This window comes from Streptomyces sp. NPDC050161, assembly GCF_044460025.1.
Lineage (GTDB): Bacteria > Actinomycetota > Actinomycetes > Streptomycetales > Streptomycetaceae > Streptomyces.
Genome location: NZ_JBITJM010000014.1, coordinates 56348 through 110094, shown reverse-complemented (window position 1 = coordinate 110094; position 53747 = coordinate 56348). Strand labels below are relative to the sequence as shown.

The window sequence follows — 53747 nt, the reverse complement described above, 5'->3', positions numbered from 1 at the left end:
CCGGCTTGAAGGCGGGCAGCGGCTCGTACGTCTCGGGGTCGAAGTCGATCTCGGTCAGCTGGACGTCGATCGGCAGGTCGATCAGGACGGGGCCTGGCCGGCCGGAGCGCATCAGGTGGAATGCCTGCTGGAAGACGCCGGGGACCTGCGCGGCTTCCATGACGGTGGTCGCCGCCTTGGTGACAGGACCGGCGATCGAGGCGATGTCGACGGCCTGGAAGTCCTCCTTCTGGATCACCGCGACCGGCGCCTGGCCCGTGATGCAGAGGATCGGGACGGAGTCGCCGATCGCGGAGTAGAGGCCGGTGATCATGTCGGTGCCCGCAGGTCCCGACGTGCCGATGCAGACGCCGATGTTGCCCGGGTTGGCCCTGGTGTAGCCCTCGGCCATGTGTGAGGCGCCCTCGACGTGGCGGGCGAGCGTGTGGTCGATCCCGCCGCCGCCCTTGAGCGCCGCGTAGAAGGGGTTGATCGCCGCGCCCGGCACTCCGAAGGCGTGGGTCACACCCTCGCGCTTGAGGATCTCCACTGCGGCACGGGCGGCTGTCATGCGAGGCATCGAGGTACTCCTGCGTCGATCTGTCAGGGGCATGGTCAGGCCGAGGAGGCCAGAAGACTTCAATTCCGCATCATGGAATCAATGTTTTGCTTTATGGAAGGAAAGTAGAGCGCAGGGGTGTGCGCGTCAAGGGGAGGTGAGAGGGATGCCGCACGAGGAAGACGTCGGCGATCCGCGCGACGGGCACCGGGCGGACCCACGCAGGCCCCGGGCACAGGTGCGCACACCGAGCACAACAAAGGGAGTTGATGCGCACGCGTGCCCCGCCGTCCCGCCGGAACGGGAACACCGGGTAGCCTCACGCGCGGCCACCCCAGGCCGCGGCCCGGCGGCAGGCCGGGCCTCATCGACGTCAGGAGTACGCGCCGTGCGCAGTGCCGCCGTAACGGCCGAAGGCGACCGCATCCGCTGGATCGAGCATCCGGGCGGCGGAACGGCCGGACCCGTACGCGTCTATCTGCACGGGCTCGGCGCCACCTCGTCGGCCTACTGGAGCGGGACGGCGGCGCACCCGCTGCTCGCCGGGCCGCGTTCACTCCTGGTCGACCTGCTCGGCTTCGGCCTCAGCGACCGGCCCGCGGCCTTCTCCTACACGCTGGAATCGCACGCCGACGCGCTGGCCGCGGCGCTGGACGCGGCGGGGGTGACGGGTGCCGAGGTGATCGCGCACAGCATGGGCGGCTCGGTGGCGCTGGTGCTCGCCGCGCGGCACCCCCTACTGGTGTCGCGGCTGGTGCTCGCCGACGCCAATCTCGATCCGCTGGAGCCGCGGCGGGGCACCCCGGGCAGCCGCGGCATCGCCGCGTACACCGAGGAGGAGTTCCTGTCACACGGTCGGGACGAGGTGCGGGAGTCGGCGGGCGCCGAATGGTGGGCCACCATGCGCCTGGCGGGTCCGGAGGCGCTGTACCGCAGCGCGGTCGGCCTGGTGCGCGGCAGCAGTCCTGACATGCGCACCCTGCTGCTCGGCCTGCCGATCCCCCGGACGTTCCTGTATCCCGCCGCCGACGGGCCGCTCCCCGGAGCCGGCGAACTGGCCGCTGCCGGGGTCTCGTTGGTGGCGCTGGCCGACTGCGGGCACAACATGATGCTGGACAACCCGGACGGTTTCGCCCGCGCTGCCGCTGCCGCCCTGGCGTAGGCCACGGGCCCAGGGCCCGCCCCACGCCAGGGCCGCCGGGTCAGCGGATCGGCATGCCCGAGAGGGTGCGGGCGATGACCAGCCGCTGGATCTCGCTGGTGCCTTCGAAGATGGTGTAGATCGCCGCGTCGCGGTGCATCCGCTCCACCGGGTACTCGCGGGTGAAGCCGTTCCCGCCGAGAATCTGCACGGCCTGCGCGGTGACCTTCTTGGCGACCTCGCTGGCGAACAGCTTCGACATGGACCCCTCGGCGGAGGTGAACGGCTTGCCGGCCGTCGCCATCCAGGAGGCGCGCCACACCAGCAGGCGGGCGGCGTCGATCTGGGTGCGCATGTCGGCGAGTTGGAAGGCGACGCCCTGGTTGTCGATGATCGGGCGGCCGAACTGGGTGCGTGTCTTGGCGTACTCCAGCGCCTCTTCGTACGCCGCGCGCGCGGTGCCGACCGCCATCGCGCCGACGGCGGGACGGGACGCCTCGAAGGTCGCCATCGCCGCGTTCTTCACGCGCTCGCCGCCGCCGTTCCTGGCGCGCTCGCGGGCCCGTGCCAGCCGCTCGTCGAGCTTGTCCTTGCCGCCGAGCAGGCAGTGGCCAGGCACGCGGACGTTCTCCAGGACGACCTCGGCGGTGTGCGAGGCGCGGATGCCGTGCTTCTTGAACTTCTGTCCCTGCTCAAGGCCCGGGGTGCCGGGCGGGACGATGAAGGAGGCGTGGCCCTTGGAGCCGACGTCCGGGTCGACGACCGCGACGACGACATGGACATTGGCGATGCCGCCGTTGGTCGCCCAGGTCTTGGTGCCGTTGAGCACCCACTCGTCCTTGGCCTCGTCGTACACAGCGCGGGTGCGCATCGCGGCGACGTCGGATCCGGCGTCGGGCTCGGACGAGCAGAAGGCGGCGACCTTGACGTCGTCGGCGTCGCCGTACATCTGCGGAACCCAGGTGCCGATCTGCTCCTCGGTGCCGTTCGCCAGGACGCCGACGGCGGCCAGTCCCGTGCCCACGATCGACAGGGCGAGGCCGGCGTCGCCCCAGAACAGTTCCTCCATGGTCATCGGGATGCCGAGGCCGGTGGGGTCGAAGAACTGCTGGGCGTAGAAGTCCAGGGAGTACAGGCCGATTTTGGCCGCCTCCTGGATGACCGGCCAGGGCGTTTCCTCGCGCTCGTCCCATTCCGCTGCCGCGGGGCGCATGACGTCGGCGGCGAAGCCGTGGATCCAGTCCCGGACTTCCTTCTGCTCGTCGTTGAGCTCCATGGTGAACTCGGCCATGTCCCCTCCAGCGGTACGGTACCTTCAAGCGTTACTTACGGTAACAGGAGTCTGTTACTCGCCAGTAAGGAATGTCAACTCCCCTCGGCCTCGATTTCCGCATGCGGCATGGGTGTTACGTTGCGCGAGCACCACGGATTCACAAGGGTGGGGAGCACGACCATGGACAGCACACGGCAGGACGACCGGCGGACGACGTCGACCGAGCGCCGCAAGCGGGAGCTGCTGGAGGCCGCGGAACGGATCGTCCTGCGCGACGGACCCGGGGCGTCGATGAACGCCATCGCCGCCGAGGCGGGGATCACCAAGCCGATCCTCTACCGCCACTTCGGAGACAAGGGCGGCCTCTACCGCGCCCTGGCCGTACGGCACACCAACGCACTGCTGGCCGGCCTGCGGGCGGCGCTGGACGCCCCCGTACTGCGCCGCGACCGCGTCGAGTCCACCCTCGACACCTACCTCGCCGCGATCGAGACCCGGCCGCAGGTGTACCGGTTCCTGATGCACCCCGCCGACGAAGAGAACCCGGCGGAGTCCGGATTCGACGTGGGGCGGCACTCCGCTCCGCTGCTGCGCCGGCTCGGCGAGGAACTGGCCGAGGTGATCCGCGAGCGCCTCGACCTCGGCCCCGACGGCGAGGAGAAGGCCCGCGTCTGGGGGCACGGAATCGTCGGCATGATGCACGCGGCCGGGGACTGGTGGCTGCGCGAACGCCCCTGCTCACGCGAGCAGTTGGTGCAGCACCTCACCGACCTGCTGTGGGGGCAGCTGGCCGCGGTCAAGGACCGGGCGGAAGGGCCCGGGTTCTAGCGGGCCGTCGCCCAGGGCGCGCGGGCCGCGGCGCGCAGGGCGCGGCGGCGGCGCAGCCCGGTGAGGTGGTCGACGTAGAGGCCGCCGTCGAGATGGTCGCACTCGTGCTGGAGGCAGCGGGCGAAGAATCCGCTGCCGTGCACCCGCAGTGGTGCCCCGCTCGTGTCGAAGCCCTCGACCACCGCCTCGTCGTGGCGTGGGGTGCCGGCCTCGATGCCGGGGAGCGAGAGACAGCCCTCGGGGCCGCGGACGACCGGCCCCTCAGCGGCGGTGAGCGTCGGGTTGACGAGGTGCCCGAGGTGGCGGCGGTCCTCGTCGTCGGGGCAGTCGTAGACGAACACCCGTAGCGGGACGCCGATCTGGTTGGCCGCGAGGCCGACGCCCCTGGCGGCGTACATCGTCGCGAACATGTCCTCGATCAGCCGGGACAGGTCGCCGTCGAAGGCCGTGACCTCCTGGCAGGGCGCTTCGAGGGCCGGATCGCCGAGGAGGCGCATGGGGCGGGGGCGGCCGGTGGCGCCGGGGATGGTGCGGGAGGGCATGGGGCAAGCGTACGGTCCGGAGAGAGCCGGATGTCGCGTCACGGGTGGCGGGGTTCGGGGCTGCCGCCGGATCTCGATAGGCTGATCCCCGACCGAAGCCTCCGGCCGGTCATCGACCGCGGAGGGGGCGTTCCACCGGCAGCCCACTGGGCAGGAGGGCGCCGGATGCAAGGAGGATCAAGGACGATGGCAGGCAACACGGAGCCGCTGTCGCCGCGGGCCAAGCTGGCCGTGACGGCGGGCAAAGCCGCGGCGGCGGTATCGCGCGCGGCGGGCCGCGGCAGCGGATCGGTGATCGGTGGCCGGGTGGCACTCAAGCTCGACCCCGACCTGCTGGCCCGGCTGGCACGGCACTTGGACGTCATTCTGGTGTCCGCGACCAACGGCAAGACGACCACGACCCGGCTGATCGCCGAGGCCCTGCGGGCCGGCGGCCCGGTGGTCTCCAACGCGCTGGGCGCCAACATGCCGGCCGGCATCACCTCGGCGCTCGCGGGCGGATCCGACGCCAAGTTCGGCGTGATCGAGGTGGACGAGAAGTACCTCGCCGGTGTGGCGCGGGACGTCACGCCGAAGGCCATAGCGCTGCTGAACCTCTCGCGTGACCAGCTCGACCGCGCGGCGGAGACCCGCATGCTGGCCGAGCACTGGCGCGAGGGGCTCGCCGGTTCCAAGGCGCTGATCATCGCCAACGCCGACGATCCGCTGATCGTCTGGGCGGCCTCGTCGTCGGCGAATGTGGTGTGGGTCGCGGCGGGCCAGGAATGGAAGGACGACGCCTGGTCGTGCCCGTCGTGCGGCGGCGTGATGCAGCGCCCCGGGGACGACTGGTTCTGCGGCGAGTGCGGCTTCCGCCGTCCGACGCCGAGCTGGGCGCTCTCCGGCGACTACGTCCTGGACCCGCACGGCAGCGCCTGGCCGATCAAGCTTCAGCTGCCCGGCCGTGCCAACAAGGCGAACGCGACGACGTCCGCCGCCGTCGCCGCCGCCTTCGGGGTGCCGCCGCAGGTCGCGCTGGAGCGGATGTACAGCGTGCAGGCGGTGGCCGGGCGCTATGACGTGGTGACGTTCATGGAGCGGGAGCTGCGGCTGCTGCTGGCGAAGAACCCGGCCGGCTGGCTGGAGACGTTCTCGCTGATCGACCCGCCGCCGACCCCGGTGATCATGTCGGTGAACGCCCGCGGTGCGGACGGCACGGACACGTCCTGGCTGTGGGACGTCGACTACACCAGGCTGGCCGGGCACCCGCTGTTCGTGCTCGGCGACCGCAAGCTGGACCTGGCGGTCCGCCTGGAGGTCGCGGGGCTCGACTTCGAGGTGTGCGAGAGCCTCGACGACGCGGTGCGGATGGCGCCGCCGGGACGGATCGAGATCATCGCCAACTACACGGCCTTCCAGGATCTGCGCCGGCGGGTGGGCAACTGATGGCGATGCACGGACAAGGACGAGCGAGAATGAGTGACAACAGCCTGCGGCTGGTGTGGATCTATCCGGACCTGCTGAGCACGTACGGCGACCAGGGCAACGCGCTGGTGGTGGAACGGCGGGCGCGGCAGCGCGGTCTGGACGTGCAGCGTCTCGACGTGCGGTCCGACCAGCCGATTCCCACGTCGGGCGACATCTACCTGATCGGCGGCGGCGAGGACAGGCCGCAGCGCCTGGCGGCCGAGCGGCTGATCCGCGACGGTGGTCTGAGCCGCGCGGTGTCCAACGGCGCGATCGTCTTCTCGGTGTGCGCCGGCTACCAGATCCTCGGCCACGAGTTCATCAACGACCTCGGCGAGCAGCAGCAGGGCCTGGGGCTGCTCGACGTGGTGAGCACCCGCGGCGAGGCGGAGCGGTGCGTCGGTGACGTACTCGCCGACATCGACCCGCGGTTGGGGCTGCCGCCGCTGACCGGTTTCGAGAACCACCAGGGTGTGACGCACCTCGGCCAGACGGCCAGGCCGTTCGCGAAGGTGCGGTTCGGCAAGGGCAACGGCGTGGGCGACGGCTACGAAGGCGCCTGGAACGACACCGTCTTCGGCACGTACATGCACGGTCCTGTGATGGCGCGCAACCCGCACATCGCGGATCTGCTGATCAAGCTCGCGCTGGACGTGAACGCGCTGCCGCCGGCCGACGACCGGTGGTACGAGGCGCTGCGCCAGGAGCGGATCGCCGCGGCAACGCAGCCCGCATAACGGCCTGTTCGGGACTTTTGTCCCGTAATAGCCCTCTTTGATACGCCCGCAGTCCCGCACTGCGGGCGTATCTGTGCCCGGGGCCCGTGCGCTTGTAGGGTGAGCGGGATCCAACCGGACGACGGGGTCCGGGCCCCCGGTTGAGTTGCAGAGGGTTTTGCTGGCAATGCGTATTGGTGTGCTCACCTCCGGCGGCGACTGCCCCGGTCTCAACGCCGTCATCCGCTCCGTCGTCCACCGCGCCACAGCCGATCACGGCGATGAGGTGATCGGCTTCCGCGATGGCTGGAAGGGCTTGCTGGAGTGCGATTACCGCAAGCTCGACCTCGACGCGGTCGGCGGCATCCTCGCCCGCGGCGGCACGATCCTCGGGTCGTCCCGTGTGCAGCCCGCCCATCTGCGGGACGGCGTCGAACGCGCCCGCGGCCACGTCGCCGAGCTGGGCCTCGACGCGATCATCCCGATCGGCGGCGAGGGCACCCTCAAGGCCGCGCGGCTGCTGTCGGACGCCGGGCTGCCGATCGTCGGCGTCCCCAAGACCATCGACAACGACATCGCCGTCACGGACGTGACCTTCGGGTTCGACACCGCGGTCGGCGTCGCCACCGAAGCGCTCGACCGCCTCAAGACGACCGCCGAATCGCATCAGCGGGTGCTGATCGTCGAGGTGATGGGGCGGCACACCGGCTGGATCGCGCTGCATTCCGGGATGGCCGCGGGCGCCCACGCGATCGTGGTGCCGGAGCGCCCGTTCGACATCGAGGAGCTGACCGAGCGGGTCGGCGAGCGGTTCTCGGCGGGCAAGAAGTTCGCGATCGTGGTGGTGGCCGAGGGCGCCAAGCCGCGCGAGGGCTCGATGCAGTTCGAGGTCGGCGGCAAGGACGTGTACGGGCACGAGCGGTTCGCCGGTGTCGCCCGGCAGCTCTCCCTGGAGCTGGAGCAGCGGCTCGGCAAGGAGGCGCGTCCGGTCATCCTGGGGCACGTGCAGCGCGGTGGGACGCCGACCGCGTACGACCGGGTGCTGGCGACCCGCTTCGGCTGGCACGCCGTGGAGGCCGCGCACCGCGGCGACTTCGGGATGATGACGGCGCTGCGCGGCACGGACATCACGCTGGTGCCGCTCGCCGAGGCGGTCGAAACGCTCAAGACCGTGCCCGACGACCGGTACGCCGAGGCGGAGTGCGTGCTGTGACCGACGCGCCCGACCTGCGGTAGTTCCACGCTGCACGAACCGCCCCCGGCCGATGCTCCGGCCGGGGGCGGTTCTAGTCTGGTCGCCGGAGTATCGGTACGAATCAGGAGCGAGCGGATGGATCACAGCGGGCACGGCATGAATATGGATCTACCGCCGTTCACGCTGGGGCGGGGGCTGGAGTTCGGCGGGGATCCGTTCTTCCTCGTCGGCTGCCTGGTGGGCCTCGCGCTGTACGGCTGGGCGGTGCTGCGGCTGCGCAGGCGCGGCGACGCCTGGCCGGTGAGCCGGATCGTGGCCTGGGTCGTGGGTGTGCTGACCGTGGCGCTGGTGATGTGCACCAAGCTCAACGACTACGGCATGGTCATGTTCAGCGTGCACATGGTGCAGCACATGGTCATCAGCATGCTGTCGCCGATCCTGCTGCTGCTCGGCGCGCCGGTCACGCTCACGCTGCGGGCGCTGCCGACCGCGGGACGCGGCAGCAAGGGCCCGCGCGAGCTGCTGGTGGCGCTGCTGCACAGCCGCTACATGCGGATCATCTCGCACCCCGCGTTCACCATCCCGCTGTTCATCGCGAGCCTGTACGCGCTGTACTTCTCGCCGCTCTTCGACTTCCTGATGCAGTCGCGGGCCGGGCACATCGCGATGATGGTGCACTTCCTGGCGGTGGGCCTGGTGTTCTTCTGGCCGATCATGGGTGTCGACCCGGGGCCGCACCGGCCGGGCTACGTGATGCGGATGCTGGAGCTCTTCGCCGGTATGCCGTTCCACGCGTTCTTCGGCATCGCGCTGATGATGGCGTCGGAGCCGATGGTCAGCACGTACACCCATCCGCCGCTGTCGCTGGGGATCGACGCGCTGTCCGACCAGACGGCCGCGGGCGGCATCGCCTGGGCGTTCAGCGAGATCCCGTCGGTGGTGGTGCTGATCGCGCTGGTCTTCCAGTGGTACAAGTCCGAGGAGCGGCAGTCGCTGCGCAGTGACCGGGCCGCCGACCGCAACGGTGACAAGGACCTGGCGGACTACAACGCGTATCTGGCTTCCCTGCACACGCGCAGCCGCTGACCTGCGCGCGGGCGGAGCTGGCGGTACGGGCCGCGGCCGGGGACGATGGTCCCATGGCCGCGGCCCGTGGCGTTGTGGCCACGGGCCGCCGTGAGGAGGTTGCGGGTATGCCCGGATCTGCGAGAACGATGGCCGTGTGCACGGTGTCCTGCCTGGTGGTGGCCACTGCCTACACCGTGGCGCTGGGCGGCAACGGCTGGGTCTGGTTCGCCTGGGTGGTGCTGGCTCTGACGACCGCGGGGATGGTGGCGGCGCGCCGGGCCTGAGCACGGTCGCGTGACGGAGCCGCCCGTTCAGAAGCGGAAGACGGACCCGGTGGCGGCATCCATGGTGCAGGCGTTGGCGAAGGTCCGGTGCCACTCCACCAGTGCACCGCGCCAGGTGCCGCGGGCGGCGACGGTCACCGGGTCGTACTCCTTGGTGCAGGCGTGCTGCTCGCCGCGCAGCGCGTCGAGGTCGCCGCGCGCCCAGGTCAGCTCGGAGCAGGCGGCGTCGTGGTGCGGGTGGTGGCCCGTGGTGTCCGGGCAGCGCAGCAGTACGCCGCGGATCCAGGTGTCCTCCGCGCCCGAGATGGTCAGGAAGAGCCCCTCGTTCGCCCGCGGTTCGGCGGCGTCTGCGGGGGCGGCCGGTGCGACGGACAGTACGGTCACGACGGCGGCTGCGGTGGTCGCTGCGGCACGGGCCAGGCGGCGTCGGCGGCTGACGGACATGGTGGGTCTCCTGGAGCGCTCGGTGGGTTCGAGTGCCGGTACGGGGCCGCCACCGTCCGGTACCGGAGTGGGCCCCCGCCCGTACGGGGTCAGGGCATCCCGTACGCCGCAGAGGGGCAAGCGGCCACGCCGTGCGCTCGCCCGTACGGCCCGCGCGGGGGTCCGCCGGGCGGCGGGGCCGGGGCGCAGCCGGGGGCCGGGACGCGGCACGGGCGGCCAGGTGGTGTCCTGGCCGCCCGTGCGCGGTGTCCCGTGGTGACGGGGTGTCAGGAAGTGGCGGCCTTCGCCTTGGCCGGTTCGGGTGTGGCGTGCGGGGCGCAGGTCACGTCCCGCGCGTCCGTCTTCCCGTGCAGGAAGTAGGCGTCCACCCGGTCGTTGATGCAGGGGTTGACCTGGCCGGTGACGCCGTGCGAGCCGGCGTCCCGCTCGGTGATCAGGCGGGATCCCCTCAGCCGCTTGTGCAGCTCGACGGCGCCCTCGTAGGGGGTGGCGGCGTCACGGGTGCTCTGCACGATCAGCACGCTCGGCAGGCCCTTGCCGGTCTTGACCTCGACCGGCTTGTGCTGCTTGGCCTGCCAGGTCGCGCACGGCAGGTTCATCCAGGCGTTCGCCCAGGTCATGAACGGCGCCTCGGCGTGCACCCGGGTGGTGTCGCGGTCCCACTTCTTCCAGCTGGTGGGCCACTTGGCGTCGGCGCACTCGACGGCGGTGTAGACGGCGTTGCCGTTCTCGGACGCGATGTTGCCCGCGGTGTCCTTGAGGTCCGGTCCCGCGTTCTCGACCAGCGGCTTCTCGTCGCCCGCGAGGTAGGCGCTCCAGACCTGGGCGACCGTGGCCCACGCCGAGTCGTAGTACGGCGCGTTCTGGAAGAAGCCGGTCAGCTCGGCCGGTCCGACGAGGCCGCCGATGGGGTTCTTCTTCGCCGTCGCGCGCAGCTTCTCCCACTGCGCCTGGACCTGCTGCGGGGTGGCACCGATGTGGTAGGTCGCGTCGTTCTTGGCAACCCACTTCTTCCAGTCGCCCCAGCGCGTCTCGAAGGCGACGTCCTGGTCGAGGTTGGCCTGGTACCAGACCTTCTCGCGCGCGGGGTTGACGACGCTGTCGACGAGCATCCGGCGGACGTGGTCGGGGAAGAGCGTGGCGTAGACGGCGCCGAGGTAGGTGCCGTAGGAGACGCCGAGGTAGTTGAGCTTCTTCTCGCCGAGCGCGGCGCGGATGACGTCCAGGTCGCGGGCGGTGTTGGGGGTCGTCATGTACGGCAGGAGGCCGCCGCTGCGTTCGGCGCAGCCGTCGGCGTACTGCTTGGCGAGCTTGCGCTGGGCGCGCTTGTCCGCCTCGCTGTCCGGCACCGGGTCGGCCTTGGGTGCCTTGACGTACTCCTGCGGGTCCACGCAGGAGATCGGCGCGGAGTGGCCGACGCCGCGCGGGTCGAAGCCGACGAAGTCGTAGGCGGCTGCGGTCTTCTTCCACAGTGCGCTGTCGCCGGTGCTCCGGGCCGGGAAGCGCATGCCGGAGCCGCCGGGGCCGCCGGGGTTGTAGAGGAGGGAGCCCTGGCGCTTTTCCTTGCCGCCGGTGTTGCGGGCCCGGTCGACGGCGATCTTGATGGTGCGGCCGTCAGGCTTGGCGTAGTCGACGGGGACGGTGACGTACCCGCACTGGATGGGGGTCTTCAGGCCCCAGTCGGCGGGGCAGTCCTGCCAGTCGATGCCCTGGGTGGCCGCGCGTGCGGCGGCGGTCCGTACGCCGCGCGCTTCGGCCGATGCGCCGTGCTGCCGCTCGCCCGCACTGGCGGGGGTGGCGGCTATCGCTCCGGCGAGGAGCGTGCCGGTCACCAGGGTGCCGGCGGCGCCGAGTGCTGCTGTTCTTCTCACGAGGTGGTTCCCCCTGCATGGTGCGCCGCTCGTGGCGGCGATGATCACAGAGCTACAGGGGGATCCTGTCGTCTCCCGTCCACGTCTGAACAGGTTTGACCACCAATTCTTTACCAATCCGTAGGATTCCGGCCGCTCTTGAGCGGAACGGAAATGCTCCGGTATGCGTTGCCGCGGGATCCCCGGCCCGGACGGACTCGGGTCGCCGGATGGGGCCTGCGGGACGCAGGAGGCGTGAGGTGCGCGGAGCGGCGGGCGGGCGGCCGGAAGTCGCCGGGTGCCCGCCGTCGCGCTGCTGCGCATCCCTGCCAACGGGCCGTAACCTGCCGGGATTTCGGGGTGCGGAAGGGTGCCGTCCGGCGCAATGGCGGGTATGTGTTCTGTGTGCGGTACGCCGGGGTTGCTCCCCACCGGGGCGGGTGCGTGGCCGAGGGTCGAGAACGCGTCAATTGCCCGGCACATGTCCTTGGGGCATGTGCCGGAGCCGCCACGATGAGTAACCTTCCGTACAGGCTCTCCCACGTGCGGCTACGAGGGAGGGCTGTCGGCGTTTTCGCCTCAGTTTCCCGCTGTCGAGAAGGAGTTCCGTGGTGCCGGGTATCGATCAGGCTTTGTCCCAGGCGATGGAAATCCCCGGTGTGCTCGGGACCGGTCTGATCGACTGGACCAGCGGGCTGACGCTCGGCACGGCGGGCCGGGCGCCGCACGACGACCACGACGCCACCGCCGCCGACACCTCCGAAGTCGTCCAAGCCGTCATGCGCAACGCCACGTTCGACAGCGCGGGTGCCGACGACCCCGGCACGGAGGACCTCATCCTCACGACGGCCGGCGGCTACCACCTCATCCGCTTCGTGCACACCGCGTTCGACAGCCAGACGTACCTGTACCTCTGGCTGGACCGTGAGCGCGCCAACCTCGCAATGGCAAGGATGCGATTGCGTGACCTGGCGGCCGGACTGGTCGCCGACTGACCGCGGTACAGGCGTGTCAGCCGGCCCCGGCGACACGCCGCACGGCCCCGCGCGCATCCGGCGGCGCGCGGGCGCCCACCGCCCTGCCGCAGCCCGCCGCACCGCCCCAACGGTTAGGGAACAGCCATGGGCCTGCCCGCACCTCCTCCCCCGCCCGAATCCGCCGGGGTACTCGACCGGTTGGCCGCCGACCGTGTCACCGGAGCGCTGCACGGTCCCGGTGGCTGTGTCTACCTGCTCGACGGCGCGGTCTACTGCGTGGAGTGCAGCGCCGCCCCCGGGGTCGACGTCCGGCTCACCGCCGCAGGGCGCGTACCGGCACGCCTTGTGCAGGAGGCGCAGCAGGCGGCCGGCGCGGACGGAACCCGGACCGACGGCGGCCGGTTCCTGGTCGGCGCGGGCCGGCTCACCCTGGGCGAGCTGGAGATCTGCCACCTGGCGGCGCTGCTGGACGCGGCGTTCTTCCTGCTGCCCCTGCCGCCCGACGGCACCTCGTTCACGCCGGGCGCCACACACTGGCTCGGCCCGGTGCAGCGGATCGGCGTCGAGGCGCTGCTGCGGGCGACCGCGCGCCGCCGCGCCCTGCTCGACGCGTGGCAGTCCTGGGCCGCCGTGGACACCGCACCGGTGACCGTCGCCCGCCCGGACCGCGGCAGGAACCACGTCACCACCTGGCAGCAGCGGCGACTGCTGGCCCGCGCCGACGGCCGGCGCACCCCGCAGGACATCGCCCGCCTCCTGGGGCAGTCGGCGTTCCTGACGCTGCTGGAGACCCGCCGGCTCGCCGCGGCCGGTCTGGTGCAGATGCCCCGGCGCACGGCCGGTGATCCTCCGGGTGGTGCCCTCCCCCGGCGGCGCCCCGGGGCGCATCTGGACGAGCACGCTTCCGGTGACGGCGCGGAACGGCCCACGGCCTCCTGGCACTTACCCGTGCCCGAACTGGAGACCACCCCCGAACCGGATGTCGACCTCCTCGTCCGCCTCCGTACGGCACTGGAGGAGAACCTGTGAGCCCTTGCGAAACCCTGCCATGAGGCACGCGCTCAGAAAGCGCGCGGAAAAGAGGAGACTGATGACGATCGAACCCCGCGTGCGGGAGGAACTGCACACGCTGCGCGATCAGGTGCGCCATCTTCAGGGCGGCATGGTGGCCAGCACCGACGGCATGGTCATCGCGCACGACCTGCGGAACATCGAGCCGGACGGCCTCGCCGCGCTCACCGCCGCGGCCATCGGCGTCGCCAAGCGCCTCGCGGAGGCGACCGGACAAGGGGCCTTCGAGGAGACCCTGACCCGCGGCGCCACCGGGTACATCGCCGTCTACGCGGCCGGCGCAGGTGCGGTGCTCACCGCCGTCGCGAGCCCCGAGACCAACGTGGGACGGCTGCACCTCCAGGCCCGCCAGACCGCGGCACGCATCGGCACGCTGGTGGACACCGCGCCGGAAGCCTGACCCCTCCCGAAAACCCTGTCCCACCCTGTCGATGGAAAGGTCACCATCCGCCATGGCTCAGATGGATTCCGCACTCTCCGAAGCAATGTCGAACATCGACGGCGCCATCGGTATCGCCCTCGTCGATTACACCAGCGGCATGTCGCTGGCCACCCTGGGTGACAACCACGCTCTGGACATCGATGCCGCGGCGGCCGGCAACACCGAGGTCGTACGGGCGAAGTTGCGCACCATGGAAATGCTGGAACTCCAGGGTTCCATCGAGGACATGCTCATCACGCTGACCTCGCAGTACCACCTGCTGCGCCCGCTGACCGGGAGGAAGGGCAACGGCCTCTTCCTGTACCTGGTGCTGGACCGCAAGCGCGCCAACCTCGCGCTGGCCCGGCGCCGACTCGCCCAACTGGAAGCCGAGTTGGAGGTGTGACCGGCGCGGGGGCGCGGCTCTCCGCCCCCGCCCGCCGGTCCGGTCTCAGCCCGCCGCAACGTCCCGCGCCGCGTCGTCCAGGAGACGCCGCAGCCGCAACGCGTCCGGGGCGACGGCGGTGACGAGCGCCGCGGGGCCCGCCAGCGGCGCCAGTACGCCCTGTCCCGCGGGCTCCTGCCCCGGCCCGCCCGCGGCGTCGCCGAGCAGCCGCACCGCCGCCGGGTGCTCATCGAACGCGGGCTCCACGACGAGGAGTTGGCCGACGGCGCGCTGCGTGTCGAGGACCGCGGAGGTGTCCCAGCCGGGGACTCCGGGGCCGTAGGCGGTCTCCTGGTCCAGCAGGGTGCGTCCGGCGCGCCGTACCGTCAGCCGGCTGTGCAGCGTTCCGGTGTGCTCGCCGGTGCGGCCCAGGACCTGTTCCTCCCGCAGCACCAGGCGGGCGGTGGGCGCGAGTTCGACGGTGGTGGTCATCCACAGGTCGCTGCCATCGGCGGAGATCAGCGGTTCGGGCAGCCAGTCGAGCCGTGCGCCGTCGCCGACCGTCAGCCGGACGTCGTAGGTGGCGGCATCGCCGGTGCGGCCGGGCAGTGCGACCGTCGCGGCGGCGGCCGTGAGGTGCAGGGCTGCGCCGGCGTCCGCGGTGGCGTCGATGGCCAGCCGGTCGCCGCCGAGCGGGGCGCTCATGGCACCCACCACGCAGACCCTGGCCTGCGGTCCCGGCCTGCCGATCCGGCGCAGCGCGAACGGTCCTGCGCCGTCGAGGACGGGCAGCCGGGTGATGCCGTGCGCGTCGGTGCGGGCGGTGATGCGGGCGGTGGCGTGCAGTCCCGCCGCCGGCATCGGCGTGCGCGGCGGCCGGGCGAGCGTGGTGGGCGCGGTCGTCATGCCGGGCCCGCGGTCCAGTCGGCGAGCCGCCCGCGCACCCAGTCCGAGATCGGCTTGACGCCGTTCTCCTTCTTCAACGCGGTGAAGGCGACGGGGAGTTCGCCGCGTTGGGCCTTGGCGTCGCGGGCCATGCCTTCCAGGTCGACGCCGACGTGGGGGGCGAGGTCGGTCTTGTTGATGACGAGGAGGTCGGCGGTGGTGACGCCGGGGCCGCCCTTGCGGGGGATGTCGTCGCCGCCCGCGACGTCGATGACGAAGATCTGGGCGTCGACCAGGCCCTTGGAGAAAGTGGCGGTGAGGTTGTCGCCGCCGGACTCGACGAGGATCAGGTCGAGCGGGCCGACCGCCTCTTCCAGGTCCTCCACCGCCTCCAGGTTGGCGGAGATGTCGTCGCGGATGGCGGTGTGCGGGCAGGCGCCGGTCTCGACCGCCTGGATGCGGTCGGCGGGCAGGACCGCCTCGCGGAGCAGGAACTCGGCGTCCTCGCGGGTGTAGATGTCGTTGGTGACGACGGCGATGGACAGTTCGTCACGCAGCGCCCGGCACAGTGCGGCGACGGTGGCGGTCTTGCCGGTACCCACCGGCCCGCCCAGACCGATGCGCAGGGCCCGCCGGGTGCCGTCGGAGCGGGTCGGGGCGGCGGCGCTGTGGGTGTGGCGCTGGGGAAAGATCTCGTCGAGCTCGTGGTCGAGGTGCATGGTCACTCCGTAGTGCGTGCGCCGCGTGGTGTGCGGCGCGGTGGTGGGGCCGGTCAGGAGGCGAAGAGCCGTACCGGCCAGGCGGCGTGCTGTTCGGCGGTGATGTCGAGCAGCGGCGCGGAAGCGGTGGGCAGCGCGTCGGTCCCTTCGGTGGCGACGCGCGCCGCGGCCTCGGCTCCCTGCGCGGCGACCTGGTCCAGGTCGGCGGTGAGGTGGGCGAGGACGGCGGTGGCGTCGAAGGGGTCGAGGCTCAGCAGGCGTACGGCGGCGGTCGCCGGGCCGCTGATGTTCTCGTAGGCCACGGCGTACGCGGCGTCCAGCGGAGTCAGGCCCGCCGACCTGGCGGCGAGGCCGAGGACGACGGGCTGGTGGGCGCCGCGCGGCCGGGCCGCGGCGAGCGCGTCGAGCGCGTCGGACGGCCAGGTCGCGCGGGCGGCCCGCATCATCTGCCGGCCGAGCCGCCTGGCGACCTGCCGCAGCGCGGGTACGGGCGTACGGGCGTCGGCTGCGTCGTCCAGGAGGAGCGGGTCGGCGCCGGCCGCTGCCGCCGCGGCGAGGCCGGCCGCGACCAGTCCCGCGGTGTGCAGCCGGCCGCGGCAGAACCGCTCCAGGGTCGCGGCGTCCTTGATGCGTCCCGCGGTGACGGCGGGTTCGGCGCCGCCCGAGTGGGCGTGCCCTCCGGCGGGGAACCGGCCGTCGGCGAGGACGAGCAGGGCGGCCCGGCTCATCGGCGGTCCGGGTGGTGCGTGGGGTTGACGGGGGTGTTCATCGTGACCGCATCAGAAGAGGAAGTAGCGCTGGGCCATGGGGAGTTCGGCGGCGGGGGCCGGTTCGACGGTCTCGCCGTCGATGGTCACCGTGAAGGTGTCCGGGTCGACGTGGACCCGCGGCAGGGCGTCGTTGTTGCGCATCGATGCCTTGGTGACGCCGCGGGTGCTGCGGATCGGCTCGTACGCCTTGGCCAGCGGGAGCCGCTCGGCGATGCCGTCCTCGACGGCCTGCGGGGAGACGAAGTTGACGGAGTTGCTGCCGGGGGCCTTGCCGATCGCGCCGAACATCGGGCGGGGCAGGATCGGCTGCGGGGTGGGGATGGACGCGTTGGCGTCGCCCACCTGCGCGTACGCGATCTGGCCGCCCTTGATGACGAGCAGCGGTTTGACGCCGAAGAACGCCGGATCCCACAGGACGAGGTCGGCGAGCTTGCCGTCCTCGACCGAGCCGATGACGTGGTCGATGCCCTGGGCCGCGGCCGGGTTGATGGTGTACTTCGCGACGTACCTGCGGGCGCGGCGGTTGTCGGCGCTGCCGTCGCCCGTGAGGGTGCCGCGGCGCTTCTTCATGACGTGCGCGGTCTGCCAGGTACGCATCACGACCTCGCCGATCCGGCCCATGGCCTGGGCGTCGGACGACATGATCGAGATGGCGCCGAGGTCGTGCAGGATGTCCTCGGCGGCGATGGTGGAGGGCCGGATCCTGGACTCGGCGAAGGCGAGGTCCTCGGGGACCGCGGGGTTGAGGTGGTGACAGACCATCAGCATGTCGAGGTGTTCCTCGACGGTGTTGACGGTGTGCGGCCGGGTGGGGTTGGTGGACGCCGGCAGCACGTTCGGCTCGGAGACCATCGCGATCATGTCGGGGGCGTGGCCGCCGCCCGCGCCCTCGACGTGGAAGGCGTGGATGGAGCGCCCGGCGATGGCCGCGAGGGTGTCGCCGAGGAATCCGGCTTCGTTGAGGGTGTCCGTGTGGATCGCGAGCTGGGCGCCGCTCTCCTCGCAGACGTTGAGGCAGGCGTCGAGTACGGCGGGGGTGGCGCCCCAGTCCTCGTGGATCTTGAAGCCGAGGATGCCGGCCCGCAGTTGGTCGCGCATCGAGGCGACGGACATGGTGTTGCCCTTGCCCAGCAGGCCGATGTTGACCGGGAGCGAGTCCATCGACTCCAGCAGCCGGGAGATGTGCCAGGCGCCGGGGGTGATGGTGGTGGCCTTGCTGCCTTCGGCGGGTCCGGTGCCGCCGCCCACGAGGGTGGTGACACCCGACGCCAGCGCCTCGTCCACCTGCTGGGGGCAGATGAAGTGGACGTGGGTGTCGATGGCGCCCGCGGTGAGGATCTTGCCGTTGCCGGCGATGATCTCGGTCTCGGGGCCGATGACGAGGTCCGGGTTGACGCCGTCCATGGTGTCGGGGTTGCCGGCCTTGCCCAGGGCGACGATCCGGCCGTCGCGGATGCCGACGTCGGCCTTGACGATGCCCCAGTGGTCGAGGACGACGGCGCCGGTGATCACCGTGTCGGGGGCGCCTTCGGCGCGGGTGGTGCGGGACTGGCCCATCGATTCGCGGATGACCTTGCCGCCGCCGAAGACGGCTTCGTCACCCGCCCTGCCGGGGCCGCCGGAGCGGTCTTCCTCGATCTCGATGACGAGGTCGGTGTCGGCGAGCCGGATGCGGTCGCCGGTGGTGGGGCCGAACAGGTCGGCGTACGCCTGGCGCGTCAGATCAGCCATCGAGGGAGCCTCCGGTCTGGCCGCGCAGTCCTGCGACGATCCGCTTGCCCCCGATGGGGACGAGTTCGACCTCGGTGGGGATGCCGGGCTCGAAGCGCACGGCGGATCCGGCGGGGACGTTGAGCCGCTGACCGTGCGCGGTCGCGCGGTCGAATTCGAGGCCGGGGTTGGCCTCGGCGAAGTGGTAGTGGGAGCCGACCTGCACGGGGCGGTCGGCGGCGTTGAGGACGGTCATGCGCGTGAGGGGGAGGCCATCGTTGAGGCGCACCGGCTCTTCGGCGTAGAGGATCTGTCCCGGGATCATCTTCTGCTCTCCCGCGGTCAGTTGATGGGTTCGTGAACGGTGACGAGCTTGGTGCCGTCGGGGAAAGTGGCCTCGACCTGCACGTCGTGAATCATTTCCGGGACGCCTTCCATGACGTCGTCCCGGCTCAGCACCTTGCGCCCGGAGGACATGAGCTCGGCGACCGTACGGCCGTCCCGCGCACCTTCGAGGATGTGGACGGTCAGCAGGGCAATGGATTCCGGATGGTTGAGCTTCAGCCCCCGAGCCCGTCGCTTTTCGGCCACGTCTGCCGCCACATGAATCATCAGGCGTTCCTGCTCATGCGGGGTCAGTTGCATACGTTCCACCTCACAGTCTGCCCCGGGCTTGACGTTCACCCAGGTCACAGGCGTCCACACACCTGTATTGGTAGATGTATCACACAGTAATTAAAGGACGAGCAAACCACCCGTCAGCGGAAGACCATCAACAACCCGCCGATCAGAGGCTAGTTCGCCGGGATTTCGTACGCGTTACCAGCGCGGACGGATACAGAACCCTTCTCACGCCTGGGGGTAACACGCCGCCCATTACCCGGCGTTACCGAACGGCGACCGAATTCCCGAGCCACTCTTCCCTGCCGGGTTTCTCCGGCTCACAGGAAAGCGGTGGCGAATTCCACACTCCGGAAGGGCCGCAATCCCCGCGCGGCGGCCGGAAGTACGGGCAATAGCCGCCGACTTTCCGCCCATAACGGACATGATCCGCTCCCCGGACGCGACTGTCCGTTATGCGCTCTTGACGGCGCCCCCAATGGTCACGATCCTCATGTGCGCGTCAAACAGCTCCGCACCACCCCCCACACCAGCATCGGAGCCACACTGTGACTCGCTCTGCCCGTACCCGCCGTGCCGTCCTGGCCGCCGGCGCCTGCGCCGCCGCCGTCGCCCTCCTGGGCACCGCGGCCTCGGCACAGGCCACCCCCGACACGCTCGCCGCGCCCGACATCCCGGTGGCGGACGTCAAGGCCGACCTCGCCAAGCTCCAGTCCATAGCCGACGCCAACGACGGCAACCGCGCCCACGGCACCGCCGGTTACCAGGCATCGGTCGACTACATCAAGGGCAAGCTCGACGCCGCCGGATTCACCACGAAGCTCCAGGAGTTCAACAGCGGCGGCGCGAAGGGCTACAACATCATCGCCGACTGGCCCGGCGGCGACGAGAGCAAGACCGTGATGTCCGGCGCCCACCTCGACTCCGTCCCCGCGGGCCCCGGCATCAACGACAACGGATCCGGCTCGGCCGGCATCCTGGAGGTCGCACTCGCGGTCGCCAAGGCCGACCTCAAGCCCACCAAGCACCTGCGCTTCGGCTGGTGGGGCGACGAGGAGGACGGCATGATCGGCTCGCAGAACTACGTCGAGTCCCTCGGCGGCGACACCGCGAAGCTCGACTCGTACCTCAACTTCGACATGATCGGCTCGCCGAACCCCGGCTACTTCGTCTACGACGACGACGCGCGCCTGGAGAAGGTCTTCAAGGACTGGTTCGCCACCAAGGACATCGCGACCGAGATCGAGACCGAGGGCGACGGCCGCTCCGACCACGCGCCGTTCAAGGACGCCGGCGTCCCGGTGGGCGGGCTGTTCTCCGGCGCCGACTACATCAAGACCGACGAGCAGGCCAAGGCATGGGGCGGCGAGGCGGGCAAGGCGTTCGACGCCTGCTACCACGCCGCCTGCGACACGTCGAAGAACATCGACGACACCGCACTGGACAACAACACCGACGCCATCGCCAACGCGCTGTGGCAGCTCAGCTCCTGACCCGCACCCGGCAGCTCAGCGGCTGACCCGCGCGCCCACCGGCGCCGGGCAGCCGCCGCCCACGGCCCGCGCCGCCGCTCCGGCGCGGGCGGGCCGCAGCGCCGTACGGTCAGCCCTCCCGACCCGGTCGCCGATCCCCGGCGGCCGGGTCGCGGTGTTCCGCGGCGATGCCGAACCGCCGCCGTTCGCCCGGAGCGGACGCGCCCGGCCGCACGGTCGAGACCGTGCTGATCATCTGCTCCTCATCCGCGTCCCCGGCAGACCGCCCATGCTCCTCCAGTAGCTGCAGGTCAGCGGCCGAAACCAGCGCGACGAGCGGTTTGCCGTGGCGGGTGACCACCACACGCTCCCCGCCGTAGACGACGCGGTTGATCAGATCCGCCAGCTCGGCGCGGGCTTGCGTCACCGGAATCTCGTAGACCATGCTCCCCATTAAACGGGATGTACGTCCTGTACATTTTTTACGGAAGAGGAGCAGTCTTGCCGTACGCACCGCACCCCACTGCCCGCTACGTCCTGCCGGAGTTCACCGAGCGCACCAGCAACGGCACGCGCACGATGGACCCCTACTCGAAGCTGCTCGGCGAGCGCATCGTCTTCCTGGGCACCCCCATCGACGACGCCTCGACCAACGACGTGATGGCGCAGTTCATGTACCTCGAACACGCCGCCCCCGAGCAGGACATCTCGCTCTACATCAACTCCCCCGGCGGCTCGTTCACCGCGATGACCGCGATCTACGACACGATGCAGTACGTGACCTGCGACGTGGCGACGGTCTGCCTGGGCCAGGCCGCGTCCGCCGCCGCGGTGCTGCTGGCCGCCGGCACCCCGGGCAAGCGGCTGGCACTGCCGGGCGCCCGGGTGCTGATCCACCAGCCCGCCCTCAGCGAGCCGGTCCAGGGCCAGGCCACCGATCTGCGCATCCAGGCGGACGAGTTGCTGCGCACCCGCGACAAGCTGGAGGAACTGCTGCAACGGCACACCGGCATGCCGCGCGAACGGATCGCCGCCGACATCGAGCGGGACAAGATCTTCGACGTCGGCGCCGCCCAGGAGTACGGCCTGATCGACGGGGTCACCCGCGCCCGCAAGACCTCCGCGCCGACCGGCGCACGGTGACGTCGGGTGCCGGCGCCCGAACTCCCTCCGCTGCCCGCGCTGACCCGGGCCGAGGGTGAACTGATCGACCGTTACCTGGAAGTCCTTGACCTGCTGGGCCGGATCAACCCGGCGCGTGGCGGGCACACCTACGGCGGGCTGCGGGCCGCCCAGGCACTGGTGGGCAGGGCCGCCGGACTGCGGGACGCGCTGGCACTGATGCACGAGCGGGGCGAGAGCGAACTGCACGGCGGGACGCTCGGCCGGGCACTGCGGACACTCGACGGCGAGCGCCGGGCCCGGCTCGTCTCGGTGCCGCCCGAGGACACATGAGGCAGGGGCCGCACACGGTGTCGCCGGGCACCGGGCGTGCGACACGTCCCCTGCCCGGCTCGCCCGGAAGGGCTAGCACCGAAGTCCGCGACGAACGGCGCCCGGATTGCGGCACGTCGCCTTGACCCCGGCGGCGCACCGGGTTCCACGCCTGGTCCCGGCCCCGGCCTTGGATGCCTCCGCGCACCGCAAACGGCGCAACTCACCACATGGCTCCCATGTGACGAATGTCACACAGGGTCATTTCAGCGCTTATTTCGGGCGCCGCATGCGTAACGATCCCTTCGACGACAAGACCCCGCCACAGCGACGGGGCGGTCCGGACGGGCGCCTAATCCTGCCGCCGTCCGGATGTCCGGTCGACGCGGTTGGAACGGCAGGAGCGGAGGACCCGAGCAGGACGGGGCCACGGCCGCCACGGCCGACGGGCTCCTTGGGGTGAAGCCGTACGCACGGCCGGGCATCTTCGCCTGCCCGAACCCGACAGGTCCTCCTTCGCAGGCGGCTGACGAAGGGTTCGCTCATGGCTGTACGCAGGCACGTACCGACAGCAGTGGCCCGCGCCGGAACGATTTCGGCTCTGGCACTCGCCACCGTCGGCGGCATCATCCCGACGCCCGGAGGGACCACCGACGCCGAAGCGTCGAGCGTCTCGTCCGCGGCGCTGCGGATCGCCGCCTCCAAGAAGGGGGCGCCGTACCAGTACGGCGCCCGGGGCCCCCACCGATTCGACTGCTCAGGGCTGACGCAGTACGCGTTCAAGCACGCGGGCAAGAAGCTGCCGCGCACCGCGGCTGCGCAGTACAACCGCACCCGGCACCTGCCCGCCTCGTCCCGCAGGGTCGGCGATCTGGTCTTCTTCCATGCGGGCAGGGGTGTTTACCACGTCGGGATCTACGCCGGACGGGGCCGCATCTGGAATGCGCCCAGGACCGGCACCGTCGTCCGCCTGGACAAGATCTGGAGCAAGGCCGTCTGGTACGGGCGGGTCAGGTGAGCGGTCACCCGTCACCCGCCGCATCGCACTGAGATGGCCGAACTTCCTTACCTCTGACCGCCGTTGACCATCCGGGAGGCGCTCGGCGACGGCCGTCCGCGTGCGTGCGGCACGGTCAGGCGAGCGCCACCTCGACGAGGAGGACGCCACCGAGCGTGGTCAGCAGGGCGCCGGTGGTGGCCTCCAGGGCGCGGGTGACCCGCGGGCGGCGCAGCCAGTTGCCGAGGCGGTCGACGAGCAGCGCGACGGCGGGGAACCACACCAGCGCCATCGCGACGACGATCATGGCGAGCAACAGGGTGCGCGGCAGCGCGGGCTGCCCCTCGGGGACGAACTGCGGGAGCAGGCTGAGGAAGAGCACCGGCGCCTTGGGGTTGAGCGCGTTCGTGAGGAAGCCCTGCCGCAGGCTCTGCCCGACGCCGGTACGCGCTTCCTGCTGCGCGGCGGCCTCATCCCCGGTCCGTGCCACGACGTCCTCGTCCGCCGTGGGCGCCGCGTCGGCAGGACCGCGTACGACGGCCAGCAGTGCGCGGCCTCCGAGGTAGAGCAGATAGGCGCCGCCGAGTACCTGAACGGCGCCGAACAGCACGGGCACGGCGACGAGTACGGCGGCGAGCCCGGCGACCGCGAGGGCGGTGTGCACGAGCAGCCCGCCCGCGACCCCGACCGCGCAGGCCACCCCCGCCCGGCGCGAGCCGAGTGCGTTGCGCACCACGACCGCGAAGTCCGCGCCCGGCATGGCGACCATGCCGGCGGCAACTCCGGTGAAGGTGATCAGCCGTCCGTCCATGAGGCAATCCTCGCTGGTCAGAGCCTTTAATGGGGAGTGGCAATCTTCTTCGTCTGGCTAAAGAGGTTCTTATGTACGACCCCACGCGACTGGCCGCCCTGGTGGCGGTCGCGGAGGCCGGATCGATTTCCCGGGCCGCCGACCGGCTCGGCTACACCGCGCCCGCGCTCTCCCAGCAGCTCGCCAAGCTGGAGCGGGAGGCCGGGACGGCGCTGCTGGTGCGCCACCACCGCGGGGCGCGGCTGACGGCCGCGGGGGAACTGCTGCTGGTCAGGGCCCGGCGGGCGCTGGACGAGCTGGATCTGGCACGGCACGAGCTGGCGCAGCTGGCGGGCCTGTCCGGCGGCCGGCTGCGGGTGGGCACGTTCATGACGGCCGGTACGCATCTGCTGCCGCCCGCGCTGAGCGCGTTCCGCCGTGCGCACCCGGACGTGGAGCTGAGCGTCACGGAGTACGAACCGCCGCTCGGTATGCGGGCGGTGGCGCTCGGCGAGGTGGATCTGGCGTTGACGCACGCCTACGCGCCGGGCGACCCGATGCCCACACCGGAGGGGCTGCGGCTGGAGCCGCTGCTGACCGAGGAACTGGTGCTCGTCACGGCGCCGGGGCACGCCCTGTCGGCGGGCCAGGGACGGCTGCCGCTGTCCGGTCTGGCCGGACAGCCGCTGGTCAGCATGGCGCCCGCCAACCCTCACCGGCGCGGGGTGGAGGCGGCGCTCGCGGCTGCCGGGGCGAGCGTGGCGGTGCGCTGCGAGTCACCGGGGTATGAGGTGGTGTGCGCGCTGGTGAGCGCGGGCCTGGGGGTGGCGGTGGTGCCGGAGATGATGGCGACAGGTTCGGTGACACCGCTGGGTGTCCGCCGGCTGGAGCCGCCCGAGCTGCACCGCACGGTGTCGGTGGCCTACCGCCCCGGTGGCGGCTCCCCTGCCGCCGACACCCTGCGGGCGCTGCTGCGCGGCGCGTTCACCCGTGGCGGCTCCGTGCAGTGAGGCCGTGCGGCGGCCTGCCCGGTGGCGGGCGGGTGGTCAGGAGGCAGGTGGTCAGGGTCCGGTTGCCGTCCAGGGCAGCGAGACCCAGACCGTTTTGCCGCCCTGGTGGGTGGGTTCGACCGTCAGCCGGCCGCCGGCTTCCGCGGCGAGGAAGCGGATGATGACCAGGCCGCGTCCGTTGTCCTGCTGCACCGCGGCGGGCAGCCGCTGCGGCCACCGCGGATGGCTGTCGGTGACGCCGATGCGGAGCTGTTCGTCGCGGTCGAGCCGCAGCTCCACGGTGAAGACCGGGGAGCGGCCCAGGGTGTGCTGGACGGCGTTGGTGGCGAGTTCGGAGACGATCAGCCGGACGGCGTCGGCGCGCACCGCGTGCGCCGGCAGACCCCACTCGCCGAGCACATCGCTCACATAGCCGCGGGCCAGCCGCACGGAGGCGGGCTCGCTCGGCAGCGTGAGTGAGGATTCCTGGTGGTCTGCCATCGCGACGCCGTCCTTTTCCCACCGAGGCTCGATTCCGGCGCACCGACCAGGGAGCGAGCTGCCGATCGGACACCGATACGGCCTCGGACTGCTGCTGTGCGTCAGACTGCCATCCATGCTGCTGGTGTGACGCCGATCCACCACGATATGCCCATATCTGTCGCTCAATGCGGTGAACTCTGCTACGCGAGAACGGATTTGGGCGGCGGGACCGCACGCCGGCCCGCCGGTGCCGGCCCCCCTGCGGCACCGACGAACGCTGTACCCGCCTCATACTCGCCGGGCGGTGCCGGTAAACCTCTGGGGAGGGGCCGCGCCTCCGGGGCGTCCGGCGTCGTCAGCCTCGGGGCGCGGCGGCCACGACCGTCTCGACGGCGCTGTCGATCTGCGCGTCCGTCAGGTCCGCGCGGGCGGTGAGCCGCAGCCGGGAGATGCCGTCCGGCACGGACGGGGGGCGGAAGCAGCCGACGACGAGCCCGGCTTCCCGGCAGTCGGCGGCCCAGCGGACGGCCTGTTCCGGGGACGGGGCGCGCACCGAGACCACGGCGGCGTCCGGGCGTACGGCGGCCAGGCCTGCGGCGGTGAGGCGGCGGTGCAGCTGCGTGGCGACGGTACGGACCCGGTCGACGCGTGCGGGTTCGCGGCGGAGCAGCCGCAGCGCGGCCAGTGCGCCGCCGACCGCCGCGGGTGCCAGGCCGGTGTCGAAGATGAACGTCCGCGCGGTGTTGACCAGATGCTCGATCACACGGGCCGGGCCGAGCACCACGCCACCCTGTCCGCCGAGGGACTTGGACAGGGTCAGGGTGGCGACCACGTCGGCGTCACCGGCGAGACCCGCGGCGGCCGTCGCGCCGCGCCCGCCGTCGCCCAGTACGCCCAGTCCGTGCGCGTCGTCGACGAGCAGACCCGCGCCGTGCGCCCGGCAGACGCCGGCGAGAGCGGGGAGCGGGGCCGCGTCGCCGTCGACGGAGAACACCGCGTCGGTCACCGCGAGCGCCCGGCCGTCGTGGTCCGCCAGCGCGGCGGCCACCGCCCGCGGGTCGGCGTGCGGGACGACGGCGGTACGGGCCCTGGAGAGCCGGCAACCGTCGATGAGGGAGGCGTGGTTGCCCGCGTCGGAGACCACGAGGGCGCCGGACCCGGTGAGCGCGGTGACGGCGGCGAGGTTCGCGGCGTAGCCGGACGACAGCACCAGGGCGGCCTCGAAGCCGCAGAACGCGGCGAGTTCGGACTCCAGCCTGGCGTGCAGTTCGGTGCTGCCGGTCACCAGCCGGGAGCCGGTGGCGCCCGCGCCCCAGCGGTGCGCGGCCTGGGCGGCGGCGCGGGTCACCTCGGGGTGCCTGGCGAATCCGAGGTAGTCGTTGCAGGCCAGGTCCAGCAGCGCGGAATCGGCGGAGCGCGGGCGCAGGGTGCGGACCAGGCCCGCCCGTTGCCGCTCGGCGTGCGCCGCATCGAGCCAGTCGAATGCCGCGCCGAACGTCTCGCGTACAGGGGCCGCTGCGGGGTCGGCGGGCGGCACGCAGCGTGCGTCCCGGGTCTGCGGCGGTGCGGTGTCCTGCGGCATCGGCATCCTTCTCGATTGTGGGCTGTCGATAGACGTTAGCGGTCGTTACACCCGCCCACAGTGTGGTGATACCCACACTCCGAGCCGAGGTCGTTGTGGGAATCCTCCTTGGCCCGGGGCGGTGCCGTACGCCAGGATCAACGCCATGGAGCTGCTGAACACTCTGGTGGACAAGGGGCTGCGGCGTGAGCTGCCGACCCGTGAAGAGGCCCTCGCCGTACTGGCGACGTCCGATGACGAACTGCTCGATGTGGTGGCCGCGGCCGGAAAGGTGCGCCGTCAGTGGTTCGGGCGGCGGGTGAAGCTCAACTACCTCGTCAACCTCAAGTCGGGCCTGTGCCCCGAGGACTGCTCGTACTGCTCGCAGCGCCTCGGGTCGAAGGCCGAGATCCTCAAGTACACCTGGATCAAGCCCGATGACGCGTCGAAGGCGGCAGCCGCGGGGGTGGCGGGCGGCGCCAAGCGCGTGTGCCTGGTGGCCAGTGGCCGCGGGCCGACCGACAAGGACGTGGACCGGGTGTCGGAGACCATCTCCGCCATCAAGGAGCAGAACGAGGGCATCGAGGTGTGCGCCTGCCTCGGACTGCTCTCCGAAGGCCAGGCCGGGCGGCTGCGGGAAGCCGGGGCTGACGCCTACAACCACAACCTCAACACCTCGGAAGCCACGTACGGCGACATCTGCACCACCCATGACTTCTCGGACCGCGTGACGACCGTGCAACAGGCCCAGGCGGCCGGTCTGTCGGCCTGTTCCGGGCTGATCGCCGGGATGGGCGAGACCGACGCCGACCTGGTGGACGTGGTCTTCGCGCTGCGCGCACTGGACCCCGATTCGGTGCCGGTGAACTTCCTCATCCCGTTCGAAGGCACCCCGCTCGCCGAGGAGTGGAACCTCACGCCGCAGCGCGCGCTGCGCATCCTGGCCATGACCCGCTTCGTCTGCCCGGACGTCGAGGTACGGCTGGCGGGCGGGCGCGAGGTGCATCTGCGGAGCATGCAGCCGCTGGCGCTGCACCTCGTCAACTCCATCTTCCTCGGCGACTATCTGACCAGCGAGGGCCAGGCGGGCAAGGACGACCTCGCGATGATCGCCGACGCGGGCTTCGAAGTGGAGGGCGCGGACACCACCACCCTGCCCGAACACCGCGTCCCGGGCTGCGGCGACGAGGACGGCTGCCACGGCGGGGCGCCGGGCGCCTGCCACCCCGCCCAGGACGCGCCGCCCGCCACCACCGTGCCCGCGCCGTCCGACGAGGCCCGCCGCGGCCTGGTCTCGGTGCGCCGCCGGGGCGCCGGCACCGAACTGCCGCCCAATGTCTGAGGTGTTCTCACCGGGCGACCTGCTCGCACTCGACCGGCAGCACGTGTGGCACCCCTACGGGCCGATGCCAGGCCGTAGCACACCGCTGCTGGTCGAATCGGCCGCCGGCGTCCGGCTGCGGCTGGCCGAACCCGCCGGTGGTCACGCGGAGTTGATCGACGGGATGTCCTCCTGGTGGTCGGCGGTGCACGGGTACAACCACCCCGTACTCAACGACGCCGCACACGACCAACTGGGGCGGATGAGCCACGTGATGTTCGGCGGGCTCACCCACGAGCCCGCCGTACGGCTCGCCAAACGGCTGGTCGACATCACACCGGAACCCCTGCGGCACGTCTTCCTCGCGGACTCCGGTTCGGTGTCCGTCGAAGTCGCCGTCAAAATGTGCCTCCAGTACTGGCGCTCGCTCGGCCGGCCGCGCAAACAGCGGCTGCTCACCTGGCGGGGCGGCTACCACGGTGACACCTGGCAGCCGATGTCGGTGTGCGACCCGGAGGGCGGGATGCACGAGCTGTGGCAGGGCGTGCTGCCCCGCCAGATCTTCGCGGACGCACCGCCGCCCGGCTTCGACGCGGAACCCGACCCGGCGTACGCGGCACGGCTGCGCGAGCTGATCGCCCGGCACGCCGACGAGGTGGCCGCGGTGATCGTCGAGCCGGTGGTGCAGGGCGCGGGCGGGATGACGTTCCACTCCCCCGGCTATCTCCGGGTGCTGCGGGAAGCCTGCGACGCGCACGGCGTGCTGCTGGTCTTCGACGAGATCGCCACCGGCTTCGGCCGCACCGGCTCACTCTTCGCCGCCGGGCACGCCGGGGTCGCACCGGACGTGATGTGCGTCGGCAAGGCGCTGACCGGCGGCTACCTCACGCTGGCCGCGACGCTGTGCACATCGGACGTGGCCGAGGGGATCTCCGGCGGCGAGGTGCCGGTGCTGGCGCACGGCCCCACGTTCATGGGCAATCCGCTGGCCGCCGCCATCGCCGACGCCTCCATCGAGCTGCTGCTCGGGCAGGACTGGGCGCAGGAGGTCCATCGGATCGAGACCGGCCTGCGGGCGGGCCTGGCACCGGCCCGGGAGCTGCCTGGTGTCCGTGACGTGCGGGTGCTGGGGGCGATCGGCGTGGTCCAGCTCGATCACGAGGTCGACATGGCCGCCGCGTCCGCCGCCGCCGTACGGGAGGGCGTATGGCTGCGCCCCTTCCGCGACCTCGTCTACACGATGCCGCCGTACATCACGGGCGACGACGACGTGGCGCGGATCTGCGCCGCGGTGTGCGCGGCGGCCCGGGAGGGCTGAACTGCCGCGCGGCGGAGCCGGATCGCCCCGGCTCCGCCACGTCGGCGAACCCGCTTTCCCCCTCTTCCCCTACTCCCCTGTTCCTCGCAAAACACCACTCGGAGGCGCACCATGACGGTGCTTTTCGTGACGGGCACCGGCACGGAGATCGGCAAGACCGTGACGACGGCCGCCCTCGCGGCGACCGCCCTCGCCCAGGGCCGTTCGGTGGCCGTACTCAAACCCGCGCAGACCGGAGTCGGCGCGGCCGAACCCGGCGACGTCGCGGAGGTCGAGCGGCTGGCCGGCGCCGTGACCACGGCCGAACTGGGCCGCTTTCCCGAGCCGTTGGCGCCCGCCACGGCGGCGGCACGCGCCGGGATGACGCCGGTCCTGCCCCAGGATGTCGCGAAGGCGGCGGCCGAACTCGCCGCTTCGCACGACCTCGTCCTGGTCGAGGGCGCCGGTGGCCTGCTGGTCCGCTTCGACGGATCCGGCGGCACCCTCGCCGACGCCGCGCGGCTCGCGGAGGCCCCCGTCCTCGTCGTCGCCCCGGCCGGCCTCGGCGCCCTCAACGCGACCGCGCTCACCGCGCTCGCCCTGCGCGCGTACGGCCTCGACTGCCCCGGCGTGATCATCGGCAGCTGGCCCGCGACCCCCGATCTCGCGTCCCGCTGCAACCTCACCGACCTGCCGGACGCCGCCGGCGCCCCGCTGCTCGGGGCCGTTCCCGAGGGCGCCGGAAGCCTGCCGCCCTCCGCGTTCCGCGCCGCGGCACCGGACTGGCTGGCACCGCGGCTGGGCGGCACGGACGCCTTCCGGCTGCCGTCCTGACGCGCCCCCGGAAAGGCCGCCGGGAACAATCCGCCGGACCGCCCGGCACGCCCCTGGCACACTCCCCCCCCCATGGCCGATGACGCGTACGCCGATCCCGAACTCGCCGCGTGGTACGACACGTTCAACCCCTGGGGCGCGTCGGACGACTTCTACCTCGACCTGGTGATGTCAGCGGGCGCCGTCCTGGATGTCGGCTGCGGCACGGGCACGCTGCTGCACCGCGCCCGGGAACGCGGCCACGCAGGCAGGCTGTGCGGCCTCGACCCGGCCACGGCGATGCTCGACCGGGCACGCGCCAGGGGGCGTACCGGGATCGAGTGGGTACACGGCGGCCTCGGCGACGGCCCCGGCCCCGGCGCGCTCCGCGGCTCCGGCCGGGGCCGCGGGTTCGACCTGATCGTGATGACCGGCCACGCCTTCCAGGTACTGCTCGACGACACGGCGCTGCACAACGCGCTGGCGTTCGTGCGCGGCGCACTCGCCGATGGCGGCCGGTTCGCGTTCGAGACCCGCCACCCGTCGGCACGCCCGTGGGAGCGGTGGACCCCGGAGCACGCCGTCGAAGCGACCCGCCCGGACGGCGTCACCTGCCGCGCCGAGCACCGCGTCGACACACCCGTCGACGGCGAACTGGTGCACTTCACCACCACGTTCACCACATCCGGCGGGGGCCGGCCCCGCACCGGCCGCAGCACACTGCGGTTCCTGCCGCCCGCCGCGCTGTCCTCGTTCCTGACCGATGCGGGGCTGACGGCCGTGGCACAGTACGGCGACTGGGACCGCGGCCCGCTGACGGAGTCGAGCCCGGAGATCATCACGCTCGCCGCCCGTATTCCCCGGCGTCCCGCCCTCCGGGAGGGGAGACTGGCAGCGGGGCCGGCCGTCGGGTGAAAGGGGTCGTCATGTCGCAGCGCAGGGGTGTCCCGCGGGACGCCGTGCACCATCCGTTGTTCGCGCGCTTCTACGCGCGGTGCGGTGCCGCGGCCGACCAGCGGGCCGGAGTGGCGGAGCTGCGGCGTGCGCTGCTGTCGGGTGTCACCGGCCGGGTGATCGAGGTCGGTGCGGGCACCGGGCTGAACTTCGCGCACTATCCCGGGACGGTGTCGGAGGTGGTGGCGATCGAGCCGGAGGCCACCCTGCGACGGCTGGCGCGGGACGCGGCGGTGCGGGCGGACGTGCCGGTGGATCCGGTGCCCGGGGTCGCGGAGGCGCTGCCGGTCAAGAGCGAGGCGTTCGATGTGGCGGTGGCTTCGCTGGTGCTGTGCTCGGTGCGGGACGTGCGCAGGGCCCTGGCGGAGCTGCGGCGGGTGCTGCGGCCCGGCGGTGAGCTGCGCTTCTTCGAACACGTACGGGCGGCGGGCGGCGGGCTTTCCGCGGTGCAGTGGACGCTGGACCATACGGTCTGGCCGACGCTGATGGGCGGCTGTCACACCTGGCGGGATCCGCTCGCCGAGATCCGGGCGGCGGGCTTCGAAGTGGTGCACGTCCGGCGGCTGAAGGTACCGGAACGCGGGCCGACCCTGCCGACCTCGCCCGCGGTGCTGGGTACGGCGCAACGGCCGGTCGACTGAGCAGGAGCAAGGGACGGGGAGGCGGAATCCAGCACCGGTCCGCGCCCCGCTCGTCCTCCGGTCCTGCGGCCGGTCAGACCGTCCAGCTGCGCAGTTCGTCGGCGATGGCGGGGAGGTCGGTGGTGTCATCCTTGACCAGGCGGGCGAGGTCGCGGACGCGCTCCGGTGACGTGGTGACCTTCAGGCCGCCGACGACGAGGTAGCCGTAGGCCACGGCGCTCGCGAACATCGCGTTCGAGCGCTCCAACGCCGGTACGCGCAGCAGCAGTTGGAGCAGTGCCGCGGCCCGGTCCTGGGGGTCGGTGTAGACGGGTACGCCGAGGGTCTCCGCCTCGTGGCGGCTGACGGCGGCCACGAGGGCGCCCCAGTCGGTGATCTGGGGGTCTCCCGGGGTGTGCTGTTCGGCGATCAGGAGGAGCCAGGCGAGGTCGATGCGCAGGGTCACTTCTTGCCCGGGTGTCCTTCCCTGCCCTGGGTCCTGCCGTGGCTGCTGCCGACGGCCGGGTCTAGGCCGAATTCTTCGGCGAAGACGCGCTCGTACTGCTTCATGAAGTCGGATGCCGCCTCGACGAAGGTCTGGCCGACTTCTCCCGCGTCCTTGAGGACGAGTTCTTCGATATAGCGGTTCACGCTGACTCCCCGCTGCACGGCTCGCTCCCGGGCCGCTTCGGCGGTGGCTTCGTCCACACGGACGTTCAATTGTGTCTTCGCCACGCTCCCAAGCTAGCGCGCATCCGCTAGCACGGGCAAGCGGTGCCGACCGGCGGCCCCCGGCCCCGTGCGCAGGGCGCGGATCACCGGCGGCACGCCCTGGAGGCGGGGCGGCAGTTCGCCACGGCTCATGGGCGGTGCCGCTCCCCCGCGTACTGGAGGCGCTCCGCCGGGCCGGCCGCGGCTTCCGCGGTGTGCGGCGGTGCGTGCGCCGCGTCGGGTCCGTGGCGTTCCCGCTCATCGCCGTCGCCCCGCGGCCGGGTGCCGGCGCCGCCCGGTGTCCTGGCCAGCGCGTGCACGCACAGGCCGACGACGATCAGCGCGAGCCCGAGCCAGCCGGTGAGCGCGGGCGCCGCGATCCCCACCACGAGGGCCTCGCCGAGCAGGGTGAAGGGCACCTCGGCCGCCTGGGTCGCCTCGACGGCGCCCAGTGCGGCGGGTTCGTGGCGCACCAGGTCGGTGGCGCGGAAGAAGAGGGTGGTGGCCACGACTCCCGAGACCAGGGCGACGATCAGGCACTGCACCAACTGGCTGCCGGGCGGCGGTCCCTGCGTCGCCGCCGCCGTGCCCGCCAGCACGATCCACAGCGGGAGCGAGCCGAGCGTCATCGCCAGGGTGCGCTGGACGCCGTCGAGTCCGTCGAGGCCGAGCAGTCTGCGGTTGCCCAGCGGGTAGGCGACGGCGGCGACCGCGACCGGCAGGACGACCTTGAGTGCGGTGAGCGCTCCGGTGCCCTCGGCGTGCTGGAGCTGGGCCAGGACGACACCGGCGACGATCAGGGCCGAGACGCCGACGGTGCGCAGCGGCACCCGGCCGCCGTTGAGCGCGCCGATGGCGATGCCGGCGACGATCACCAACTGCCAGGTGGAGGCGACCAGCCAGCCGGCGCCCGCCTCACCCGCCCAGGTCAGCGGCGCGTAGAAGAGGCCGAAGCCGACCGTCGACCAGATAAGCCAGACGGCGGGCCTGGCGCGCAGGCTGCGCAGGACGCCGGGCAGCCCGCCGCGCACGGCGACCAGGGCGGTCAGCGGGACGACCATGAACAGGTAGCGCAGGCTGGCGCTCCAGAGCCACGATCCGCCGGACACGCTCATCCAGCGGTTGAGCACGAAGGTCGTCGCAAAGCAGGCGGCGGCGACGATGCCGAGCACCATGGGGCCGGCCACGCCGCCGCTGCGGACGGGCGCGGGGGCCGCGCCATGGTCGTGGGTGGGTATCGGCACCGCGTCTCCCGCTGTCCTTCGCCGGATGGCGGGCGCTGCTCACCCGCCGATTGACATCTGAAATGTTAGTTGGCCTTCGCAGACCTCCGACGGCGGGGTGGCCGGTCCTGCGGGCGGCGGCCACAACTTAGGATCGGGGCGTGACCGCACTGGAACCGGTGCCGAGAAGGCTGCTGCGCGACCGGGCCTACGACGCGCTGCTGGAAGCCATCGTCTCCGGCGAACTCTCCCCCGGACAGAAGCTCAGCGACGCCCAGCTCGCCGAGCAGCTCGGCCTCTCCCGCGCCCCCGTCCGGCAGGCACTCGCCCGGCTGGCCGACGAGCGCCTGGTGGTCTCCAAACCGCAGAGCTACACGCGGGTGGCGCCGGTCGTCGAGCAAGAGATCCGCGACGCGCTCGCGGTTGTCCGCGCGCTGCACGCGCTCGCCGTGCGCGAGGCGGTCCCGCGTCTCACCGAGACGCATCTGACGCGGATGCGGGACGCCAACGACGCGTTCGTGCGCGCACTGGACGCCGAGGACGCGTCGGCGGCCATCGCCGCGGACGACGCGCTGCACGCCGTCCCGATCGAGGTGTGCGGCAACCGCGCGCTCGCCGAGACGATCGGCCGCTACACCCCGCTGCTGCGCAGGCTGGAGCGGCGGCGCTTCTCCGGTGCCGCGGCGCGCGCGTCCGCCGCGCGGCACGACGCGTTGATCGCGGCCTGCGCGGCGGGTGCGACGGACGAGGCCGTGGAGCTGTCGGGTGAGATCTGGGGCGGCCTGGAACTGACGGGGTGAGGCCCGCGGGCGGGCCCGGCACCCGCGGCCGGATCCGGACGACTTATCCGGGGGCGGCCTCCGCTTTCCCGTGGCGACATGGTTCCATGAGCGCGGCAGTCCGCGCCACCACGGGTCGCGGGCGCCACATCTCCAGGGGGTCTCATGTCACGTCCGTTCCGCTTCGGCCTCAACATGCTCACCGTCGACTCCGGTCCCGCCTGGCGCGAGAAGTGCCGCAGGGGCGAGGAGTTGGGCTACGACGTGCTGCTCGTTCCCGATCACCTCGGCTGCCCCGCGCCGTTCCCCGCGCTGATCGCGGCGGCCGAGGCGACCGAACGGCCGCGCGTGGGCACCTTCGTGCTCAACACCGGCTTCTTCAACCCCGCGCTGCTCGCCCGCGAGGTGGCCACCACCGACGCGCTCACCGGCGGACGTCTCGAACTGGGCCTCGGCACCGGGTACATACGCGCCGAGCACGACGAAGCCGGGCTGCCCTGGGGCTCGCCCGGTGAGCGCGTGGACCATCTGACGCGCACCGTCGAGGAGTTGGACCGGCTGCTCGGCGACCCCGCGTACGCGCCGAAGCCCGCCCAGCGGCCCCGTCCGCCGCTGCTCATCGGCGGCAACGGCCCGCGGATGCTGCGGCTGGCCGCGAAGCACGCCCAGATCGCGGCGTTCAGCGGCGGACGGCAGGCACCGGGAAAGCCCGAAGGCACCTTGGAACTGCTCTCCGCCGAGCAGGTGGCGGCGTCGGTGGCCAGGTACCAGGAGTTCGCGGCAGACCGCGCCGAGCCGGCCGAGCTGAACATCCTCGTGCAGCAGGTGCTGGTCACCGATGACCGCAGGGCCGCCGCCCGCGAGTTCGCGGCGCACGGCGTCGGCCTCGACGAGGACCAGGTGCTGGACGCCCCGACCGTGCTGATCGGCACCCCGGAGCAGATGGCCGATCAACTGCGGGAGCGCCGCGAGCGGTACGGCTTCTCCTACATCACCGTCCTGGACCCGTTCATGGAGGCATTCGCCCCGGTGATCGCGGAACTCCAGGGCAGCTGAGCCGCGACGGGAGGGGGCGGCCCGAGCACATCCCGCCGTCCCTCCCCCTCCGTACGGAAATCGTTCGCCCGACGCGTCGGCACTCTGATTGGCTCGCCGGATGAGCGATCTTCACATCCGTCACGCCCATCTCTCCGATATCGACGCCGTGTTGCAGTTCTGGCGCAAGGCCGCGGAGGGGACGAGCATCAGCGACGACCACGACGGGATGACCAGGCTTCTGACCAGAGACCCCGAAGCCCTGCTGCTCGCCGAGCGCGACGGGGCGCTCGTGGGGACGGTCATCGCCGGTTTCGACGGCTGGCGGTGCTCCGCCTACCGGCTGGCCGTGCACCCGGACTTCCGTCGGCAGGGCATAGCCACCGCCCTGCGGGAAGCGGCCGAACAGCGCTTCATCGCCCTGGGCGGGCGGCGCGTCGACGCCATGGTCCTGGAGGCCAACGAGCAGGCGCACCACGCGTGGACGGCCGGCGGCTACCACCGTGAGGACCACTGGCGGCGCTGGGTGAAGCCGCTCTAGCCACCCACGGGCTCCGCTCCGACAGGAGCGGAGCCCAGCCGCCGTCTCCCGAAGAACACCGTCCACCCCCTCTCCCGCGGACCCCTGCCCACCCTCCACCTAAACATCGAGTGTATACATGCTGCACATAGTCAGCGGGTTCGCCGTCCGGCGTGCCTCGTCACTCGATGTCGCTCGATCCGGAGGATCCACGTGCTCAGGGCCAGTTCGAAGCTTCTCGCCCGGCAGAGAACCCGTCACGGCGAGGTGCCGGACGCCGTGGGGAGCGGCCGGGCGCCGGGCGGGCAGGCCCGGGGCACCCGGCTGGCCGCCATCGACGGACTGCGCCTGGTGGCCGCCGTCGCGGTCGCCGCCTACCACTACCTGGGCACCACCACCCCGCACTTCTGGGGCAAGGAAGAACTCGGCGACTTCGCCCCCGCGCTGCACGACATCAGCCGCTACGGCTGGCTGGGTGTCGAGGCGTTCTTCATCATCAGCGGCTTCGTCATCTGCATGAGCTGCTGGGGGCGCACCCCCGCGCAGTTCGTCGTCTCACGCGTCTCCCGGCTGTTCCCCGCCTACTGGTGCGCGGTGCTGCTCGTCATAGCCCTGGTCCTGACGGCCCGGGTCAGCCACCTGGAGGCCGCCACCCCCATCGACCTGCGGACGGTCCTCGGCAACCTGACGATGGCCCCGGGTCCGCTGGGGCTCTCCCTCATCGACGGCGTCGCCTGGACCCTCTGGGTGGAGGCCCGTTTCTACCTGCTGATCGCGGCCATGCTCTTCATCGGGCTCACCTACCGCCGCATGATCGCCTTCTGCGGAGCCTGGCTCACCCTCGCGATCATCGCCCGCGAACTCCACTCACCGGTACTCGACGAGTTCGTCATCAGCCAGTACGCGGGCCTCTTCATCACGGGAACGGCGCTCTATCTGATGCACAGGTTCGGGCAGAACCTGGTGCTGTGGCTGCTCGCCGGTTTCGCCTGGTGCTTCGAACTCACCGTGCTCAACGACCGGGTGGCCGGCCACGCGGCGAAGCCCGCCGAGGGAGGCGCGCTCTCCTGGGCCGTCTGCGCCGCCCTGCTGACCCTCTTCCTCGTCGTGCTCGCGCTCGCCGGATTCGGCCCGCTGGCCCGCATACGGTGGCGCCGGCTCGTGACGGCGGGCGCGCTGACCTACCCCTTCTATCTGGTGCACCAGAGCATCGGCATACCCGTGGCCAAGGGGCTGCTGAAGGTGGTTCCCGCGCTCGGCCCGCTGCCGTCGATAGCGGTCGCCCTCGCCTTCTCCCTGCTGCTCTCGGCGGCCATCTACCGCACGGTCGACGGGCCGGTCGGGCGGATGCTGCGGCGCCACCTCACCCGCGGCATGAGCCCTCAGGACCGAACGGTGGCCACGGCGGCGCCGGAGAAGGCCGAACGGGGCGTCGTCGTACCGCAGTTGGCCGCTCCCGGAGGGCCGCCGACGGGAGCGGAAACCGAGCCGGAGGCACCCGGCGTCGGCAGCAACGCCTGAACCGGACGCCCGTCGTCACCCCCCGCCGGGCGGCGCCGACCGATGCCCGCCCGGCGCTCCGGAACCGTCCCGCGGAGCCCCGCCCGACCACCGAGAACTCGTCACACCGGCCTCACTTTGCTGGTCCTTTACCATGGTGGGATCCCCATTCCACCGAGGAAAGGGGATCTCCATCCCCCAGTGAAAGGTGTGTGAGCGTCCAGCCATGGGCGAACCTCCCAGTTGCCGAGCACGCTTGCGACAGAGCGCGAACCTCCCGATCCTGTTCGATCATGGGACGGAGGTGACCCGATGACCGAGCTGCTTCTCCTGGCCCTGGCGCTCCTCCTGACTCTGGCCTGCGGCGTCTTCGTCGCGGCCGAGTTCTCACTGACGACCGTCGAGCGCAGCGACCTCGAACGCGCCGTGGAGCGCGGCGAGCGTGGCGCGGACAGCGCGCTCAAGGCCGTCCGCCGCCTCACCTTCCAGCTCTCCGGCGCACAGCTCGGCATCACCGTGACCGGCCTGGTCATCGGCATGCTGTCCAAGCCGGCCATCGCCGCTCTCCTCGCCGGGCCGCTCACCTCGGCGGGGCTGCCGCGCTCCGCCGCGGACTCGGTGGCGCTGGTCCTGGGCACCGTGCTCTCCACCGTCGTCCTGATGGTGATCGGTGAGCTGGTGCCCAAGAACTGGGCGATCTCCAGCCCGCTGGCCCTCGCCAAGCGGGTCTCCGGCGCCCAGCGCGCGTTCAGCGCGGCCTTCGGCCCGCTGATCGCCCACCTCAACACCACCGCGAACCACATGGTGCGCCGGATGGGCCTGGAGCCCGCCGAGGAGCTGGCCTCCGCCCGCGGACCGCAGGAACTGGTGGCGCTCGCCCGGCACTCCGCGAAGGAGGGCGCCCTGGAGCCGGACACCGCCGAGCTGTTCGTCCGCACCCTCAACCTCTCCGACCTCACGGCCGAGAACGTCATGACGCCGCGGGTCCAGGTGACCGCCCTGGAGGTGCAGGCCACCGCCGAGGACGTCGCGAACGCGACCCGGGCGACCGGCCTGTCCCGCTTCCCCGTCTACCGCGGCAGCCTGGACAGCGTCGTCGGCGTCGCCCACATCAAGGACGTCCTCGCCATCCCCGCCGAGCTGCGCCGCCGCCGTCCGGTGTCCGAGCTGCTGCGCGAACCGCTGCTGGTACCCGAGACCCTGCCCGTCGACCGCCTGCTCGACCGGCTGTCCGGCAAGCGCACCATGGCCGTGGTGATCGACGAGTACGGCGGCACGGCCGGCGTGGCGACGCTTGAGGACATCGTCGAGGAGGTCGTCGGCGAGGTACGCGACGAGCACGACCCGCTGGAGACCCCCGACCTGGCCGCGGCCGGCACCGACGCGGACGGCCGCGACGTCTATCACGCCGACGGCGCCGCCCGCACCGACCAGCTCGCGCGTATCGGCCTGCGGCTGCCCGACGGGCCGTACGAGACGCTGGCCGGCGTGATCGCCACCGAACTCGGCCGCATCCCGGCGGCCGGCGACACCCTGGACGTGGCCGGCTGGACGATGGACGTGCTGGACGCGTCGGGCCACCGCGCGGCGCGGGTGCTGCTGCACGCCCCGCCCGCCGGGAGCGGGGAAGCCGACGACGAGGAGGCGGCCCGATGACCGCGCTGCAACTCTTCGTCGGTCTGCTGACCCTGGTCGTCAACGCCTTCTTCGTCGGCGCCGAGTTCGCGCTGATCTCGGTCCGCCGCAGCCAGATCGAACCGCACGCCGACGCGGGCGACCGACGCGCGAAGAGCGTGCTGTGGGGCCTCCAGCACGTCTCGGCGCTGCTGGCCGCCGCGCAGCTGGGCATCACGCTGTGCACCCTGGTGCTGGGCGCGGTCGCCGAACCGGCCATCGCGCATCTCCTGGAACCGCTGTTCCACGCCGTGTCCGTACCGGACGCGCTGATCCACACCATCTCGTTCGTCATCGCGCTGGCGGTCGCGACGTATCTGCACATGCTCTTCGGCGAGATGGTGCCGAAGAACGTGGCACTGGCGGAGCCGGTGCGCACCGCCCTGCTGCTCGGCCCGCCGCTGGTGGCGCTGACCCGGGCGCTGCGGCCGGCGATCTTCACGGTCAACGCGCTGGCGAACGGCCTGCTCAAGCTGTTGCGGGTGGAGACCAGGGACGAGGTCGCCGCGACGTTCTCCGACGACCAGCTCGCGAAGATGGTCGAGGACTCGCGCGATGCCGGGCTGCTGGACGACCGGGCCAAGGAGCGCCTGCGGGACGCCCTGGAGCTGGGCCGCCGCCCGGTCCGCGATGTGGTGCTGCCGGTCGAGAAGGTCGTGTCGGCGGGTCTTGGCATCACCCCCGACGGCCTGGAACGGCTGGCCGGAGCCTCCGGCTTCTCGCGGTTCCCCGTCGTCGACGACACCGGCCGCATCCTCGGCTATCTGCACGTCAAGGACGCGCTGGACGTCACCCCGCGCGAGGTTCCTTTCCCGGTCGGCGCCATGCGCCCGATCGCCCGGGTGCGGGCCGCGACGCCGCTGGACGACGTGCTGACCGCGATGCGCAGCTCGCGGACGCACCTGGCCGCGGTGATCGGCGACGCCGGGACGCTGGCCGGTCTGGTGTCGATGGAGGACGTGCTGCGCGAGCTGGTGCTCCAGCGGCCCGCCGGCTGACCCCGCCCGGGGTGGCACCGCCACCGTGCCGCCCCGGGCCACACCCCGTCTGACCGATCGGTTAGTTTACTGACCGATCGGTTGGATGTGCCGCCGTCACACCACCGGTCATCCGTCCCGGGACTCCGGCGAAGGACCGCTGCGCGCGGGCACCGCCGGCACCCGCGAGCTGGCCCGCGTACAGCGCCGCCGGGAATTCCCGCTGGCCGTCGCCCAGAAGGCCCAGCAGGCCGAGCACGCACTGATTTCCGCCGCCCTGGACGGCACCCTCGACGAACATCGGTTGCCGGTGATGCTCCGGCTGCTGCGCCGGGTGCCGCCGCTGCGCACGGTCACCGGCCACCTCGGCGCCATCGGGGTACGCCCCGAGCAGATAGGATCTCCGCGCCATGGAGATGAATGCCCACTACACCAGTTTCGTCGCGGTCGGCGACAGCTTCACCGAGGGAATGTCCGACGGATTGCCGGACGGCTCCTACCGCGGCTGGGCCGACCTGCTCGCCGCCCGGCTGGCCGCCCGCACCCCCGGATTCCGGTACGCCAACCTCGCCGTACGCGGCAAGCTCATCGGACAGATCCTCGACGATCAGGCGGGGCCCGCGGCGGCCATGGGCGCCGACCTGGTCACGCTCGTCGGCGGCCTCAACGACGTGCTGCGCCCGAAGTGCGATGTGGACCAGGTCTGCGAGCGGTTCGCCGCGGCGGCACAGGTACTGGCCGGGGGCGGCGGGCAGCTGGTGCTGATGCGCAGCCCCGGCCGCCAGGGGCCGGTCCTGGAACACTTCCGGCCGCGGATGGAGCAGCTGTTCGCGCACATCGACGCGGTGGCCGAACGGCACGGCGCGGTGGTCGTGGACCTCTACGCGTCCCGGGCGCTGGCCGACCCTCGGATGTGGGCCGACGACCGGCTGCACCTCAACGCCGAGGGGCACCGCAGGGTCGCGGAGGCCGTCTGGCAGGCGCTGGGCCTCGACGCCACCGCGGACTGGGACGCACCGCTGCCCGCCGCCCTGCCGCCCGGCTGGCGTGCCCGGCGCTCCGCTGACCTGCGGTTCGCCCGCGAGCACCTGGTGCCGTGGATCGGCCGCCGGCTCAGCGGGCGCTCGTCGGGCGACGGCCGGCCGGCCAAGCGGCCCGAACTGCTGCCGTACGAGGGCTGATCCGGGGCCCGCCGCCGCGACCGGCGGCGGCCCGGATCCGTGCCGGGCGGACGGGCCCGCACCCGGCGGGCAGGCCCCGGACCTGGAGGAACGTACAGCCGGGACCGGGGTGCCCCTTGTGTGGGCACCTCTGAACCGCCAGTAGACTCTGGCCACGTGACTGTGTCTGCGAAGCCTCGCATCCCCAATGTCCTGGCCGGCCGCTACGCCTCCACGGAGCTGGCCGTGCTGTGGTCCCCCGAGTACAAGGTCAAGCTGGAGCGCAAGCTGTGGCTTGCCGTACTCCGTGCCCAGAAGGACCTGGGGGTGGAGGTTCCCGAGCAGGCCCTGGCGGACTACGAGCGGGTCCTGGACAACGTCGACCTGGCGTCGATCGCGGAGCGCGAGAAGGTCACCCGGCACGACGTCAAGGCGCGGATCGAGGAGTTCAACGCCCTCGCGGGCCACGAGCAGGTCCACAAGGGCATGACCTCCCGCGACCTGACCGAGAACGTCGAGCAGCTCCAGGTGCGGCTCTCCCTTGAGCTGATGCGCGACCGCAGCGTCGCCGTGCTGGCCCGTCTCGGCTCGCTGGCCGCCCAGCACGCCGAGCTGGTCATGGCCGGCCGCTCGCACAACGTCGCCGCGCAGGCCACCACCCTCGGCAAGCGCTTCGCGACCGCCGCCGACGAGCTGCTGGCGGCGTACGGACGGCTGGACGACCTGCTGTCGCGCTACCCGCTGCGCGGCATCAAGGGCCCGGTCGGCACCGCCCAGGACATGCTCGACCTGCTGGGCGGCGACTCCGCCAAGCTCGCCGATCTGGAGCAGCGGATCGCGGGCCACCTCGGCTTCGGCCGGGCGTTCACCTCCGTCGGCCAGGTCTACCCGCGCTCGCTCGACTACGACGTGGTCACCTCGCTGGTCCAGCTCGCCGCCGCGCCGTCCTCGCTCGCCAAGACGATCCGGCTGATGGCCGGGCACGAGCTGGTCACCGAGGGCTTCAAGCCCGGCCAGGTCGGCTCGTCGGCGATGCCGCACAAGATGAACACCCGCTCCTGCGAGCGCGTCAACGGCCTGATGGTCATCCTGCGCGGCTACGCGTCGATGGCCGGTGAGCTGTCCGGTGACCAGTGGAACGAGGGCGACGTGTCCTGCTCCGTGGTCCGCCGGGTCGCGCTGCCGGACGCGTTCTTCGCCCTGGACGGTCTGCTGGAGACCTTCCTGACGGTGCTCGACGAGTTCGGTGCCTTCCCCGCCGTCGTCGCCCGCGAGCTGGACCGCTACCTGCCGTTCCTCGCCACCACCAAGGTCCTGATGGGCGCCGTGCGCGCCGGTGTGGGCCGCGAGGAGGCGCACGAAGCGATCAAGGAGAACGCGGTCGCCTCGGCGCTGGCCATGCGCGAGCAGGGTGCCGAGCGCAACGAACTCCTCGACAAGCTGGCCGCCGACGCGCGCATCCCGCTCGACAAGGCGCAGCTGGACGCGCTGATGGCGGACAAGCTGTCCTTCACCGGCGCCGCCGCCGACCAGGTGGCGTCCGTCGTGGGCCGCATCGCGGAGATCACCGAGCAGCACCCGGAGGCCGCCGCTTACACCCCCGGATCGATCCTCTGATCCGGCCCGTAGGCGAGGACCACCTCTGACATGGGCTACACCCCCGAAGAGCTGCAGGCCGCTCGCGACCGTCTCGTCCCCGACGTGACGGCGAGCGGCCTGCGGGTTCTCTTTTGTGGCATCAACCCCGGGTTGATGACGGCGGTCACCGGGCACCACTTCGCCCGGCCAGGCAACCGTTTCTGGCCCGTCCTGCACGCGGCGGGCTTCACACCCCGCGTCCTCAAGCCCGCCGAGCAGGGCGAGTTGCCCTCCTACGGCCTCGGCATCACCAACGTCGTGGCGCGGGCGACCGCCAAGGCCGACGAGCTGACGGCGGCCGAATACCGCGAGGGCGGGCGGCTGCTGGCCGAGAAGGTCGCCCGGCTGCGGCCACAGTGGCTGGCCGTAGCCGGGGTCACCGCCTACCGCGTCGCCTTCGGCGACAAGCACGCCGCGATCGGCCCCCAGCAGCGGACCCTGGGCAGCACCCGCATCTGGGCGCTGCCCAACCCCAGTGGCCTCAACGCCCATTGGACGCTCGCGGCCATGGCCGATGAGTACGGCAGGCTGCGCGCGGCGGCCTTCGGCGACGGGGAACCCGCACCGCACCAGAGGCACGAGTCCGAGGGCTCGTAGCCACGGGCCGCCGGAGGACGTCCCGTTCGCGGAGGACGTACCGTTCGCGGCCCAGCCGGGACATGGCCTTGAGTCTCCAGTGACTGGAGATCGTCAACGGCTGGCAGGTGGTGCCGAACCTGATGCCGGTGTATCCCTGGCTCATCCAGGCCCTGCGGAATGACCGTGCCGCATAGTCACCGCAGGGGAGATCGCCCCGGATCCCTGAACGTCCAGGGTCTGTCGGCCGCGCCGATCCTCCCCTCCCCTGTGGCCGCCAGCACCTGGGCGGGCAGTTCGGGGCCGCCGTAGCCGGCGCCGAGTGCCACCCAGCGGCTGCCGGGCTGCCAGACCGACAGCCGGTCGGCCGCCGCGCTCAGGACGTCGAGCGGCGGCCGGACCGGCAGGCCCTGCGCCACCCGCTCCAGGATTCCCGTCAGGTCCACTTCCTCAGGCTCGCCCCAGCGTAAGGACAGGACGGCGGTGAGCGCCTCCAGTTGGGCCGCGCCGTCCTCGCGTATCCCCTGCTCATCCGCCGGGTCGGCGTCCCACGCCGGAGGGCCGGTCCACAGCCGCGTCAGATGGAAGCCGGGCCCGCTCTCGCCCGTCGGGGACCGCTCCCTGCCCTCGGGGAACGGCCGTTGTCTGAGCCGGTCCAGCTCCGCGAGGCCGCGGGCGGTGGGGTGCTGAGGCCACGCTCCGTTCGTCATGCCCTCAGTAAACAGCGGGGGTCTGACAATTGGCCGCCCGTCAGGACGAGGGCCGGGCAAGCACGGGGCCCGTGGGACGGCCGGAGGGGGCCGCGGAGCCGTCCCGCACGGCGGTCCGGCGCGTTCCCCTGAGCCGCCGGGGCTCGCCGCGCAACCCGCTGACCGGCTACGATCCGCCACACACGCGAGGCGAGGGAGACGACGTTGGGGCGGCTCACCGGCGGGGATCCCTCCCTGCTGCGACGGATCAACTCGGCGGTGGTGCTGCACGCACTGCGCGCCGCGGACTCCCCCACGCTCACCGACCTCGTCCAGGTGACCGGCCTGTCCAGGCCGACGGTCGAGGGTGTGGTCGAGGGGCTCATGGAGACGGGCCTGGTGACGGAGGCCACCGTCGACGAGGGCGAAGCGCGGCGCCAGGGGCGGCCGGCCCGCCGGTTCCGTTTCCGCGCCGAGGCCGGCCATCTGCTGGGCATCGAGATCGGCCCGCACCGCGTCTCCGCCCTGCTGTCCGACCTGGGCGGCCAGGTGCACGAGTCCGCGCAACGGCCGGTGGACGAACGGGCGCAGGCCGACGAGCGGCTGGAGCGGGTGCGCACTGTGGTCGCCGAACTGCTGCGCCGTGCCGGGGTGCCGCGCAGTTCGCTGCGGGCCGTCGGGGTGGGCAGCCCCGGCATCGTGGACGCGGACGGCACCGTACGGCTGGGCACCGCGCTGCCGGGCTGGACGGGGCTGCATCTGGGCGAGCGGCTGCGGCGTTCGTTCCGTTGCCCGGTGCTGGTCGAGAACGACGCCAACGCGGCTGCGGTGGCCGAGCACTGGAAGGGCGCGGCGGCCGGTTCGGACGACGTCGTGTTCGTTCTTGCGGGGCTGAGTCCGGGGGCGGGCGCGCTGATCGGCGGGCGGCTGCACCGGGGGTTCGGCGGGGCGGCCGGCGAAATCGGCGCGCTGCATCTGCTGGGGCGTGAGGTGACCCCGGAGAAGCTGCTGTCGACGACCGGGAAGCCCGTGCACCCGCTGGACGAGGCGCAGGTCGCCGAGGTGTTCGCGCTGGCCCGCGAGGGCGACCCCCAGGCCAAGGACGCGATGGACCGGTTCCTCCAGCGGCTGGTGCACGACGTGGCGGCGCTGGTGCTGGCCCTCGATCCGGAGCTGGTGGTGATCGGCGGCTGGGCGGCCGAGCTGGCCGGCATCCTCGATCCGCTGCGTGACGAGCTGGCGCGCTACTGCCTGCGCCCGCCGCAGGTGACCTTGTCGGCGCTGGGCGAGGCGGCGGTGGCGACCGGTGCGCTGCGGCTCGCCCTGGATCACGTCGAGGGTGAACTCTTCGCTGTGGAGAGCACGGTGACCGGCCGCAGGTGACCGGCCGGGGCGCGGTACGCGGCGGGCCCGCGGCGGCGTGCTGCGCGGCGCGGGCCCGGACGGCGTGCTGCGGGGTCAGCCCGCCAGCAGGGACACCGCTTCGCTCTCCCCGAAGGTGAGCCGGCAGGTGTCGGCGCGGTAGGTGGAGACCGCGACGGCTGTGGTGCGGCCGGCCGCGACGTAGCGGGTGGTGACGATCAGGACGGGGGCGCCGGGCAGCCGGTCGAGCGCCTTGGCGTCCTCCGCTCGGGCCGAGCCGAGTTCGACCGTGCGGTCCTGGCCCTCCAGCTCCTGTGCGTGCAGCGCGTGCAGGACGGCGCGGGCGCGGGCGGTGGCGCTGACGGCGGCGAGTTCGGAGCAGCCGGGTACCGCGGACGAGGGGATGTACAGCAGCTCGGCGGCGACGGGCTGGTCGTGCGTGACGCGGTTGCGGCGCACGATGTGGACGCTTTCGCCGGGTGCCGTCTCCAGGAGGCGGGCGACGGCCACGGGGACCGACTGCGAGGTGACGGCGTCGACCGCCTGCCAGTCGTCGCCGGGGGCGCCGGGCCAGGTGTGGCGGGCGGGGTCGACGGCGACGCCGACCCGCGGCGGGGCGACGGTGGTGCCCACGCCGCGCCTGCGCTGCAGTCTGCCCTCCAGCTCCAGCTGTTCGAGCGCCTGCCGCAGCGTGGCCCGTGCGACGCCGAAACGCGCCGCGAGTTCCCGCTCGTTGGGCAGGATCTCGCCTACCGCGAACTCCGAGTCCAGTGCCTCGCTGAGCACGGTCTTGAGGTGCCAGTACTTCGGCTCCGGCGCTGTTTCGAGCTGCGTGGTCCCCACCCTGTCCTCCGCATCGGCCGTTGCCCCGCGGGGCTGCGCTCCCCGGAGACGTCCCCGCCCAGGGGCGGTCCGGTTATGAGCGCTTCTTTATTAAAGGTTGTTGCAGTATGCCGACGATATGTGCGCCCTCACCCTTGGTCAAGACCAATACGGGATCCGTTACGCGGACAGGACGGGTGAGCGCACCGGGGCCACCGGTCGGCCGCCGGTCAGGCGGGCGTGGCAGCGCGCCCCGGCCGCCTTGGTGACGGCGAGGGGCGTGCGGGTGACGGCGGGCGCGGTGGGGCCGGTGGCGGCCCGCGGCCGGTCAGGTCCGGGTGAGCGAGACGAGCTTGTCGGGGTTGCGGACGACGTAGACGGTCTGGATCCGCCCGTCGGCGACGTCGAGCTGGATGACGGAGTCCGGCCGGCCGCCGCGGTGGGCCAGGATCGCGATGCCGCCGTTGAGTTCGACGAGGGCGTACTCCATGCCGGCCAGTCCGGTCCTGGTGACGCCGATGAGGAAGCGGCTCACCTTGTCCGCGGTTTCGATGATCCGCAGCGGCGCCTTGGCCTTGCCGCCGCTGTCGCCGACCAGTCGCGCGTCCTCGGCCAGCAGTCCGACGAGACCGGCCAGGTCCTCGCCGGCCGCCGCCGCCATGAACCGCTCGGTCAGGTCACGCTGCCGCTGGGGATCGACGTCGAAGCGCGGCCGACCGTCCTCGACGTGGCGCCGGGCCCGACCCGCCAGTTGGCGCACCGCGGGTTCGCTGCGGTCGAGGACGGCGGCGATCTCCGCGTAGGGGTAGCCGAACGCCTCGCGCAGCACGAACACCGCGCGCTCCAGCGGGGAGAGCGACTCCATCACGACGAGCAGGGCGAGGGTGACGGACTCGGCGAACACCGCGCGCTCCACGGTGTCGGGCGCGGCCACGCCGCTGTCGGTGGCCAGTGGTTCGGGCAGCCAGGGTCCGACATACGACTCGCGGCGTGCCTGGACCTGCCGCAGGCGGTCGATGGCCAGCCGGGTGGTGACGCGCACCAGATAGGCGCGCGGTTCGCGGACGTCGGAGCGGTCGGTGGCCGACCAGCGCAGCCAGGCTTCCTGGACGACGTCCTCGGCGTCGGCCACCCGGCCGAGCATGCGGTAGGCGACGCCGTGCAGCACCGGGCGGTGCTCTTGGAAGACTTCGGTCGCGTGGTCGGTCAGCACTCCTTCATCCCAGCGCCCCGCGGACGCCGTGTCCAGCGGAAATCGTGGTGGGGCGGGGCGTGGCCACGTGGTGTTCGGCACAGTGCCCGCCGTCTCGCGGCCGGGTCCGCCACCCGCCGTACCGCCCGGTAGCTCTTGCTGGCATGGTGTGCCCCCACGAACCGCCGCGATTCTCCGAGGAGTTGCCATGGCCGTCCCGGTCTCCTTCGCCCGCGTCAGCCCCGCAGGGCGCCCGCCGTTCACGGTGGCCTACGAGCGCAAGGGCGCGGGCGAACCGATCGTGCTGCTGCACGGCGTCGGCCATCACCTCCAGGCGTGGCGGCCGGTCTGCGACATCCTGGCCGCCTCGCACGAGGTCATCGCCCTGGACCTGCCGGGTTTCGGCGTCTCACCCGCGCTGCCGGGCGGCACGTCGTACGGCCTGGAGAGCGTGCTGCCGCTGCTCACCGCGGCCTTCGCGGAGCTGGGCGTCGAACGGCCGCACGTGGTGGGCAATTCCCTGGGCGGGCTGCTCGCCCTGGAGTTGGGCCGCGCGGGGGCCGTACGGTCCGTCACCGCGCTGTCCCCCGCGGGGTTCTGGACACCGGCCGAGCGGCGTTACGCCTTCGGTCTGCTGCGCGGGATGCGGGCGGGTGCGCGGGCGCTGCCGGAGCCGGTGGTGGCGGCGCTGGCCAGGTCGGCCGTCGGCCGGGTGGCGTTGACCGGGGGCATCTACGCGCATCCGGGGCGGCGTTCGGCCGACGCGGTGGCGGCCGAGACCCGGGCGCTGCGCGAGGCGCCCGGATTTGGGCCGGCGCTGCGGGCGGGCCGCGGGGTGCGGTTCACCGGCGATGTGCCGGATGTGCCGGTGACCATCGCGTGGGGCAGCCGGGACCGGCTGCTGCCGCGCCGCCAGGGGGTGCGCGCGAAGTCCGCGATTCCCGGCGCCCGGCTGGTGCGGCTGCCCCGCTGCGGTCATGTGCCGATGAACGACGATCCGGCGCTGGTGACGCGGGTGGTGCTCGGCACGGTGGGCCGGGAGGCCGCTCAGGCGGGGGCCCAGGCCCGGCGGCAGAGCACCAGCCGGTAGCCGTCGGGGTCCTCCAGGGTGACGCCCCAGGTGTCCCAGTAGGGGTTGTGTGCGGTGACCTGCCGGCCGCCGCACCGTTCCAGCCGGGCGACCAGGTCGTCGGGCACCGGTCCTTCGAGGTAGACGACCAGCAGATCGTCGGGGGTGCCGCCGGTCACGTCCGCGCCCGCGGGGTCGTGGGTCAGCTCCAGGTGCCAGGACGCGTCCGGCCATCCGGCCATCAGCAGGGAGTGTTCGGGGCCGTCCGACGTGTGGCGGAACAGTACGGCGAGCCCGAGTCCCGCGCACCAGAAGCGTTCGGCCGCCGCCAGGTCGCGGCTGGGGCGGGCGATGCGGAGGTGCGCCGATCCGTCGGCCGGCATGGGGAAGCTCCTTCGTCCGGGGCGGCACCGGGCGCCGCGTAGCAGGACCGTAAACGTCGGGCCGCTGTCCTGGCGATCGGCCGGTGGTCTTGCGACCATGGCCCCGCCTCTCGGTCGCGGGGCGTAGGACGGGCGGTGTTCACCGGGTGTTGGGCGGCCGGGAACCGGGGCGCTGTACGAACGGAGCGTCACCCGGAGTCGGTTCGATGTGTGGAGGTACCAGATGGCGCAGGGATTCGGCGGCGGCTTCGGTCGGCGGGCGCTGCTGCGGGGCGGCGCCGCCGGTTCCGCGGCGCTGGCGCTGCCCGCCCTGTCCTGCGCCGCGCCCGCGCAGGCCCGCAGCGGCCGGCCGGCCGCCGAGTGGGGGGCGCAGGTCGGCGACGTGACGACGTCGTCCGGCCTGGTGTGGGTGCGGTCCGACCGGCGGGCCCGGATGGTCGTGGAGACGGCGGCCACCGAGGCGTTCCGCAATGCCAGGACCTGGACGGGTCCTGTCGTCGGGTCCGGCACGGACTTCACGGGTGTGACGGCGCTGCACGGCCTGCCGCCGGGCGAGCAGGTCCACTACCGCGTGCTGCTCGCCGACCCGGACGATCCCCGGCGTACCGGCGAGCCGGTCACCGGCACTTTCAGGACCGCCCCAGCACACCGCGGCCGACGTGCGGGGGTGCGTTTCCTGTGGTCGGGCGATCTGGCGGGCCAGGGCTGGGGCATCAACCCGGACCGGGGCGGCTACCGCGTCTACGAGGACATGCGGCGGCTCGATCCGGACTTCTTCCTGTGCAGCGGCGACAACATCTACGCCGACAGTCCGATCGAGGCGAAGGTGACGCTGCCGGACGGCCGGATCTGGCGGAACGTGACGACCGACGAGAAGGCAAAAGTCGCCGAGACGCTCGCGGAGTTCCGCGGCGCGTTCCGCTACAACCTGCTGGACCGCAATCTGCGCGGGTTCAACGCGCAGGTGCCCACGATCACGCAGTGGGACGACCACGAGGTGCACAACAACTGGTATCCGGGGCAGTTGCTGGACGACGACCGGTACACGGTCAAGGACGCGGACGTCCTCGCGGCGCGGTCGCTGCGGGCGTTCGGCGAGTACTTCCCGATCCGTACGCTCCGCCCCGACCGCGGCGGCCGGGTCTACCGCGTGGTCGGGCACGGTCCGCTGCTCGACGTGTTCGTGCTGGACATGCGCAGCTACCGCAACGCCAACTCGCCGGGACGCCAGACCGACGACCCGCAGGGCATCCTCGGCGCCGAGCAGCTGCGCTGGCTCAAGCGTGAGCTGTCGCGCTCCCGTGCGGTGTGGAAGGTGATCGCGTCCGACATGCCGCTGGGTCTCGTCGTCCCGGACGGCAAGGAGAACTTCGAAGCGGTGGCGCAGGGCGATCCCGGTGCACCGCTGGGCCGGGAGCTGCAACTGGCGGAGCTGCTGCGGCACATCAAGCACGCGCGGGTGACCGGCACGGTCTGGCTGACGACGGACGTGCACTACACGTCGGCGCAGCACTACGCTCCGGAGCGGGCGGCGTTCAAGGACTTCGCGCCGTTCTGGGAGTTCGTTTCGGGCCCGCTGAACGCCGGTGGTTTCCCGGCAGTGAAGCTGGACGGGACCTTCGGTCCGGACCAGCCGTTCGTCAAGGCACCGGACCGGGCCAACACCTCGCCGGACGAGAGCCCGCAGTACTTCGGTGAGATCGACATCGACGGCGGCAGCGGGGAGCTGACCGTACGGCTGCGGCAGGAGGGCGGGAAGGTGTTGTTCAGCAAGGTGCTGCAACCAGGACGGGTAGGACAGTAGAGGCCAATGCGTCGATTGCGTCTTTTACCCGTCGGACACAATACGTTGGCGACCAGGCAACACCGGTCGGCAAGGCTGTCCGCATGACTCGATCCTCCTCTGCCGCGTCCGCCCGCCGCCCGCACTGGCGCCGGGACCTCGTCGAGCTTGCGGCCCTGTTCACCGCGGTCGCCGTGGCCGACGCCGTCGCCAACACCGTGGCGCACGGCCCCTCGGGCCCGGTGACGCTGTGCGTCGCCGCGACCGCGCTGCTGGCCACCGCCGGGTTCCACGTGTGGTGGTCACGCCGCCACGGCCACGCGCCGCCGGCGACCGATACCGGCGCCACGGCGCCGTCCCCCGCGGTGGCCCCCCGGGCAGCCGCGCAGGGGACGGCGCTGTGGCGGATGCGCACCACCGTCCAGGACACCCCGGGCAGCCTCGCCTCCCTGTGCACGGCGCTGGCCGGGCGGGGCGTGGACATCCTCAGCCTGCAGACCCATCCCCTGTCGGCCGGCGCCGTCGACGAGTTCCTGCTGCGCGCGCCGGACACACTGGAGCCCGCCGAGCTGACCCGTACGGTGGCGGGCGCGGGTGGCACGCACACCTGGCTGGAGCGGGCCGACGCGCACGACCTGGTGGACGTGCCGACCCGGATGCTGGGCCTGGCGACGCGGACGGCCCTGGACTCCGCCGAACTTCCGCTGGCTTTGCGCCAGTTGCTGGGACGTTGCACGATTCATTCGGTGCCCGCACGCTCGCTCCCCGGCCGCCCGGCGGCCGAACAGGTGCCTGCCGAGGGCGTTCTGGAGGACCACATCATGAGGTTCCGGGCTCCCTCCGGGGGTTCCCTGACCGTCGAAAGGCCGCAGTTGCCGTTCACTCCCACCGAGTTTGCACGGGTGCGGGCGCTGATCGAGCTGGACACCCGGCTCGGACACCGGGTGCCGCCGCGGCGTGACGTGCTGACGCTGCCCGAGGGCAACGCGCTGACGATCCGCCGGGCCGACCCGGCCGACCGGCAGGCCGCCGTGGAGATGCACGACCGCTGCTCCGCCGCGACCCTCGGGCTGCGCTACCACGGCCCGGTCAGGGACGCCGACAGTTACCTCGGGCATCTGCTCAGCCCGCGGTTCGGGCGCACCCTCGCCGTGGAGAGCGCGTCGGGACGGCTGGTGGCGCTCGGCCATCTGCTGTGGGACGGCGACGAGACCGAGGTGGCGCTGCTGGTGGAGGACGGCTGGCAGCGGCGCGGCATCGGCGCGGAGCTGCTGCGCCGGCTGATGGCGATGGCGTCCGACGCCGGGTGCGAGAGCGTGTACGCGATCACTCAGGCGTCCAACACCGGCATGGTGGCGGCGATGCGGGGACTGGGGCTGCCGCTCGACTACCAGGTCGAGGAGGGCACGCTGGTGATCACCGCGCGCCCGAAGGGTGTTCCGGCGCTGCGCGACGCGGCGGCGCCCGCCCAGGACGGTCCTGCGGGACGCTGAACGCCGGCCGGTGCCGGGCCGCCGGCCGGATCCGGTCTGCGGCGTACGGCCCGGCCGCCCCGTCTCCGGGCTCAGTACCGGTTGACGCGGGCGTCCCTGCGCAGTGCCGCGTCGATCGCCCGTGCCGGGATCTTGGTGCCGCTCTGGCTGCGGACGATCCGTCCGGCGCTCGGCACCGCGCCCTTCTGCGGCCACGAGGCGTGGTCCCACAGCGCCGAGCGCACGAACGCCTTGCTGCAGTGCAGGAAGAGTTCCTCCACCCGTACCTCGACGGCGAGTTCGGGGACCGCGCCCTGCACGGCGAGCCGGGGCAGGTAGGGGGCTTCGGCGACGATCCGGGCGCTTCCGTTGACCCGTATCGTGTCGCCGACGCCGGGGACGAGGAACAGCATGCCGACCTGCGGGCGGCGCAGGATGTTGCGGAAGCTGTCGAGGCGCCGGTTTCCCTTGCGGTCGGCGAAGGCCAGGGTGTGATCGTCGAGCACCAGGACGCTGCCGGGCGGATCCCCGCGCGGCGAGACGTCGCAGGTGCCGTCGTCGTCGGCGGTGGCCAGGAGGAAGAACGGGCTGGCCTCGATGAAGCGGCGGGACTCCGGGTCGATGTGGTCGATGTTCTTCTCGACGACGGCCCGCATCGGTTCGCGGACGTACTCGCGGAGTTCGGATTCATCGCGTAGCACTCTGGTCATGGGTACTCGATCCCCTCCGAGCCATGCCGCACATGGCTGCCGTACTGATACGGGTGCCAGGCATCGCCCAGGTCACGGCACAATTATGAGCAATTACTCGCTTCGGGCGCTACTCGCATTCCCCACCACCCCAGGAGCCCCCATGGCCTCGGACAGGCAGCGGCTGCAACCTCGCAAGCAGCCCCGGCAGGCGCGTGCCGAACTCACCCGGCAGCGCATCCTGGAGGCGGCTGCTCACGTTTTCGCCGACCACGGCTACGCCGCGGGCACCACCAACCGGATCGCCGCCCGCGCCGGGGTGTCGATCGGCTCCCTGTACCAGTACTACCCGAGCAAGGACGCCCTCCTCCTCGCGCTGACGACCGCCCACATCGACTCCGGCATGGCCGCCGCCCGACGCCTCCGGGCCGACGCGCTGCCCGACGCACTCGAAGACATCATCCGCGTCTTCGTACGGACCACCATCGGCAACCACACCGACCACCCCCAGCTGCTGCGCATCCTGCTGGAACAGGCCCCGCGCACCCCCGAGTTGATGGCGAAGATCTACGCGTACGAGGAGGCGAGCGTCGCCTTCGTGGAGGCGCTGCTCGGCCGCCATCCCGAGGTCCGGGTCGGTGACACGCACACCGCGGCCCGTCTTGTCGTCTCGACGATCGAACTCCTCGTCCATCAACTCGTCGCCCCGCCCGCCCCCGTCGACGTCCCCCGCTTCGAGAACGAACTCGTCGCGATGCTCACCCGCTACCTCACCGCGGCCCCCGCCCCCGGGCCGCTCGGCTGAGACCGGTCGCCTAGGCTTTCCCGATGCCTCACGCGCTCATCATCGGCGGCACCGGCATGATCGGCCGTGCCAC

60 protein-coding genes and 1 riboswitch (2 of these 61 running past the window's edge) are annotated in these 53747 nt (G+C 72.2%); of the genes, 36 read left to right on the top strand and 24 right to left on the bottom strand.

Going from position 1 to position 53747, the window contains the following annotated elements:
* Positions 1–550, bottom strand: the start of a protein-coding gene (gene gcl / locus ACIBK8_RS22970; protein ID WP_399043761.1) for a glyoxylate carboligase. 1223 nt of this gene lie to the left of the window's left edge; only the first 550 of its 1773 coding nucleotides appear in the window; its start codon is at positions 548–550; the stop codon falls past the left edge of the window.
* Between the two features lie 376 nt (positions 551–926).
* Between gcl and ACIBK8_RS22965 the strand changes: the two genes are divergently transcribed.
* Entirely contained in the window at positions 927–1700 is a 774-nt protein-coding gene (locus ACIBK8_RS22965; protein WP_399043659.1) for an alpha/beta fold hydrolase, read from the top strand.
* Between the two features lie 40 nt (positions 1701–1740).
* On the opposite strand, the gene ACIBK8_RS22960 is transcribed toward ACIBK8_RS22965, so the two are convergent.
* Complete coding sequence (locus ACIBK8_RS22960; RefSeq protein WP_399043658.1) at positions 1741–2970, bottom strand: acyl-CoA dehydrogenase family protein; 1230 nt, start codon at positions 2968–2970, stop codon at positions 1741–1743.
* Between the two features lie 162 nt (positions 2971–3132).
* Between ACIBK8_RS22960 and ACIBK8_RS22955 the strand changes: the two genes are divergently transcribed.
* Positions 3133–3780 carry a TetR family transcriptional regulator gene (locus tag ACIBK8_RS22955; RefSeq protein ID WP_399043657.1) on the top strand — a complete coding sequence of 216 codons (648 nt, stop codon included), beginning with the start codon at positions 3133–3135 and terminating at the stop codon, positions 3778–3780.
* On the opposite strand, the gene def is transcribed toward ACIBK8_RS22955, so the two are convergent.
* Complete coding sequence (gene def, locus ACIBK8_RS22950; protein ID WP_399043656.1) at positions 3777–4322, bottom strand: peptide deformylase; 546 nt, start codon at positions 4320–4322, stop codon at positions 3777–3779. The genes ACIBK8_RS22955 and def overlap by 4 nt on opposite strands.
* Before the next feature lie 186 nt (positions 4323–4508).
* Between def and ACIBK8_RS22945 the strand changes: the two genes are divergently transcribed.
* The 5 genes from ACIBK8_RS22945 (at position 4509) to ACIBK8_RS22925 (ending at position 9031) form a co-directional block, all read left to right on the top strand.
* The gene (locus tag ACIBK8_RS22945; RefSeq protein ID WP_393680533.1) at positions 4509–5747 is read left to right on the top strand and encodes a MurT ligase domain-containing protein; all 1239 of its coding nucleotides are present in this window, start codon (positions 4509–4511) and stop codon (positions 5745–5747) included.
* A gap of 29 nt (positions 5748–5776) precedes the next feature.
* The gene (locus ACIBK8_RS22940) at positions 5777–6505 is read left to right on the top strand and encodes a type 1 glutamine amidotransferase (protein ID WP_393680535.1); all 729 of its coding nucleotides are present in this window, start codon (positions 5777–5779) and stop codon (positions 6503–6505) included.
* A gap of 166 nt (positions 6506–6671) precedes the next feature.
* Entirely contained in the window at positions 6672–7697 is a 1026-nt protein-coding gene (locus ACIBK8_RS22935) for a 6-phosphofructokinase (protein ID WP_393680537.1), read from the top strand.
* Between the two features lie 117 nt (positions 7698–7814).
* Positions 7815–8765: a cytochrome c oxidase assembly protein gene (locus ACIBK8_RS22930; RefSeq protein ID WP_399043655.1), complete on the top strand. Its 951-nt coding sequence runs from the start codon at positions 7815–7817 to the stop codon at positions 8763–8765.
* 107 nt (positions 8766–8872) lie between these two features.
* Entirely contained in the window at positions 8873–9031 is a 159-nt protein-coding gene (locus tag ACIBK8_RS22925; RefSeq protein ID WP_399043654.1) for a hypothetical protein, read from the top strand.
* A gap of 27 nt (positions 9032–9058) precedes the next feature.
* Here ACIBK8_RS22925 and ACIBK8_RS22920 read toward each other — a convergent pair whose 3' ends face one another.
* Both ACIBK8_RS22920 and ACIBK8_RS22915 read right to left on the bottom strand, forming a co-directional pair.
* Complete coding sequence (locus ACIBK8_RS22920; RefSeq protein WP_399043653.1) at positions 9059–9475, bottom strand: SSI family serine proteinase inhibitor; 417 nt, start codon at positions 9473–9475, stop codon at positions 9059–9061.
* A 266-nt stretch (positions 9476–9741) separates the two neighbouring features.
* A complete protein-coding gene (locus tag ACIBK8_RS22915; RefSeq protein ID WP_399043652.1) occupies positions 9742–11346 on the bottom strand; it encodes an alpha/beta hydrolase in 1605 nt (534 codons plus the stop codon).
* A 590-nt stretch (positions 11347–11936) separates the two neighbouring features.
* Between ACIBK8_RS22915 and ACIBK8_RS22910 the strand changes: the two genes are divergently transcribed.
* The 4 genes from ACIBK8_RS22910 (at position 11937) to ACIBK8_RS22895 (ending at position 14200) form a co-directional block, all read left to right on the top strand.
* Positions 11937–12320, top strand: a complete 384-nt coding sequence (locus ACIBK8_RS22910; RefSeq protein ID WP_393680542.1) for a hypothetical protein — start codon at positions 11937–11939, stop codon at positions 12318–12320.
* A 126-nt stretch (positions 12321–12446) separates the two neighbouring features.
* Complete coding sequence (locus tag ACIBK8_RS22905; protein WP_399043651.1) at positions 12447–13331, top strand: hypothetical protein; 885 nt, start codon at positions 12447–12449, stop codon at positions 13329–13331.
* Between the two features lie 61 nt (positions 13332–13392).
* Positions 13393–13773: a roadblock/LC7 domain-containing protein gene (locus ACIBK8_RS22900; RefSeq protein WP_399043650.1), complete on the top strand. Its 381-nt coding sequence runs from the start codon at positions 13393–13395 to the stop codon at positions 13771–13773.
* A gap of 52 nt (positions 13774–13825) precedes the next feature.
* A complete protein-coding gene (locus ACIBK8_RS22895; protein WP_399043649.1) occupies positions 13826–14200 on the top strand; it encodes a hypothetical protein in 375 nt (124 codons plus the stop codon).
* Between the two features lie 45 nt (positions 14201–14245).
* Here ACIBK8_RS22895 and ACIBK8_RS22890 read toward each other — a convergent pair whose 3' ends face one another.
* From ACIBK8_RS22890 to ACIBK8_RS22865, 6 genes are read right to left on the bottom strand one after another with little or no spacing between them, the layout of a single operon-like run.
* Entirely contained in the window at positions 14246–15085 is an 840-nt protein-coding gene (locus ACIBK8_RS22890) for an urease accessory protein UreD (RefSeq protein WP_399043648.1), read from the bottom strand.
* On the bottom strand, positions 15082–15783 hold the full coding sequence (gene ureG, locus ACIBK8_RS22885) for an urease accessory protein UreG (protein ID WP_399043647.1): 702 nt from the start codon (positions 15781–15783) through the stop codon (positions 15082–15084). Before ureG ends, ACIBK8_RS22890 begins: the two co-directional genes overlap by 4 nt.
* Before the next feature lie 53 nt (positions 15784–15836).
* The gene (locus tag ACIBK8_RS22880; protein ID WP_399043646.1) at positions 15837–16511 is read right to left on the bottom strand and encodes an urease accessory protein UreF; all 675 of its coding nucleotides are present in this window, start codon (positions 16509–16511) and stop codon (positions 15837–15839) included.
* Positions 16512–16562: 51 nt separating this feature from the next.
* A complete protein-coding gene (locus tag ACIBK8_RS22875; RefSeq protein ID WP_399043645.1) occupies positions 16563–18284 on the bottom strand; it encodes an urease subunit alpha in 1722 nt (573 codons plus the stop codon).
* Positions 18277–18588 carry an urease subunit beta gene (locus tag ACIBK8_RS22870; RefSeq protein WP_393680551.1) on the bottom strand — a complete coding sequence of 104 codons (312 nt, stop codon included), beginning with the start codon at positions 18586–18588 and terminating at the stop codon, positions 18277–18279. The genes ACIBK8_RS22875 and ACIBK8_RS22870 overlap by 8 nt, the downstream gene beginning before the upstream one ends.
* A 17-nt stretch (positions 18589–18605) precedes the next feature.
* Positions 18606–18908, bottom strand: coding sequence for an urease subunit gamma (locus ACIBK8_RS22865; RefSeq protein ID WP_399043644.1), 303 nt, complete (start codon positions 18906–18908; stop codon positions 18606–18608).
* Between the two features lie 524 nt (positions 18909–19432).
* Here ACIBK8_RS22865 and ACIBK8_RS22860 point away from each other — a divergent pair.
* A complete protein-coding gene (locus ACIBK8_RS22860) occupies positions 19433–20377 on the top strand; it encodes a M28 family metallopeptidase (RefSeq protein WP_399043643.1) in 945 nt (314 codons plus the stop codon).
* Between the two features lie 109 nt (positions 20378–20486).
* On the opposite strand, the gene ACIBK8_RS22855 is transcribed toward ACIBK8_RS22860, so the two are convergent.
* Positions 20487–20801 (bottom strand): type II toxin-antitoxin system Phd/YefM family antitoxin, encoded by a 315-nt coding sequence (locus ACIBK8_RS22855; protein WP_399043642.1) that lies wholly within the window; start codon positions 20799–20801, stop codon positions 20487–20489.
* A 56-nt stretch (positions 20802–20857) separates the two neighbouring features.
* Here ACIBK8_RS22855 and ACIBK8_RS22850 point away from each other — a divergent pair, with 56 nt between their 5' ends.
* The 3 genes from ACIBK8_RS22850 (at position 20858) to ACIBK8_RS22840 (ending at position 22808) form a co-directional block, all read left to right on the top strand.
* Positions 20858–21499 carry an ATP-dependent Clp protease proteolytic subunit gene (locus tag ACIBK8_RS22850; protein WP_399043641.1) on the top strand — a complete coding sequence of 214 codons (642 nt, stop codon included), beginning with the start codon at positions 20858–20860 and terminating at the stop codon, positions 21497–21499.
* A 6-nt stretch (positions 21500–21505) separates the two neighbouring features.
* A complete protein-coding gene (locus tag ACIBK8_RS22845) occupies positions 21506–21811 on the top strand; it encodes a hypothetical protein (protein ID WP_399043640.1) in 306 nt (101 codons plus the stop codon).
* A gap of 318 nt (positions 21812–22129) precedes the next feature.
* A riboswitch (cyclic di-AMP (ydaO/yuaA leader) is annotated at positions 22130–22330 on the top strand.
* A gap of 4 nt (positions 22331–22334) precedes the next feature.
* The gene (locus tag ACIBK8_RS22840) at positions 22335–22808 is read left to right on the top strand and encodes a C40 family peptidase (RefSeq protein WP_393680561.1); all 474 of its coding nucleotides are present in this window, start codon (positions 22335–22337) and stop codon (positions 22806–22808) included.
* A 115-nt stretch (positions 22809–22923) separates the two neighbouring features.
* Here the strand turns inward: ACIBK8_RS22840 and ACIBK8_RS22835 are convergent, their stop codons facing one another.
* Positions 22924–23598, bottom strand: a complete 675-nt coding sequence (locus ACIBK8_RS22835; RefSeq protein WP_399043639.1) for a LysE family translocator — start codon at positions 23596–23598, stop codon at positions 22924–22926.
* Positions 23599–23669: 71 nt separating this feature from the next.
* Here ACIBK8_RS22835 and ACIBK8_RS22830 point away from each other — a divergent pair, with 71 nt between their 5' ends.
* Positions 23670–24587, top strand: coding sequence for a LysR family transcriptional regulator (locus tag ACIBK8_RS22830; protein ID WP_399043638.1), 918 nt, complete (start codon positions 23670–23672; stop codon positions 24585–24587).
* Positions 24588–24638: 51 nt separating this feature from the next.
* Here the strand turns inward: ACIBK8_RS22830 and ACIBK8_RS22825 are convergent, their stop codons facing one another.
* Both ACIBK8_RS22825 and ACIBK8_RS22820 read right to left on the bottom strand, forming a co-directional pair.
* A complete protein-coding gene (locus ACIBK8_RS22825; protein WP_399043637.1) occupies positions 24639–25067 on the bottom strand; it encodes an ATP-binding protein in 429 nt (142 codons plus the stop codon).
* A 337-nt stretch (positions 25068–25404) separates the two neighbouring features.
* Positions 25405–26631: an 8-amino-7-oxononanoate synthase gene (locus tag ACIBK8_RS22820; RefSeq protein WP_399043760.1), complete on the bottom strand. Its 1227-nt coding sequence runs from the start codon at positions 26629–26631 to the stop codon at positions 25405–25407.
* Between the two features lie 145 nt (positions 26632–26776).
* Here ACIBK8_RS22820 and bioB point away from each other — a divergent pair, with 145 nt between their 5' ends.
* From bioB to ACIBK8_RS22795, 5 genes are all read left to right on the top strand, one after another.
* The gene (gene bioB / locus ACIBK8_RS22815) at positions 26777–27952 is read left to right on the top strand and encodes a biotin synthase BioB (protein ID WP_399043636.1); all 1176 of its coding nucleotides are present in this window, start codon (positions 26777–26779) and stop codon (positions 27950–27952) included.
* On the top strand, positions 27945–29249 hold the full coding sequence (locus ACIBK8_RS22810) for an adenosylmethionine--8-amino-7-oxononanoate transaminase (RefSeq protein ID WP_399043635.1): 1305 nt from the start codon (positions 27945–27947) through the stop codon (positions 29247–29249). Before bioB ends, ACIBK8_RS22810 begins: the two co-directional genes overlap by 8 nt.
* Before the next feature lie 111 nt (positions 29250–29360).
* Complete coding sequence (bioD, locus tag ACIBK8_RS22805; RefSeq protein WP_399043634.1) at positions 29361–30062, top strand: dethiobiotin synthase; 702 nt, start codon at positions 29361–29363, stop codon at positions 30060–30062.
* Positions 30063–30134: 72 nt separating this feature from the next.
* Positions 30135–30956: a class I SAM-dependent methyltransferase gene (locus tag ACIBK8_RS22800; RefSeq protein ID WP_399043633.1), complete on the top strand. Its 822-nt coding sequence runs from the start codon at positions 30135–30137 to the stop codon at positions 30954–30956.
* An 11-nt stretch (positions 30957–30967) separates the two neighbouring features.
* Positions 30968–31636 (top strand): class I SAM-dependent methyltransferase, encoded by a 669-nt coding sequence (locus tag ACIBK8_RS22795; RefSeq protein ID WP_399043632.1) that lies wholly within the window; start codon positions 30968–30970, stop codon positions 31634–31636.
* Between the two features lie 73 nt (positions 31637–31709).
* Here ACIBK8_RS22795 and ACIBK8_RS22790 read toward each other — a convergent pair whose 3' ends face one another.
* From ACIBK8_RS22790 to ACIBK8_RS22780, 3 genes are all read right to left on the bottom strand, one after another.
* Positions 31710–32081 (bottom strand): fic family toxin-antitoxin system, toxin component, encoded by a 372-nt coding sequence (locus ACIBK8_RS22790; RefSeq protein WP_399043631.1) that lies wholly within the window; start codon positions 32079–32081, stop codon positions 31710–31712.
* Positions 32078–32350, bottom strand: coding sequence for a hypothetical protein (locus ACIBK8_RS22785; protein ID WP_399043630.1), 273 nt, complete (start codon positions 32348–32350; stop codon positions 32078–32080). The genes ACIBK8_RS22790 and ACIBK8_RS22785 overlap by 4 nt, the downstream gene beginning before the upstream one ends.
* A 125-nt stretch (positions 32351–32475) precedes the next feature.
* A complete protein-coding gene (locus ACIBK8_RS22780) occupies positions 32476–33570 on the bottom strand; it encodes a multidrug resistance efflux transporter family protein (RefSeq protein WP_399043629.1) in 1095 nt (364 codons plus the stop codon).
* A 140-nt stretch (positions 33571–33710) separates the two neighbouring features.
* Here ACIBK8_RS22780 and ACIBK8_RS22775 point away from each other — a divergent pair, with 140 nt between their 5' ends.
* The 6 genes from ACIBK8_RS22775 to ACIBK8_RS22750 all read left to right on the top strand — a co-directional run bounded on the left by ACIBK8_RS22775 (position 33711) and on the right by ACIBK8_RS22750 (position 40055).
* Positions 33711–34349 carry a GntR family transcriptional regulator gene (locus ACIBK8_RS22775; protein WP_399043628.1) on the top strand — a complete coding sequence of 213 codons (639 nt, stop codon included), beginning with the start codon at positions 33711–33713 and terminating at the stop codon, positions 34347–34349.
* A gap of 144 nt (positions 34350–34493) precedes the next feature.
* Positions 34494–35384, top strand: a complete 891-nt coding sequence (locus tag ACIBK8_RS22770; protein ID WP_399043627.1) for an LLM class F420-dependent oxidoreductase — start codon at positions 34494–34496, stop codon at positions 35382–35384.
* 100 nt (positions 35385–35484) lie between these two features.
* The gene (locus ACIBK8_RS22765) at positions 35485–35904 is read left to right on the top strand and encodes a GNAT family N-acetyltransferase (RefSeq protein WP_399043626.1); all 420 of its coding nucleotides are present in this window, start codon (positions 35485–35487) and stop codon (positions 35902–35904) included.
* Positions 35905–36096: 192 nt separating this feature from the next.
* A complete protein-coding gene (locus ACIBK8_RS22760; protein WP_399043625.1) occupies positions 36097–37404 on the top strand; it encodes an acyltransferase family protein in 1308 nt (435 codons plus the stop codon).
* A gap of 291 nt (positions 37405–37695) precedes the next feature.
* Positions 37696–39039, top strand: coding sequence for a hemolysin family protein (locus ACIBK8_RS22755; RefSeq protein ID WP_399043624.1), 1344 nt, complete (start codon positions 37696–37698; stop codon positions 39037–39039).
* Positions 39036–40055: a hemolysin family protein gene (locus ACIBK8_RS22750; protein WP_399043623.1), complete on the top strand. Its 1020-nt coding sequence runs from the start codon at positions 39036–39038 to the stop codon at positions 40053–40055. Before ACIBK8_RS22755 ends, ACIBK8_RS22750 begins: the two co-directional genes overlap by 4 nt.
* A 61-nt stretch (positions 40056–40116) precedes the next feature.
* On the opposite strand, the gene ACIBK8_RS22745 is transcribed toward ACIBK8_RS22750, so the two are convergent.
* Positions 40117–40446: a hypothetical protein gene (locus ACIBK8_RS22745; protein WP_399043622.1), complete on the bottom strand. Its 330-nt coding sequence runs from the start codon at positions 40444–40446 to the stop codon at positions 40117–40119.
* On the opposite strand from ACIBK8_RS22745, the gene ACIBK8_RS22740 reads away from it, so the two are divergent.
* The 3 genes from ACIBK8_RS22740 (at position 40445) to mug (ending at position 43429) form a co-directional block, all read left to right on the top strand.
* Positions 40445–41215 carry an SGNH/GDSL hydrolase family protein gene (locus tag ACIBK8_RS22740; protein WP_399043621.1) on the top strand — a complete coding sequence of 257 codons (771 nt, stop codon included), beginning with the start codon at positions 40445–40447 and terminating at the stop codon, positions 41213–41215. The two genes, ACIBK8_RS22745 and ACIBK8_RS22740, sit on opposite strands and share 2 nt — an antisense overlap.
* 162 nt (positions 41216–41377) lie before the next feature.
* Entirely contained in the window at positions 41378–42811 is a 1434-nt protein-coding gene (purB, locus tag ACIBK8_RS22735) for an adenylosuccinate lyase (RefSeq protein WP_399043759.1), read from the top strand.
* Positions 42812–42841: 30 nt separating this feature from the next.
* Positions 42842–43429 carry a G/U mismatch-specific DNA glycosylase gene (gene mug / locus ACIBK8_RS22730; protein ID WP_399043620.1) on the top strand — a complete coding sequence of 196 codons (588 nt, stop codon included), beginning with the start codon at positions 42842–42844 and terminating at the stop codon, positions 43427–43429.
* 176 nt (positions 43430–43605) lie between these two features.
* Here the strand turns inward: mug and ACIBK8_RS22725 are convergent, their stop codons facing one another.
* Entirely contained in the window at positions 43606–44118 is a 513-nt protein-coding gene (locus tag ACIBK8_RS22725; protein WP_399043619.1) for a hypothetical protein, read from the bottom strand.
* A gap of 204 nt (positions 44119–44322) precedes the next feature.
* Here ACIBK8_RS22725 and ACIBK8_RS22720 point away from each other — a divergent pair, with 204 nt between their 5' ends.
* Positions 44323–45480, top strand: a complete 1158-nt coding sequence (locus ACIBK8_RS22720; RefSeq protein WP_399043618.1) for an ROK family transcriptional regulator — start codon at positions 44323–44325, stop codon at positions 45478–45480.
* 75 nt (positions 45481–45555) lie between these two features.
* On the opposite strand, the gene ACIBK8_RS22715 is transcribed toward ACIBK8_RS22720, so the two are convergent.
* Positions 45556–46302: a GntR family transcriptional regulator gene (locus ACIBK8_RS22715; protein WP_399043617.1), complete on the bottom strand. Its 747-nt coding sequence runs from the start codon at positions 46300–46302 to the stop codon at positions 45556–45558.
* A gap of 307 nt (positions 46303–46609) precedes the next feature.
* Positions 46610–47494, bottom strand: a complete 885-nt coding sequence (locus ACIBK8_RS22710; RefSeq protein ID WP_399043616.1) for an RNA polymerase sigma-70 factor — start codon at positions 47492–47494, stop codon at positions 46610–46612.
* 187 nt (positions 47495–47681) lie between these two features.
* Between ACIBK8_RS22710 and ACIBK8_RS22705 the strand changes: the two genes are divergently transcribed.
* Positions 47682–48563 (top strand): alpha/beta fold hydrolase, encoded by an 882-nt coding sequence (locus ACIBK8_RS22705; protein ID WP_399043615.1) that lies wholly within the window; start codon positions 47682–47684, stop codon positions 48561–48563.
* On the opposite strand, the gene ACIBK8_RS22700 is transcribed toward ACIBK8_RS22705, so the two are convergent.
* On the bottom strand, positions 48521–48925 hold the full coding sequence (locus tag ACIBK8_RS22700) for a VOC family protein (protein WP_399043614.1): 405 nt from the start codon (positions 48923–48925) through the stop codon (positions 48521–48523). The genes ACIBK8_RS22705 and ACIBK8_RS22700 overlap by 43 nt on opposite strands.
* A 223-nt stretch (positions 48926–49148) precedes the next feature.
* On the opposite strand from ACIBK8_RS22700, the gene ACIBK8_RS22695 reads away from it, so the two are divergent.
* Entirely contained in the window at positions 49149–50729 is a 1581-nt protein-coding gene (locus tag ACIBK8_RS22695) for an alkaline phosphatase D family protein (RefSeq protein ID WP_399043613.1), read from the top strand.
* Between the two features lie 83 nt (positions 50730–50812).
* Positions 50813–52201, top strand: coding sequence for a GNAT family N-acetyltransferase (locus ACIBK8_RS22690; RefSeq protein ID WP_399043612.1), 1389 nt, complete (start codon positions 50813–50815; stop codon positions 52199–52201).
* A 71-nt stretch (positions 52202–52272) separates the two neighbouring features.
* On the opposite strand, the gene ACIBK8_RS22685 is transcribed toward ACIBK8_RS22690, so the two are convergent.
* Positions 52273–52890 (bottom strand): MSMEG_1061 family FMN-dependent PPOX-type flavoprotein, encoded by a 618-nt coding sequence (locus tag ACIBK8_RS22685; RefSeq protein ID WP_399043611.1) that lies wholly within the window; start codon positions 52888–52890, stop codon positions 52273–52275.
* Between the two features lie 142 nt (positions 52891–53032).
* On the opposite strand from ACIBK8_RS22685, the gene ACIBK8_RS22680 reads away from it, so the two are divergent.
* Both ACIBK8_RS22680 and ACIBK8_RS22675 read left to right on the top strand, forming a co-directional pair.
* Positions 53033–53674, top strand: coding sequence for a TetR/AcrR family transcriptional regulator (locus tag ACIBK8_RS22680; protein WP_399043610.1), 642 nt, complete (start codon positions 53033–53035; stop codon positions 53672–53674).
* A 23-nt stretch (positions 53675–53697) separates the two neighbouring features.
* Positions 53698–53747, top strand: partial view of an NAD-dependent epimerase/dehydratase family protein gene (locus tag ACIBK8_RS22675; RefSeq protein WP_399043609.1) — the 5' portion only. The gene runs 988 nt beyond the window's last position; only the first 50 of its 1038 coding nucleotides appear in the window; the start codon lies at positions 53698–53700; its stop codon lies off the right edge, out of view.

Coding starts and splice junctions, on each gene's coding strand:
- ACIBK8_RS22960 (WP_399043658.1), bottom strand. CDS start 2,970: ATGGCCGAGTTCACCATGGAGCTCAACGACGAGCAGAAGGAAGTCCGG.
- ACIBK8_RS22955 (WP_399043657.1), top strand. CDS start 3,133: ATGGACAGCACACGGCAGGACGACCGGCGGACGACGTCGACCGAGCGC.
- def (WP_399043656.1), bottom strand. CDS start 4,322: ATGCCCTCCCGCACCATCCCCGGCGCCACCGGCCGCCCCCGCCCCATG.
- ACIBK8_RS22945 (WP_393680533.1), top strand. CDS start 4,509: ATGGCAGGCAACACGGAGCCGCTGTCGCCGCGGGCCAAGCTGGCCGTG.
- ACIBK8_RS22940 (WP_393680535.1), top strand. CDS start 5,777: ATGAGTGACAACAGCCTGCGGCTGGTGTGGATCTATCCGGACCTGCTG.
- ACIBK8_RS22935 (WP_393680537.1), top strand. CDS start 6,672: ATGCGTATTGGTGTGCTCACCTCCGGCGGCGACTGCCCCGGTCTCAAC.
- ACIBK8_RS22930 (WP_399043655.1), top strand. CDS start 7,815: ATGGATCACAGCGGGCACGGCATGAATATGGATCTACCGCCGTTCACG.
- ACIBK8_RS22925 (WP_399043654.1), top strand. CDS start 8,873: ATGCCCGGATCTGCGAGAACGATGGCCGTGTGCACGGTGTCCTGCCTG.
- ACIBK8_RS22920 (WP_399043653.1), bottom strand. CDS start 9,475: ATGTCCGTCAGCCGCCGACGCCGCCTGGCCCGTGCCGCAGCGACCACC.
- ACIBK8_RS22905 (WP_399043651.1), top strand. CDS start 12,447: ATGGGCCTGCCCGCACCTCCTCCCCCGCCCGAATCCGCCGGGGTACTC.
- ACIBK8_RS22900 (WP_399043650.1), top strand. CDS start 13,393: ATGACGATCGAACCCCGCGTGCGGGAGGAACTGCACACGCTGCGCGAT.
- ACIBK8_RS22895 (WP_399043649.1), top strand. CDS start 13,826: ATGGCTCAGATGGATTCCGCACTCTCCGAAGCAATGTCGAACATCGAC.
- ACIBK8_RS22890 (WP_399043648.1), bottom strand. CDS start 15,085: ATGACGACCGCGCCCACCACGCTCGCCCGGCCGCCGCGCACGCCGATG.
- ureG (WP_399043647.1), bottom strand. CDS start 15,783: ATGCACCTCGACCACGAGCTCGACGAGATCTTTCCCCAGCGCCACACC.
- ACIBK8_RS22880 (WP_399043646.1), bottom strand. CDS start 16,511: ATGAGCCGGGCCGCCCTGCTCGTCCTCGCCGACGGCCGGTTCCCCGCC.
- ACIBK8_RS22875 (WP_399043645.1), bottom strand. CDS start 18,284: ATGGCTGATCTGACGCGCCAGGCGTACGCCGACCTGTTCGGCCCCACC.
- ACIBK8_RS22870 (WP_393680551.1), bottom strand. CDS start 18,588: ATGATCCCGGGACAGATCCTCTACGCCGAAGAGCCGGTGCGCCTCAAC.
- ACIBK8_RS22865 (WP_399043644.1), bottom strand. CDS start 18,908: ATGCAACTGACCCCGCATGAGCAGGAACGCCTGATGATTCATGTGGCG.
- ACIBK8_RS22855 (WP_399043642.1), bottom strand. CDS start 20,801: ATGGTCTACGAGATTCCGGTGACGCAAGCCCGCGCCGAGCTGGCGGAT.
- ACIBK8_RS22840 (WP_393680561.1), top strand. CDS start 22,335: ATGGCTGTACGCAGGCACGTACCGACAGCAGTGGCCCGCGCCGGAACG.
- ACIBK8_RS22835 (WP_399043639.1), bottom strand. CDS start 23,598: ATGGACGGACGGCTGATCACCTTCACCGGAGTTGCCGCCGGCATGGTC.
- ACIBK8_RS22830 (WP_399043638.1), top strand. CDS start 23,670: ATGTACGACCCCACGCGACTGGCCGCCCTGGTGGCGGTCGCGGAGGCC.
- ACIBK8_RS22825 (WP_399043637.1), bottom strand. CDS start 25,067: ATGGCAGACCACCAGGAATCCTCACTCACGCTGCCGAGCGAGCCCGCC.
- ACIBK8_RS22820 (WP_399043760.1), bottom strand. CDS start 26,631: ATGCCGCAGGACACCGCACCGCCGCAGACCCGGGACGCACGCTGCGTG.
- bioB (WP_399043636.1), top strand. CDS start 26,777: ATGGAGCTGCTGAACACTCTGGTGGACAAGGGGCTGCGGCGTGAGCTG.
- ACIBK8_RS22810 (WP_399043635.1), top strand. CDS start 27,945: ATGTCTGAGGTGTTCTCACCGGGCGACCTGCTCGCACTCGACCGGCAG.
- bioD (WP_399043634.1), top strand. CDS start 29,361: ATGACGGTGCTTTTCGTGACGGGCACCGGCACGGAGATCGGCAAGACC.
- ACIBK8_RS22800 (WP_399043633.1), top strand. CDS start 30,135: ATGGCCGATGACGCGTACGCCGATCCCGAACTCGCCGCGTGGTACGAC.
- ACIBK8_RS22795 (WP_399043632.1), top strand. CDS start 30,968: ATGTCGCAGCGCAGGGGTGTCCCGCGGGACGCCGTGCACCATCCGTTG.
- ACIBK8_RS22770 (WP_399043627.1), top strand. CDS start 34,494: ATGTCACGTCCGTTCCGCTTCGGCCTCAACATGCTCACCGTCGACTCC.
- ACIBK8_RS22765 (WP_399043626.1), top strand. CDS start 35,485: ATGAGCGATCTTCACATCCGTCACGCCCATCTCTCCGATATCGACGCC.
- ACIBK8_RS22755 (WP_399043624.1), top strand. CDS start 37,696: ATGACCGAGCTGCTTCTCCTGGCCCTGGCGCTCCTCCTGACTCTGGCC.
- ACIBK8_RS22750 (WP_399043623.1), top strand. CDS start 39,036: ATGACCGCGCTGCAACTCTTCGTCGGTCTGCTGACCCTGGTCGTCAAC.
- ACIBK8_RS22740 (WP_399043621.1), top strand. CDS start 40,445: ATGGAGATGAATGCCCACTACACCAGTTTCGTCGCGGTCGGCGACAGC.
- ACIBK8_RS22745 (WP_399043622.1), bottom strand. CDS start 40,446: ATGGCGCGGAGATCCTATCTGCTCGGGGCGTACCCCGATGGCGCCGAG.
- mug (WP_399043620.1), top strand. CDS start 42,842: ATGGGCTACACCCCCGAAGAGCTGCAGGCCGCTCGCGACCGTCTCGTC.
- ACIBK8_RS22725 (WP_399043619.1), bottom strand. CDS start 44,118: ATGACGAACGGAGCGTGGCCTCAGCACCCCACCGCCCGCGGCCTCGCG.
- ACIBK8_RS22705 (WP_399043615.1), top strand. CDS start 47,682: ATGGCCGTCCCGGTCTCCTTCGCCCGCGTCAGCCCCGCAGGGCGCCCG.
- ACIBK8_RS22700 (WP_399043614.1), bottom strand. CDS start 48,925: ATGCCGGCCGACGGATCGGCGCACCTCCGCATCGCCCGCCCCAGCCGC.
- ACIBK8_RS22695 (WP_399043613.1), top strand. CDS start 49,149: ATGGCGCAGGGATTCGGCGGCGGCTTCGGTCGGCGGGCGCTGCTGCGG.
- ACIBK8_RS22690 (WP_399043612.1), top strand. CDS start 50,813: ATGACTCGATCCTCCTCTGCCGCGTCCGCCCGCCGCCCGCACTGGCGC.
- ACIBK8_RS22685 (WP_399043611.1), bottom strand. CDS start 52,890: ATGACCAGAGTGCTACGCGATGAATCCGAACTCCGCGAGTACGTCCGC.
- ACIBK8_RS22680 (WP_399043610.1), top strand. CDS start 53,033: ATGGCCTCGGACAGGCAGCGGCTGCAACCTCGCAAGCAGCCCCGGCAG.